Consider the following 57,671-nt stretch of genomic DNA (forward strand, 5'->3'; position numbering starts at 1 on the left):
TAGAGTTTTGTGCTGTTAGGAATAGAAAATACAATCAAATTTTGGTCGGAAAAATGCTCTGAATTTTAGCCTGCCCCTGTCTTTGGTGTAGAGCCCTTATACTCTATCGTTAAAAGCTGTGTTCCAAAATAACCACCTAAAATAATTACCCAAAAATTCCACACAAAAAAAAGCAGCCAGGTTTTAACCTAACTGCTTGAAATTTAAGTGGTGCGCCGGAAGAGATTCGAACTCCTGACCTACAGGTTCGTAGCCTGTTGCTCTATCCAGCTGAGCTACCGGCGCACATTGTTGCGAGTCCTTTTATTTATAGAAAAGTTCGATGCTCGTCAAGTATTTTTTTCTGTTTTAATAATTTTATCTTTAACAAATGAAGAAAAACTCTTATTTTAAGTTCCGCCCATTGCCAAAAAGGGCTTTTTTTAATAGGTTAAAAAACATAAGTTTTAACTAAAACAATTTGATTGAGGGAAAAAACATGAACATACTCGTTACCGGAGCCGCCGGCTTTATCGGCTTTCACTTAAGTCAACGCTATTTAAAAGAAGGTCATACCGTTGTCGGACTAGATAATCTTAACTCTTATTATGACCCACGTTTAAAGCTCGACCGCTTACGCATCTTACAAGCTCATAAGAATTTTGTTCCCGCTATTCAAGATTTGGCTGATGCCAAAACCCTTAACAAATTGTTTAATCAATATCGCTTTGATATCGTGGTTAACCTTGCCGCTCAGGCGGGCGTTAGATATAGCCTCGAAGACCCGGCATCTTATGTTAATTCTAACCTTGTTGGTTTTGCTAATCTTTTAGAAGCCGCCCGCAACTATCAAACAGGACACTTTGTTTATGCTTCTTCTTCCTCTGTTTACGGCTTAAATGAAAAAGTTCCGTTTAGCGTAGAAGATAACGTTGACCACCCGATTAGCCTTTATGCCGCCAGTAAAAAAAGTAATGAATTAATGGCACATAGCTATAGCCATTTATTCCGCATTCCGTGTACGGGTTTACGCTTTTTTACTGTTTACGGCCCTTGGGGAAGACCTGATATGGCGTTGTTCAAATTTACTCGGGCAATTTTGGAAAACAAGCCGATCGATGTATATAACAATGGACAGATGAAGCGTGATTTCACCTATATTGATGATATAGTCGAAGGGGTTGTAAGGATTTCTTATAAAAAACCTGAACCAAATAAAAATTGGAATCCGATGAACCCTGATCCTGCGAGTAGTACAGCTCCTTATACTATTTTTAATATTGGCAATAACAACAGCGTTGAACTCGGCGTTTTTATTGAAACATTAGAAAAAGTTTTAGGACGCAAGGCTCAAAAAAATCTTATGCCGATGCAGGCAGGCGACGTTTCCTCAACTTATGCAAATATTGATTCTTTACAAAGTGTTGTTGGCTTTAAACCGCAAACTGATTTAACGTATGGAATTGAACAATTTGTAAATTGGTATAGAGATTATTACAAAGTTTAGGCGTTGCGTTTTTTTAACAACCGCAATCTGAGATTGAGCTTTCGTAACAGATTTTGTCTTTAAAATGTTTTTTTCTGACTGTGGCTTTGCACTTGGAACATTCAAAAACAACCAGACCCGAAATAGAAGCACTTTTTAAACGAAAGGGCTTCTTTGGGTCGCTAAGCCAGTCTTCTGTTGCAAGACCACAGTTTTTACAAAGAACTTTTGCTTCTTCAGGATATTTAAAGTCCCAACATTCCAAAAACTCTTTCCAATCTTCCAAAGGTTCAGGTTTTTCAGGCGGATATAAAACGTTTAAAGCTTTTTCAATACAAGGTGTTACACTGTTTTTTATTATTGCCCAAAGGTTTGAATCAATCTTGACATAAGCCAGATTACCGTTATCATCTTTAATTTCTTGAAAGTGTTTTGCTTTATTTTGCATAAATTCCTCTTAATAACGTTAATTTTTTATCAACCGTTTAATCTCGTTTAATACCAATCTCGCATAGTTTTAATATTTTTAAACCTATTGGATCAGTATTGCAATCATTTACATCTTGAAGTTTAGGAGTTTAATATGTCAAATCAGTCAAAAGGCTTGGGAAGAGGCTTAGAAGCCCTTTTTAAGGCGAATAACGAACAAAGTAATCAGGTTAACGAGGTCGTAAAAATTATCCCGATTAAACAGGTAAAAGCGAACCAAGGACAACCGAGAAAGACTTATGACGATGCGGCACTCCAAGATTTAGCAAATTCTATTAAAGCCCAAGGTATTTTGCAACCGATTTTGGTGCGTCCTATTCACGGGACAAATCCTGAGGAATTTGAGATTGTTGCCGGTGAACGGCGTTGGCGTTCGGCACAAATTGCGGGTTTAACCGAAGTTCCTGTTTTAGTGAAAATGTTTGGCGATATGGAAACCTTGGCAGTCGCCTTGATTGAAAACCTACAAAGAGAAAATCTAAATCCTTTAGAAGAAGCCCTTGCCCTGCGTGAATTAAAGAATGAATTTAATATCAGCCAAGATGAACTTGCGGAAAAAATCGGTAAATCTCGTCCTTATATTGCCAATGCTTTGCGTTTATTACAATTACCCGAAGAAATTCAAAGCTTTATGTTGAGCGGAGAATTGAGTGCGGGACACGCAAGAGCTTTGCTTGCGATTACTGACCCTGCCATACAGCTTGAAGCTTGTCAGAGAATTTTAAGCGAAAAACTTTCCGTCAGAGAGGCGGAAAAACTCGCAACCTATTGGAAAGAATTTGGAACTTTGCCGGAATCAAACTTAATTCGTCAAACGCAAGCAAGTTCAACTTTGAAAAAAACACCGCCTTCTATACAGCTTCAAGATTTAACTCGTAAAATATCCGGTGCTTTAGATTTAAAAGTTAAACTAAGCGGTAGTATGGAAAAAGGCAAACTGAGCGTAACCTTTAATAACGAAGCCGAATTAAATCGCTTATTGAGTGTGTTGGGGTTAGAGGGTTAATATCTTAATATAACACATAAACGCATTAAAGAGAGTTATAGCATGTTAAAACGCTTCAATATTTTAATTTTGGTATTGTTGGTTAGTTTTTTATTTTCTGTTTCGACTGCTGTGAGTGCAGAGTCGTTTGCAATTCCGTTTGCAACGCTGTGTGAAAAGGGAACTTTGGCAGAGGTCAAAAAAGACATTGAACGCGGTGCGAATGTTAATTCTGTTGAAGATAGTTATGATCCAATATTTATGTTGGCGCCTAAAATGACTCCTTTGAAGTGGGCAGCCTTGAGGAACCCAGACCCTGCTGTAATTTCTGAGCTGATTAAAGCAGGGTCAGAGGTTAATTCTAAAAGTGAACCTAAGGATCAAACAGCCTTGATGCTTGCTTCTGCTGAAAACTCAAACCCTGCGATAATAAAAGAACTAATTAAAGCCGGGGCTGATTTAACTGCCAAAGACATTCTCGGCAGAACTGCTTTGATGTATGCCACTGCAAAAAACTCAAACCCCGAGATATCGAAGGAACTTATCAAAGCAGGAGCAGAAGTTAATGCTAAAGATGATATGGGTTATACAGCGTTGATGTATGCTGGTGTTGAATATTCAAATCCTGCAATAATAAAAGAACTCATTAAAGCAGGGGCTGATGTAAAGGCTACAAATAAAAGTGGCTGGACAGTTTTAATGTATGTAGTTTCTGCTGAAGCGGTAACAGAACTCATTAAAGCAGGGGGAGAGGTAAATGCTAAAAATGAGCATGGTGGAACTGCTTTGATGTATGCCGCTGCTAATAACCCAGATCCTGCTATAATTATACAACTCATTAAAGCCGGGGCTGATATAAATGCTAAAACTGTTGTTACAAAAGAAACAGCTTTGTTTTATGCACTTTCCAACAAAAACCCTGAGGTTGTTAAGGTGCTTATTAAAGCCGGGGCTGAAGTCAATATTAAAAATCAATTTGACCGAACACCTTTAGATATAGCAAAGCAAGATGGGAACAAAGTGGCAATAGAAGCATTAATCAAAGCCGGGGCTAAATAAAAATATATTTTTTATATTTTTCTTAACAAATATTTCCCCATTAAAAAAAACAAAAACAAAGTGCAAAAAAGACTTGCCAAACAGAAAAAAAATACATATAAACAACTTTCCTTGCCGTGGTGGTGGAATTGGTAGACACGCTAGCTTGAGGGGCTAGTGTTCGAAAGGACATAAGGGTTCGAGTCCCTTCCTCGGCACCAAATTTAAGTTTATTAAAGTCCCGTAAAGCTCAAAAAGCCTTACGGGACTTCACTTTTGTGGGAGTTAGCAGTCTGACAACGTCCAGTAAAATCCATTGACATACACCAGTTTTGGGGGTAGTTTCAGGGGTATATTTCATGTTAGCGTTATATGCTAAAATAGAATACCCCCAGAGATAAAAGCTTTTAAATTCAAGGCATTATAGCTTTTATTATTAACTGTTAAACTCTAAAAAATGGAGTACCCCCATGGCACTTACTGACACAGCAATAAAAAATATAAAGCCAAATGATAAAGCAATCAAACTTTTTGATAGTGCTGGTTTGTTTTTATATGTCACATCTAAGGGAGGTAAGCTTTGGCGTTTAAAATATCGTTTTGAGGGGAAAGAAAAGCTTTTAAGTTTTGGTGCCTATCCCACAATATCTTTAAAAGAAGCTCGTAAACGCAGAGAAGAAGCTAAAGAGTTACTTGCTCAAGGCGTAGACCCTAGCGAAGCTAAGAAACAAGCAAAAATAGCCATTATAACAGCTCAACAAGAAGCAGAAAATACTTTTAAAACTGTAGCCCTTGAGTGGTATCAAAAGTATTCTGTTACCTTAGAGGCTAAACACCAAAAGAAAATACTCTCTCGCCTTGAAAAAATGCTCTTTCCATATCTTGGCAGTATACCTATTCATAAAATGGAAACTCCAGACTTGCTAAAACCTATTAGAATAGTTGAAGAAGCTGGAAAAATAGAAACCGCTCATAGGTTAGTACAACTTTGTTCTCAGGTGTTTAGATATGCAGTGATTACAAAAAAAGCAAAACATGACATTGCTGTTGACCTTAGGGGAGCTTTACAATCAAAACAGGTTACACATAGGGCTTGTATTACAGAGCCAAGCAAATTAGGCGAACTTTTGCGTTGTATAGATACTTATGATGGTACTTTTCAGGTGATTTATGCTTTAAAAATAGCTCCTTATGTTTTTGTCCGACCGAGTGAATTAAGATGTGCGGAATGGAGTGAAATAAACTTTGAAACGGCAGAATGGCGTATTCCCTCCAAAAGAATGAAAATGAAACAAATGCACATAGTACCATTATCAAAACAGGTAGTTTCCTTGCTTCGTGAATTGTTTACTTTTTCTGGGCATGAAAAACTATTATTTTATGGATTGCGTTCAACTCTTCGCCCTATTTCTGATATGGCATTAAACAATGCTTTAAGGTCTATGGGATTTAGCGGAGAAGAAATGTGTACTCACGGTTTTAGAGGCACTGCTTCCACCATGTTAAATGAAATGGGTTATAATTTTGACCATATAGAACGCCAGCTTGCACATTGTGAAAGAAACGCCGTGAGAAAAGCCTATAATCATGCTGAATACTTGCCAGAGCGTAAAAAAATGATGCAAGAATGGGCTGATTATTTAGATGGATTGAAGAGGTAAAATTTTCTACATCAAAGTAAATGTTCATATTAGGAGAATATATGTTTAACAAGTTAAACTCGATTTGCAAACGGCCTTTACCATTTTCAATTTACACAGCAGAGACTTTGTGGACTGAGCCTCACTTAGCGGAGCAAATGCTGCTGAACCATCTCAGTCAAGATACTGATATGGCCTCTCGAAAAATTGACTCAATCAATAATGCTGTAGCTTGGATTGATGCCCATTTAGCGATTGTGAATAAATCAATTTGCGATTTGGGCTGCGGCCCAGGGCTTTATACCCAAAGATTTGCAGAGCGCGGTGCAAAAGTCTATGGAATTGACTTTTCAGCTAGGTCAATTGCGTATGCCCAAAATATAGCAAAAAATAGCGGTCAGCATATTACTTATGAAGTTTCTGATTATTTAAAGTGTCAACTGCCACTAATGCAAGATTTAGTAACAATGATATATTACGATTTATGTGCGCTTTCCCCGCAGCAAAGAAAAACTATATTTGAAAAAGTTCGTCTATCGCTACGTTCTGGCGGTGTATTTGTGTTTGATCTTCTTTCAAAGGAGGCATTCACTGGGCGTGAGGAGAGTGTTGAATTTGGCTATCGGTTCATGAATGGATTTTGGACCGCAGAAGACTACTATGCATTTAAAAATACGTTCATATATGAAAAAGAAAGTATCTCTTTAGACAAATACACTATTATAGAAAAATCAAAAACTTGGTACGTTTTCAATTGGATGCAATATTTTGATTATTCTGAAATAGAAAGAGAATTGAAAGAATGTGGTTTCATTAATATCGAAGTACATTACAATACGCCATTATCCAATAACGTTGGTAATGAAAATAGTTTTTTGGTCCTTGCTAGGGCGTAGATTTGGCAATAAATGCGGATAGGTTTTTTACGATTAAAACAAGTTTTACATCTTATCCCAGTCAGCAAAAGCACTTGGTGGGAAGGTTGCAAAACAGGGCGTTATCCAAAGCCTATAAAATTGAGTCCAAGAACTACGGCATGGAAGGCAGAAGATATTGCAACCCTGATTGAAGAATTAGGAGCGAAAGGGGTGAGCAATGTGTCAAGTCATAGATAGCAACTCCAAAGAAGAAAATAAATTAGTGGCGTTAGATATGACAACATTTCTATCAATGTCCTTGCCCGAAAGAGGCTATTTATTACAACCGATATTACCTATTCAAGGTATTGCTATTTTATACGCACCTCGTGGAATAGGTAAAACATATGTTGCCTTAAGTATTGCTGCTGCGATTGCTTCTGGTGGAGCAGTTTTTAACTGGCGTGCATCTACTCCCAAAAAAGTATTATATGTTGATGGTGAAATGCCAGCTATTGCAATGCAAGAACGCATAACAGCCTTACTAAGTGGCATGACCGCACCGCCAAACCTTTTGTCGAATATGTTTTTAATTACTCCAGATATTCAGCCCTTGCCAATGCCTGATTTATCCACGACTTGCGGGCAATCTTTGCTTGAACCGCTGTTGATTGGCATAGATATGCTAATATTGGATAATATTTCTACTTTATGCAGAACAGGCAAGGAAAATGACGCTCAATCGTGGCAGTTGATGCAGGCATGGTTATTGGATTTACGCCGTCGGGGTATCACGGTGCTATTGATTCACCACGCTGGAAAATCAGGAGATCAAAGAGGCACCAGTGCCAAAGAAGATATTATGGACACAGTCATCAGCTTGAGGCGTCCAAGACTATACTCAATGGCAGAAGGTGCACGTTTTGAAGTGCATATTACAAAAGCTAGGGGCATTGTTGGTGATGAAGCTGCTCCTTTTGAAGCACATTTGCAATCAGAGGGAGAGTCTCTTTTGTGGTCTGTTCAACCCTTAGAAAATGTCGAATTAGAAGAGCTTAAAAGATTGTTGAGTGAAGGTTACAGCGTTCGAGATTGTGCAGAAGAAATGGGAAAATCTAAATCAGCAGTACAACGCATGAAAAACGAGCTAGAAGGCAAGCTATAGCTAGGTTTATGACCTTTATCTCAAAGTGTCCCACTGTACCGAAGCCTATACAAAGGGACAGTGGGACAGCCTAAAAATTAGTAAAATTAAAGTGATAAAACAGCAAAAAATAAAGGTCGTTTCAACTCCTAAAAATTGCATTTTCTCTTTGGAGTTAAACAGAATCTTGCACGGCTTTTGGCTTGTAGCAAGCCATGTTTTCGTTGCACTTAAACGCTTGGTCTTACAGACGTTGGGGCAGACGGGCAAAGGCAGAAAAGCCAAAAAACAAACACAACTCAAAGGAGTTCGTGATGAAAAAATATAAGACAAAAGGTGGCAGAGGTGGACGCCCACAATTACAAAATGACTTGGTCAGAATTCATACCGTAGGCATCAGATTAAACAGTGCAGAATTAGACAGCCTAAAACGCAAGGCAGACAGTTTTGGATTGCCTTTAGGTCAATGGCTGAGAAATATCGCTTTGAAGCATTTTGTGCCACGTCCTTTAGTTCCTGAAATAAACAGAACAGTTTATGCCGAACTTGCCAATTTGGCGAGCAACTTAAATCAGATTGCAAAAGCCAGCTATTCTAGTTCGGTGGCGATGCCTACCCATTTGATTTGCCAAACAAATAACAAGTTGCATCTCTTGCGTCTTGAATTGTTGGGAATAAAAAATGATAGCAAAACTGATTAAAGGCAAGGGTTTTCGAGGGGCTTTAGAGTACGACCTTCAAAAACAAAAAGGGCAAATTCTGGAAACCAACATGGCAGGACAAACACCGAGAGAGCTTGCCAAAGAGTTTGGAGCGATTCGGGCTTTGCGTCCAAATCTCACAAAGGCGGTGTGTCATGTCAGTTTGAGCATCAGTCCAGACGAAAAACTAAACGACGAACAGTGGAAAAGTGTTGCAAATAGCTATCTTAAACACATGGGCTTTGAAAAATGTCAGTATGTCGCCACAAAACACACGGACACGGAACACCCGCATATTCATCTTGTCGTCAATCGCATCGGCATAGATGGGCAAGTTGCCAGCGATAGTCAGGATTATCAAAGGCAAGAAAGCCTTATGCGAAAGCTGGAGCAAGAACTTAACCTAAAAACTGTTGAGCCGAGCCGAGAAGCCAAACGCAAAGGTTTGACGAAAGGTGAAGTTGAACACAGCGTGCGTACTGGCGAGCCTTCAACCAGAATGCTTTTACAAAAAATCATAGATCGCACTTTGCAAAACGGTTTAAACTTAGACACTTTTACTCAGAAACTAGAAGAACAAGGCGTAAAAACACGTTTAAATCAAGCAAGTACGGGTTTTGTCAGCGGAATAAGTTTTAGTCTAAATGAAGTCGCTTTAAAAGGTAGCGATCTTGGCAAAAATTACACATGGAACGCATTACAAAAAAGGGGATTAACACATGAGCAAGTTAGACATGACAAGGGAATTGACGGATGCACGCTTGGAGAAAACATGCCCAGTGGGGAATCAATCGGGCAATCAGGTGGGAAATCAAGCGAGCAATCAGACAACCAATCAGAGGAAATCAGAAGAAATGAGCGAGGAAGAAATTTTGGCAATGAGAGTCAACCTCTTGAGCCAACAAGAGATGCAAAAGCTGAAGAGCAACACAGAATTGATCAAGCTTTTGAAAGACTTGCAAGAATCAATAAAGACAGCGAACAAAGAAATACGCCAGACCGCTCAAGAGGTCAGGGGTTATCCCGCTGAAGCCGTGGCAAAAGTTGCGAAAACTATTGAGCTTGCTTTTCAAGATGTGCATAAAGCGGCAGAACAAGCCCAAAAAACTTATGATGAAGCTCAAAAACTAATCATAAACTTTGAGAAAAATATTCTTTATTGGCTTTTTATGACGGGCGTAATCTCGCCATTAATTTTAGTTGTAGGTTATAGATTGCTTGAACGCTGGTGGTATCAATTATAAGAAAAACCCAGCCTATAAACACAACAAAACAAAGTTAATTAAAAATGTTAGCAGATAAAAACGTCTGTTATAGCCTTTGAGATTAACTGTTACACTGTAAAAAATGGATTATCCCAAATGGCCATTACGGACACAGCGATAAAAAATATATCGCCAGAATTACTAAACCCACCATATAAAGTAGTATTAGATTCATCAAAGTCAGAACTCCAGAAAGTATTACCTGATTGTTTATAGTGCAAGGAAGCCCGCGTTTTGCGGGCTTCCTTATATACTTTTATGTATAGTCAAGGGCAAAGCCTTGTCATTTCTTAAAACTCATACTTCATTTGCAAGCTACCGCTCACGCCTTCACGCATTCCGGTGTAGCCTTGTAGTCCAAGGTCAACGCTAAAGTCGTGATTAACCATAGGTTTAAGGATTATACCGAGTTCGCCGACGCCTGTTCCGCCTTTGAGTTCTGGGGCTTCGAGGCTACGTCCATAGGCGGTTGCGTTTGCCTTACCGTCGAATTCATAATCATAGGCGGCACCGACATAAGGGGTTGCGTTTTTGTCGATTTCATAACTAAAACGCACGCCATTTCTCCAGCGGTGCGAATCAGCGTCTTCAAACGTTATTGGGTCGCCGGCGACTGTTACATCATCGCCGTTTTGGTGTGTCCAAAAATATTTAGTAGAAAAGTCTAAATCGGCTTTTTCTGACAGTTGCCAAATATAGCCAAGCCCCGCGTGAGCACCGTAATAGACAGAACTAGAGTCATAAGAGGCATTTATCGGACCGCTAAACGCTTCAAAGTCGTTACTGCTAAAGTCTGTGCTGACATGACCGACTCTCAAAGAAGCCTCGGTATAAAGCCCGTCTAAAAAGCCTTCTGTTAGGCTATAGCGAGCCAAAATACCGCCACCATAATATTCTGTGTCGCCGCTACCATCAATGGAGGCTCTACCCGAAAAACTGTTGTGGCTGTCATAATTTCCGAAGCCCACTTCAAAAAACGCACCCAAGAGCAGTGAGTTTTGAGCGATTGGGGCGTTCCAGCCCAGACCGGTCATAAGTGAAAAACTGTCAACATCGCTGTGGCTACCTGTGTTATAGCGAGAACTACCCGCGCTCATCGCACCAAAAGAGGATAAATTACCCGCTCCCGCCGCATTCGCACTGCTTAAAGCACTGCCCATACCTTGTCCCGCCGCTAAATCCGCCCCTTGGTTTATAAAGGCGACGCCGGAAACAATACCCTCAGAAAGGGCCTTGGTTTGGGGGTTTACCTTCGCACCAGAAGCCACTGTGGCAGTAATTTTGGTAAGGCCTTCTTGCTTCACGTTCATATCATATAAAAGGCTTATGCCCTTATATGCCGTTATCGGATGTGCTGTATATCCACCAAAGATGTTGAGGGCTTCTAGCAAGGTGTATTTATCGCCTATGTTCGGCATTGTGCCACCGCTCGCTATGCCCAGCCTATCTACTGTGGCTATTCGGCTACCACCATCTGTTAAATCGATGAAATTAGTTGCTGTAAGCATTGGGTCATTAGTCCACGTATTAGGCAGTAAAAAACGATAATTCTCGAAGTTTTTGATGACAGAAACAGGGTTGCCTATACGGTTAAGCACCCAGAGGGTATTGCCAGTGAACTTGTCGCCACCGCCAGCACTTTCCCCGCCGAATAACCAGGTAGAGCCAGCATTAAAAGTCGGAGTGCCGGAAAGTATTACCTGATTGTTTATAGCCTTGCCGTTCTGGCTATACCCGCCGTAGACAAAGCCATTAATCGTACCACCGCTGATGTTTACCGTGTTGGCGTAGGCGTTGCCAGTACCGTCATAGACATACCCGCCGTAGACATTCCCAGTACCACCACCAGAACCAATAGTACCACCGCTGATGTTTACCGTGTTGGCGTAGGCACTGCCATCACCGCTAAACCCGCCAAGGACATCCCTTTTAATCAAAGCATCACCGCTGATGTTTACCGTGTTGGCGTAGGCGTCGCCAGAACGGCTCCACCCGCCGTAGACATCCCTTTTAATATCAGCAGTACCGCTGATGTTTACCGTGTTGGCGTAGGCGTCGCCAGAACCGCTTTCAACATTCCCGCCGAAGACATTACCACCTAAACCACCAGAACCAATAGTACCAGCGCTGATGTTGACCGTGTTGGCGTAGGCGTCGCCAGCACCGCTATGAACATACCCGCCGAAGACATTCTTGTCAATCGTACCACCGCTGATGTTTACCGTGTTGGCGTAGGCGTCGCCAGAACCTTGCCAGACATACCCGCCGTAGACAGAGCCACCAATATCAGCATCACCGCTGATGTTTACCGTGTTGTTATAGGCCTTGCCAGAAAAGCTACGTCCGCCGTAGACATTACCCGTGCCAGGACCAGAACCAATCGTACCACCGCTGATGTTTACCGTGTTGGCGTAGGCGTTGCCAGTACCGTCCATGACATACCCGCCGTAGACATCTCTCCAAATCTCAGCATTACCGCTGATGTTCACCGTGTTGTTATAGGCGTTGCCAGAACCTTGCCAGACATACCCGCCGTAGACATTGCCCGTGCCAGGAGAACCATCACCAATCGTACCACCGCTGATGTTTACCGTGTTGGCGTAGGCGTCGCCAGAACCGCTATTAACAAACCCGCCGTAGACCTCCCAGTCAATCGTACCACCGCTGATGTTTACCGTGTTGGCGTAGGCGTTGCCAAAACCGCTTTCAACATACCCGCCGTAGACATAGCCCAGAATCTCAGTACCACCGCTGATGTTTACCGTGTTGGCGTAGGCGTTGCCACCACCCCATGCATCGCCACCATCGACATCACCGCCAATCGTACCACCACTGATGTTTACCGTGTTACCGTAAGCGTCGCCAGAACCGCTATTAACATACCCGCCGTAGACATCCCCGCCAATAGTACCACCGCTGATGTTTACCGTGTTGGCGTAGGCGTTGCCAGTACCTTGAAATACATACCCGCCGTAGACATTACCGCCACCCATGCCATCACCAATCGTACCAGCGCTGATGTTTACCGTGTTGGCGTAGGCGTCGCCAGAATCGCTACGCCCGCCGTAGACCAAGCCATTAATCGTACCAGCGCTGATGTTTACCGTGTTGTTGTAGGCGTTGCCAGAACCGCTATAAACGTACCCGCCGTAGACATCCATGTTAATCGTACCACCGCTGATGTTTACCGTGTTGTTGTAAACGCTGTTTTTTTCGCTTAGCCCGCCAAAAACTAAATTAGGGTTGGTTTTTCCTGGCCCAGTGGTAAAATTAACATTTACCGTATTACCACTTGCACTAGGGTTTTCTGTTGTGCCGGGAAAGAGAACGTCTGATACTCCTCCCCCAAACCAAGTGGGGGCAGTTTTTAAATCGTTAACATCACCAGTATAATTGATGGTTTCCGCTTTTACCTCCGACGGCAAGCTAAACATTAAACCAGCGCCTAAAACAGCTAAGGCTAAAAGATTAGTAAAACAAAACCCACTTTTTGGGGCTAAATTAATTAATCTAACACGTTTTGATTTAGCTTTTTGAATAGCTTGTTTAATAAAAACATTTAGTTTTTTCATTTCTACCTCGTTATAATCTGGATATATCGTTAAGCTCTAAAGAATGAGCGTTGTATTTTTTGATTCATATATTTTATTTATATATTTTATTTATATATTTTATTAAAACATTCCGCTTTAACTTATATTTTTATATATACAATATCATTTTTATTTCATAACTAAATAATAACAAATATGCAATAACGATTTTAATATAGCGATATTGTTAAGGTTTTTAAAATAGCTTTAACTTAAAAAAATAGGTTTAAAAATACTCTATTCTGTCATTTGGCTGATTGATTTACGAAAACGCATGAGAGAAAATGTAAAAAGAATTGAGCCAATCAGAATAAGATAGACAAACGGCTCCCATACGGTGGCAATACCAGCACCACGATAAAGAATAGCTTGTCCGAGTTCAACAAAATGGGTGGTCGGTGCTATCAGCATGATTTGTTGCACAAATTCTGGCATACTCTCACGCGGGGTGCTACCACCAGAAAGCATTTGTAGCGGCAATAACACTAAAACAAGTAACATGCCAAATTGAGGCATACTGCGTGCCACAGTTGCTAAAAAAATACCCATAGACGTGGTGGCAAATATATGTAGAGCAGCACCAACAAGAAAAAGAGCTATGGAGCCTCCTATAGGCACATGTAATGCCATATGCACTACAAAAAATAGAGATAGCCCAGAAGCACAGAGTACCACTAATCCCATAGACCATATTTTTGCAATCATAATTTCAGCAGGGGTTACGGGCATTACCAATAAGTGTTCAATAGTGCCGTGTTCACGTTCGCGAATTAGTGCAGCCCCAGTCAAAATAATCGAGAGCATAGTAATGTTGTTAATTAGCTCCATAACCGCACCAAACCAAGACTGTGTAAGGTTTGGGTTAAAACGCATACGCAATGCCAGTCCAATGGGTGGCGTTTCTATACGGCGATAACGATTGATAAATCCAGAAATCTCATCTGTTATAATCTGTTGAATATATCCGCTACCAGTAAATGCTTGGCTCATGCGAGTGGCATCCACATTGAGCTGGATTTCCGGTTGCTTGCCTGCCAGAAGGTCTCGTTGGAAATTTGGGGGAATGTTTAAGGCAAATGTGTATAGCCCAGTATCTAGCCCACGGTCTACCTGATCAAATGAAATAATAGCAGGTGGCAAAAAATGTGGTAGATAAAAGGCTGAGGCAATGCTCAGGGAAAGAGCGGATTCATCTTCGTCTACAATGGCAATGCTCGCTTTGTTAAGTGATTCTGGCATAGCTGTGGACGCCGTATAGATAGAAACGGTAAAAGTAAAAATGATCAAGCCCAGCATCATAGGATCGCGCACCAGCCCCCATAGTTCTTTTATCCCAAGTCGGTATATGTTCTCAATGTGGTGTTGTATCATGTGTCCTGCTTTTTAAGTAACATAATGGTTACTACCAGTATGACTGGTATGCTCAACCATAAAATACCAGTCTGAACGTATAAATCCATAAAACCTAAGGCTTTATTAAATACTCCACGACTAATAATCAGCATATGGGTTGTAGGATAAACCTCACCGATTATTCTACCGGCTCCCTCAAGAGAGGCAGTAGAGTTCATCATGCCAGAAAACTGAATAGCTGGGAGCATAGTACCCACCATGGTAAAAAAAATGGCGGCTATCTGGCTTTTGGTAAAGGTAGAGGCAAATAGTCCAAAACCCGTGGTAACAATACAATAGGCCAAAGAAGCTATGGTTAGAGTCAAAAAGCTTCCCTTTATCGGCACATCAAAGGCAAAAACAGCCAGAGCCGTTAGCAGAAAAAAGTTTACCATGGCTAGACCTATGTAAGGCAGTTGCTTACCTAATAAAAATTCCGTGCGTGTGACTGGTGTTACATATAGGTTGATGATAGAACCCATTTCTTTTTCTCTAACTACCGAAAGAGCTACCAACATAGAAGGCAACATTAGTAGCAAAATAGGGATAACCGCAGGTACCATAGCGGGCAGGCTTTTTATGTCAGGGTTATAGCGAAAACGTGTTTCAATGTTGGCAGGAACGAAAACAGGCTTACCTAACCGTAGCAGGGTAGAATCTGCGAGCCAAGTCTGGTGCAGACCTTGTACATATCCCCGTATAGTTTCCGCTCGTTGTGGCATGGCACCATCAATCCAGACGCCAATCTGCACTGGTCTACCGTGTTCCACGTCTCTACCAAAATTTGGTGGTATTTCAATGGCAAGAGAAAGCTCTCCCGCCCGCATACGCCTATCCAAATCCGCATAGTCCTGAATATTTTTCTTTTCATGAAAATAGCGAGACCCAGCAAGATTGATGGTATAATTTCGACTGATACCACTTTGATCTCTATCAAGCACAGCATAACTCAAATTTTCTACGTCCATGTTGATGCCAAACCCCAACACTATCATTATAATAACCGAGCCCAGTAATGCTAGTGTTGCACGTATTGGGTCACGGCGTAGTTCTAGTGACTCACACCATGAATAGCTTAACATGCGATTTAGGCTAAAAATGCTCCGTGAAACTGTGGTACTAGATTCAATCTTGGGTTGTGGAGGTTTATACGTGGCTGTGTTATTTTGCTTTTGTTCGTTAGCACTAGCCTCTATAAGATAGCTGATGAAGGCTTGTTCTAGTGAAGCGGAACCACGTTGTTTTACTAAAACGGCTGGAACACCACTCGCTAAAATTTTTCCGGCATGCATAAAAGAAATACGGTCACAGCGTTCGGCTTCGTTCATAAAATGGGTTGAAATAAAAATAGTAACATGATCTTTACGCGACAGTTCAATCATCAGTCGCCAGAAATTATCTCTGGCTATCGGATCTACTCCAGAAGTAGGTTCGTCAAGAATCAATAAATCAGGTTTGTGTACCATGGCAACTGCTAACGAAAGTCGCTGACAGACACCAAGTGAAAGATTTGGTGGTAAACTGTCCGACTCGTCTTGTAGCCCGAACCTTTCTAACATTTCCTGAACACGTGCTGGAATAGTTTCTTCAGGCAGGTGGAAAAGACGGGCATGTAGCACGAGGTTTTGGCTAACTGTTAGTTCATTGTACAAGGAAAACGCCTGAGACATATATCCCACGCGCTTGCGGGTAGCCATATCATCAGGATTGACGGGATGCCCAAATAGCGAGACAGTACCTTCGGTTGCTGGTAATAACCCTGTAAGCATCCTCATAGTAGTGCTTTTTCCGCAGCCGTTAGACCCCAAAAAACCAAAAATTTCCCCTTGTCGAATCTGTAAACTCACATCAGAAACAGCCACAAAATTGCCAAAACGCTTGGTAAGCCCGTGTGCTTCAATGGCGATAGGAGCATCGCCAGATATATTCAACGGAACGATTTCCACTGGTTTGTAACCTTGTCGCCTTTTTTCCGGCAACAGTTGGATAAAAGCGTTTTCCAGTGAGGTGCTATCGGTTTTTTGCATTAGAGAGGCTGGAGTGTCGGTAGCCAGTATTTTACCCGCATCCATGGCGACTAGCCAATCAAAAGTCTTTGCTTCGTCCATGTATGCCGTGGCTACCATAACGCTCATCTGCGGGCGTTTTTTTCTGATAGAGGCTACTAGTTCCCAAAATTGTGCACGAGCCAGCGGGTCCACCCCAGTTGTTGGTTCATCTAAAATTAACAAATCAGGATCGTGAATAAGGGCACAACACAACCCAAGTTTTTGTTTCATGCCTCCAGAAAGTTGTCCTACAAATCGATCTAAAAAAGGATGTAACCCAGTACTGTAAGTTAAGTTGTCGATACGAGATCTACGCTCCTGTGCGTTCTGCCCAAAAAGGCGTGAAAAAAACTGCAGATTCTCTTCTATCGAAAGAGTAGGGTACAAGTTTTTACCTAGCCCTTGTGGCATATAAGCAATACGAGGACACACCAAATCACGATGACGCTTAGATCGCATATCACCATCAAGGACACGAGCTTCTCCCTGCTGTATGGCTCTAGCACCAGAAACAATAGACAATAAACTAGATTTACCCACTCCATCTGGTCCGATAAAACCAATGATACATGCCTCAGGTATAGCCAAGCTAATATTGTCCAAAGCCAAAATTTTGCCGTAGTGCAAGCTAATGTTGGTCAACTGTACAATTAAAGGAGGCGTAGCTGTCATGGAGCAACTTTTACCGCCAGCGATTCTGGCCATTCTGCATTAGGGTCGAGTTTGAGCCAAGTCACTCCCGGCAGACCAGTTTTTACCATGGTAATATGTTTTATCAAAAGGTCATGATCAATTTGTGCTTTAACCCGAAACATTAATTTTTGGCGTTCTACATAGGTTTCAACAGTTTTTGGAGTAAACTGTGCTGTGCTTGACACAAAGGTAATTTTAGACGGAATCACATAGTTTGGAGCAGCATCAAGAATGATACGGGCATCTGACTGTAAGGCGACTTTACCTGCGGACTCTTCTGACAGAAAAAAAGTCATATAAACATCAGAAAGATCGACCAAGTTCAAAACCTTACCACCAACACCAAGTACTTCTCCTGGTTCCGCAATACGGTATTGTATCCTTCCACCACACGGAGCCGTTAATTTGCAATCTTCAATATCCACAGCAATTCTGTCAACTGCCGCTTCAGCACCTCTTATTTCCGCCTGTGCACCATTAGCCTGTGCCTTGGCAACTTCTACCGCAGCCTCTGCAACAGCCACTTGATCCTTGGCAACCTCTACAGCCGCCTTGGCTCCCTGTGCCCCTGCTTTGTCGTCTTCAAATGTATTTTGAGATACAGCACCTTTACGGAACAGCGCAGAAGAACTTGTTGAGCGTCGTTGTACAGTGTCTAATTCACTTTCCCTCTGGGCTACTGTAGCCAAAGCGGCATTTCTATCGCTTTCGCGTAGTTGTATCTGAGCCCTAGCACTCACTTCTGTTGTGATAGCTTGTTGAAGTTGAGCTTTAGCTTGGTGCAGTTGTGCTTCAAGATTTTTACTATCAATGGTTGCCAACAGTTGTCCTGTTTTAACAAAATCACCTTCGTGAACATAAATAGATTCAACCCGACCAGCCAGCTTAGTGGCAATATCAATCTCTGTTGCTTCTATCCTACCGTTTCCGCTGACAAAACCTTTACCTAGTTCATTGGCGTGCAAAGAACTCCATGCGTAATACCCCGCAGCAAGACCAATAATGATTATTACTAGAATAACTATTTTTAAAGAAAACTTCACAGAGGTAAACCTCGCTTTATAAAAAATCCACAGATTAAATTCACTAATATCGGTTTGTTGTCACTTAATCATTTAAACTAATCCCATAAACCAACTTGAAATCAATATATAAGACCATCGCAAAATTACGTTTTGCGTTCTTTGTCAGCGTTAGTGTTTTTGGAGTGTCTTTACAAATGAAGCCACTTATAGACCATTGTGCAATAGTCTCTATATGCGAAAAGATGGTACTTATTATTTATAATAGTGTTTATTCTTGGTTACCAAGTTGATTTTATAGTTGTTTTTTATAATTTTTCCGCACTACGCAATGCTGATATAACAAAAATGTATAAGATAATCTTAGCTATTGTTTAAAAAACTGTCTGTATGCTAACGCACATAGTGGAAGGTAATTTGGTGGTATGCACGATATTATTCTTGGAGATTGTTATTTTTTTTAACTAATGAGGTGTATTGCCTCCCATAAGTCATAATATTAATCACAGGAGGATTTATGGAAAAGTTACCTAAAAGGGTTCTCCTTTAAAGATGGGGATAGGTAGGAAAAATACAATCAAATTTTGATCGGAAAAATGCTCTGAATTTTAGCCTGCCCCTGTCTTTGGTGTAGAGCCACTTTAAAATACATTATTTCCCCAAAATTTCCCCGAGCATAAAATAATGAAAAAAAAATACACAAAACTGAGTTTTTGTCGTGTCACTTAATTGTTTGCTATATAAAATAAAGCTATACATCTTAAAAATATTATTTTAACATAATAGACGAAAGTAAAATAACTCTTGTTTTTATTTTAGGATAAATATGAAACGTTCTCTTCAAGGCGACTATATTTCAATTACAACAACTGGTGAAAAGGCGGAGGCTTTTATACCTCACCCTTTACCACCAAGTCCTGGTATTGAATGGACTCCAAAACTCTTGCAATCTTTTGATAGTGCAAATTTGGCATTGGGTAGGTTAGATAGTGCTTCAACTATGTTGCCGAGTACCACACTTTTTTTATATACATACATTAAAAAAGAGGCTGTACTTTCTTCTATGATTGAAGGTACGCAATCTTCCCTTTCTGACCTTTTGCTTTATGAGATAAATCAAGACCCTAGTGTTCCATTAGCAGACGTTCAAGAAGTTAGCAATTATGTTGCGGCTCTAGAACATGGGATTAAACGTTTGTCTGAGGGTTTTCCTCTTTCTTTGCGTCTTATTCGAGAAATTCATGAAATTTTACTTGCACGAGGTAGAGGAAGTTTGAGTGCTCCAGGTGAGTTTAGGCGTAGTCAAAACTGGATAGGTGGCACTAGTCCAAGCACTGCGTATTTTGTTCCACCGCCGGCAGAATTTGTCCAAAAATGTCTAGGAGAGTTGGAACACTTTTTACATGATTCACCTCAAGCAACATCGCCACTGTTAAAAGCAGCCTTGGCTCATGTGCAGTTTGAAACAATTCACCCATTTTTAGACGGCAATGGACGTATCGGGCGTTTGTTAATTACTCTTATTTTGTGTGAACAAAAGGTGTTACAACAACCGCTTCTTTATATCAGTCTTTATTTTAAAACTCATCGTATGTATTATTATGAGCTTTTAAATAATGTACGCACTATAGGTGACTGGGAAAGTTGGTTGCTATTTTTTGCTGAAGCAGTAACAGACACTGCAACTCAAGCCGTGCAATCGATCAATCTATTAGCTAAGATGGCAGAAAAGAATAAACAAGCTATTGGAAGTTTAGGTCGGGCGATGTCTTCTGCTCAAATTTTACACCAGGCTATGTTACAAAGACCAATTGTTAGTGCAAACTGGCTTGTTGATAACACTAAATTAACGCCAGCTACAGTGAATAAAAGTCTGACACATCTTGAAAGCTTGGGTATTGTTAAACAACTTGGTGATAAAAAACGTAATAGAATGTTTGCTTATACAGAATATATGCAGATTTTAGGCATATAAAGTTAAATGAAAGTAGTTTTGTAATGAATTTAATTCCTGACAATGAGAGTCGCATTGTTGTGGAAACACATTTTACAGGGCAGTAATATCAATATTTTTTAGCTATAAGTGAAGTATGAAAGAAATATCTATATTTTTTGATACAGAGTTTTCAGACTTTGAAAACTCGGAGTTAATCTCTTTGGGAGCAATCTCGGCTGATGGTAAGAGTGAATTTTATGCAGAAATAAATAATATTCCAGAAAACTGTAGCGAATTTGTAAAAGAACGAGTCTTACCTTTATTGCATGGAAATGGTATCAGCAAAACAGAGCTTGCCAAACGCTTTTTAGCTTGGCTTGAAAGCTTTGACAGTAATATAGAGCTTTGTTCTGATTCACATTATGATAGGAATATGATTGCCAATTTGTGTGGAGGGTTTCCTTTACCACTTTCAAATGGAGCAAAAAGCTCATGGTTTCCTTTGCCTCATATCATAACAGATAATCCTCATAATGCGTTAGAAGATGCAAAACTCTTACGTAAATATTTTGCACCTCATTTTTTACTTGATGATGATTAAAAAATAATGAATTAAATTATAGTCTAAATATACTTGATTGTTTTCAATAATAAGGTGTTATCATGCAATATCCTGAGTTACTCAAAGAAATAAAAGATCGTATTAGAAAAGCACAGATTAAAGCGACTATGTCTGCCAATGCCGAAATGCTTCTGATGTATTGGGACGTGGGGCGTATTATTGCAGAGCGGCAGTCTGTCGAAGGCTGGGGAGCTAAAATCATCCAGCGACTTGCTCAAGATATACGCAATGAATTGCCAGAAACAAAGGGTTTTTCCGAAAGAAATCTTAAGCGGATGCTCGCTTTTTATAATGAATATAGGGGGCTAGCAATTGGGCCAACGCCGTTGGCACAATTGTCTCACGATACAAATGTGCTAATTAGGCCAACGGTATTGACCCAATTGACACCAGCAGACAACAACAGTCATGATCCCAATATATTGCAACTTGTTATGCTCTTGCCTTGGGCACATAATATCGCACTGCTTGGCGTTAAAAATGAAAATACCCGTTTGTGGTATATGGCACAGGCTTTGGAACACGGCTGGAGTCATAGTAGATTGGTTGATCAAATTAAACAGAGTGCTTATGCTCGCCAAGGCTCTGCCGTTTCCAATTTTACTGTTCATTTGCCAGCACCACAGTCTGCTCTGGCTCAGGAAACCTTAAAAGACCCTTATATTTTTGATTTTTTAACAATTGAAGAGCCATTCCATGAGCGTGAACTTGAAACAGGTCTTGTAGGTCATGTGGAGAAATTTTTATTAGAGCTTGGAGCTGGTTTTGCTTTTGTCGGTAGGCAATATCATCTTGAAGTTAGTGAACAAGATTTTTATATCGACTTACTTTTTTATCATCTAAAACTTCGGTGTTATGTGGTAATTGAACTGAAAAAAGGAAAGTTTCAACCTGAATATGCCGGCAAAATGAATTTTTATTGTTCTGTTGTAGATGACAAATTGCGGCATGAACAGGATAATCCCACAATTGGTCTTATTCTTTGTCAGACAAAGGATAAAATCGTGGCAGAATATGCTTTGCGAGATGTGAATAAGCCTATAGGTATTTCAGAGTATGAACTGACACGAGCCTTGCCAGATAACCTGAAGTCTAGTTTACCAACAATTGAGGAGCTTGAAGAACGTTTGGAGTGGGATAAATAGACATGATTTATTGATAACAATATTGCTAATGTGTTTACTTGTAGTTTTATTTAATATGGTTGTGCATTATAATATCCATAGGCTAAGGCAACTAAATTGGATGTTATCATTTGCACTATTTTATTGCTTTTCTTTAGCATTTAATGAAAAATTACCCTTAACCGAATCAAGAATTTGTTGGTAGAATTTAGTCATAAAAGAATTAAAGAAGTCATCATCTTTAATTAATTCACGAATATTTTTCTTTGAAGCAGACCAAGAAAATTTTGTCAGGTCATCTGTAAAAACTTCCCAATTTTTTCTATTTCGATTAACAAGACCGGTGAATATCGCTAGATCCAGTTGAGATAACATAATGGCTATATATATGTGGAATCCATTAATATTAGGGAATTGTGGAGTGAATGTGATTGAAATATATGCATATTGTTGTTTACAGCTTGGAGCCATATATGTAACCACATCGACATACCTTGTAACTTCGGTATAATCATCCAACTGTTTTGTTCTAGGGGCAAAAGGGTCAAAAGCAAATATATTAAAAGTATGTTTTTTTTCAATAAAGGTTTTAGGCTCTTTTGTTTGTTCTATGGAAATAAAAAGGTTTGCTCCTTCTTGATCTGAAACCCATTTGGATATGTCGTTTATCAAGGGCAATTCTGTGTATTCATTGTAAGTTGCAACTTCTATCTGAAATAAACTTTCTATGTTAGATGGTTTGTTTGTAGAGATACATATGTCATATATCTTTTTTAGAATTGTATCTGCTTCGTCTTTTGTACAAAATCTCTTTGCATCATTTTTAATATTCTCAATTAAGCCCATGGTATTACTGCTAGGCTCTACTATATCTGATTCTTGTCTATAAAAAGGTAATGATTGAACGAATGTTGCAACACTATCATTAATTGTGCAAAAAAATTCTGTATTATCAGCTTGCTCTATAAAATAAGGAGTTTGTTTTGCATTTGGTAAAAAACGATCAGATAAAAAATCTTTAATGTCTCGATAACGGACTTTTGTATCTTTAGGCTTATCAAAAAAACGCAAAAATTCTTCTGTAAAATGGCTAATTTTCTGACTTGCAAAAGAACTTTGCGTTGATAAGCTTGAAAAAAAGAAATAGCATTTCTTAAAGTTTGATTTTTCTCTATCAAATAAAGTTCTATAGTTTGAATTATCCTTTATATATGAAGAACCAGATTGGCAGGCATCAATAAATTTAAAAGTCATTTCAGGATTCAAAGTTCTTATGTATGAATCTATTTCTGAATTGGATATTGATGTTTGATTTTGTGATGATTCTGAATAATCAGCCCATAAATAGTAAAATACATTTCCATCATGATTTCCATGTCCAGAGTAGTATAAAGTAAATTCATCAATAGTATTTGATTTATGTTTTTCTATAAAATTTATAATTTTTTGTTTTGCATCAAAGCAAGAAATAGAGTCATCTAATGTTAAGATGTCATCATATTTTTCTAATTTTTCAAAAAGACCTTGGACAGCAGAAAGGTCATTGGAACATGCAGGTAATGGATCAATATTTTTATAGTTATTAATTCCGATCAGTATGGCAATATTCACTTTTACCTCCATCTTTATCTATAAATGTATAATTGGCTTAGTTAAAAGTCAATATCTTTTATTTTTTGAATTCATTACACGTCAAAAAGGACTAGGCAGACCAAAGGTGATTATTGCCTTGTACGAAATAACAACAGAAAACGAATTAAACGAAAATAACGAATTTAACGGAATAAATCAGCGTTTCTTTAAAAAGTTTTTTCGTTTTTTCGTATATTTCGTTTGTTCGTAAACCCTATGAACGCACTGCATTGTATTGGCAGTGTTGTTGATAGCCAGCCTACCCCATGTACGTACATTTGCTTCGCATCTGTAGTTCATGGGGGCTGGCGAGGGGACGCTGTCCCCTTTGAACCCCTGAAAGGCAAAAGAGAAGAAACGGATATGGTAAAACGGCTCATTAAAAACACAGTACGATTTGAGATGCGATGCTCTCCAGATGAGTTGGAGGCCTGGCGACATGCTGCGTCTACACATGGGCTTTCGCTTTCGCAGTATGTGCGCTTGCGTCTTAACCGTGACCCTTTGCCTGCCGTAAAAGCAAAAACCGACCCATCATTGATTAGACAGCTAGCAGCCATTGGTAATAATCTTAACCAGATAGCTCGATGGGTAAACACCAACAAATATAAGGGAGCGTCCACGCCAGTGGAAGAAGGAATATATGCAGTTCGACAACAGTTAGCACTACTCTTAGAGCAGGAACGCAATCATGTTGATTAAAGTTTTTGACAAAGGTCTGGGTGCAGGGTTTGGTCCAGTGGAATATCTGTGTGCCTTAAATCCCTTTGGAAAAGGAATGCGTGATGTGCCACCCCAGATACTTAAAGGTGATCCCCAAATGATGCGTCTACAAATAGACGCTGTGCCGTTCAAGTGGAAATACTCAAGTGGTGTTATCAGCTTTGCTAAAGAAGATGATCCCGCAGAATCGCAACTGGATGAAGTTATAGAATGTTTTGAGGCGTTGGCTTTCGCAGGGTTGCCACTATCGTCACGAAGTATTATGTGGGTACGTCATCAACACACGGGGCGAGAAGAACTGCATTTTGTCATTCCAAGACAAGAGGTTCATAGTGGAAAAAGTTTTAATGCCTTCCCACCAGGTTGGGAGAAAAAGTACGACATGCTACGTGACACCTTCAATTACAAATATGGCTGGGCCAGACCAGATGACCCCTTACGTGCTCGTGCCTGGCAACCGGGTTTAACGAGCTTGATACAAGAAGATGCCAAGCGAAAAAAGAAACCCATCCCTAAATCTATTGGTTCCATTATCACTGACCATTTGGGGAATCTCGCTATTAACGGAGAAATAGCAACGCGGGCAGATGTTACTAGGGAAATTGAATTGCTTGGGTACACCCTCACTCGAGCAGGTAAAGATTACATCACCGTGCTTGATACAGCTACAGGCAAACGCGAACGCTTGCGTGGGACACTCTATCATGCTGATTTTGACGGTCAAACAGGAGGAAAACGCTATGCTGAGAGAGCGAAATCCTGTCAAAACACCCAATCCAGCAAAAGCAAAGGAAGCATACACCGTATTGCAGCAAGTAATTAAAAAAACAGCCATTTATAACCAGAAACGTTATAAATTAAACATTCAGCCAATGAACGTCTCTTCACCACAGCCTCAAGAGACCTTAAACAATATAAGGCACCCTGTTTTTAGACTAAAAGAAGAACGCGGAAGTTGTATTTTACCAAAAATCGTTTACGACGCTCCTCATAAATCACTTATTCAGGAATCGCGATCCATTTTCGAGTGGGTCACGGCTCGGGGTTATGGAACACGGAACATTCAATATGAACTTTCCAAAATTAATGCACGGCTAGAAATCGCTCCAATTTCGATGGCAACTAGCTATAAACAGCAGGATGCGTATATTGTACGAGGAAAAGTGAGAGTTCCTCTGTCCGCATTGGGCAAGAACGCAGACAATCAGGCACTTTACAGTTATCATCTGTTGAAGTTTCTCGACCGCAAGCGGTGGCAACAACATGACCTGGCCGCAGCATGGTTCACAAGGTTAATCAATTTACAGAAATCTGGACCACAAACGACTTTTGAGCAACTCCGCTTGGTTGCCCATGCCAAAAAACCGAAAAGGCAATACTTAGTTGATATTCACTCGGAATTATCATGCCCCATACAACTATATCAGGCTATCAAGCATTTTTTCTGTCAAAGGTCTGAATATTTCCCAGCTTGGCTCTCTCTTCAAGGCATCCGACGAATTAAGGAGGGCTTGGGTACCGCTATTATTAACGATGACACCATCAAGCCACCAGATCCTAGCATTGGGTGTTCACGTCTAAGTATAACACTACCTCTCATTAAGTCTGTCCAAAGGTTAGATGCTATTATTAATCCAGATATCCCTATATCTAAACCTTACAAAATGACTGTGGAGCAAGAAATGGATATGGCTCGTAAATTACAGCGGTTCGATTTGGCGTCTTTCACCACCTTGCCACCACCTTTCAAATCAGCAAACACCAAATCGCAGGGCAATTCTTCGCCATCCATTAGGCACGGATCATAGGTTCTTTTGAGCTGGTATCTGCACGATGTGTTGATAGGAATTGTCAATGAAGTATCATATAAATTTTATGCAACGATCAATTTTTGTTGTCTTTTGCCTGCTTTATAAATTTCAGGCTATTATAACTATTTATTATAATTACATTTAAAACATTTTAATAGTTATCAGAATCTGGAACGATCTTCGTTTATTTTCCAATCATAAAACATGAAGGAGTAAATCTATGAGACTTAGGCCGAAGAAGTCTTCCGCAGGAAACGAATTAGAAAATGCGTATGCACGAGGACGCACCGCTTTATGGCTTGCCAGAATCTTATAAAAAATATAACCATTGATTCAAGTTTTTTGAATGTTTACAATGGGTACTTGGCGATCTACGAATCATCATGCCAGAGCTTCTGAGAGAAATTAAAAAACATTGAAAAAACAAAGCGTTCTTCTATTCAAAAGTTTCTAAAAAAAGAAGAAAATGTAAACTTAGCTATTGTCCTTGAAGAGTTTCTTTACAGATACTCCGCTTTAAATAGTCTTGTTATTGATGTTTTTCTCAAAAAATGCTTTGTTACATATTAAAAGTTGTATAAAAAATGCAGGCTTTTACGAAGTAGCTTGAAAACGCTGGAAAGGGCAATCTATAGGCAACACAACAATAAACGTTAGTAAAACCCCGCTCAATTGGCCGGAGATTCATGTCCCAACCTTCGAAGAACTCGGCTTTAATAGAGAACTACCAGAAATTACCGGTAAGCCGTAACTTAAGAAAAGATAAATTAAAAATATTAAAAAATATAAGCTTAATATACTAGAAAATATAAATAATCGTATAAACTCCAAAGTTGAAATTAGTTGAATAAAACAGGATAAACAAAAATGAAAGAATTACTTGCTAAGATTTATCAAAAACTAACGTTGAATAATATAATGATATTCTTCCTTATATCACTTTTTGGAGTTTATATGATTTATACTCATGCTACAACTATTAGCCTTAAAGACATTACCCCCGAACAACTTAGTGCAAACCCAGAGCTACTTAATGGTAAGACTTTAAAAGGTAGTGTTAGCTATCGTAACGGTGTTCTTGTCTATTTTAAAGACTTGCATATAGAAAATATTACTTTAAAAGATGTAACTTTTGAAGATGTTATTTTGGATGCGGCTAGTTTTAAAAATGTTATTTTTGATAACTGTACCTTTTCGGGGTTTCATGTTGAAGACAGCATTTTTGAAAGAGTTTGGTTTAATGGTGGAATAATGAAGCCATCTGTGAATAATTTCAAGACTAGAGTAGAAGGTTGTAGATTAAAAGATGTTTTTTTTGATGGAACACATTTTAATGGAGCAAAACTGGCTGTCGGTGGTGGGGGGGGGATTATTAAATTTAAAAATACAAAGCGTGATAAAACATCTCATTTTGGTACAAGGAATTCCCACCTTATTCTAGAAAATATTCAAAGCGATGCAAACAGTAGTTGGGATAACATTGGTGAACCGCTCAGTTTACATATTAAAAACTCTAAATTTACTAACGGTGGGATAATAGGCGGAGGGGTTGATAGCCTTTATATAGAAAATTCAGAGCTTAGTGATGTTGTACCGGCGGCGAAACAGGGGGTAATCACTAATTGTATTATTAATGGTCTTAGAATGGCTAATGGTGTTTTTTATTTAGTCAATAATACTTATGGTCAAAAAGGTAAGGCAGCGGGAATTTCTATAGTGAAAAGAAGTTTAGATGTTCCAACTCACGCCTATATTTTAGGCGACCCGAATAAAGTTAATCGAGTAAATATGGATATAGGGGGGGGGCAACTGTTTATAATATGGATATGCTGAGTTTGAGAATGAATGGCGTAACTTATGATTGGCGCGATTTAGAAAAACTGGGGCTATCCAAAAAGTTGAAAGTATTTATTCCCATATCCGAAGCGAGCTTTAAAAACGTAACTATTCGTGGTGGCGATTGGAAAAACCTTGAATTGCTAGGTGGTAAGTGGGAAAACGTAAATATTTATCCTGAAATAAATATGGATAACGCCTCAATAGATAACGTTAAAGCCTATAACGTAAATTACCCTGAAGGTGCCCCATTTAGAGGAACACCCACAGGCAAAACCACAATAAACGTTAGCAAAACTCCACTCGACTGGCCGGAGATTCATGTCCCAACCTTCGAAGAACTCGGCTTTAACAGAGAATTACCAGAAATCACCGGTAAGCCGTAAAAGCTAAGTAAAAAAGTAAAAAAATTAAATATCTTGAGTGGTGAAAAAGATAAGCAAATTAAGTCAATAGTAGAAGATGTCAAACACGCAAGTAATTGGCTTGATACCTTGCAAAAGGAATATGGACACCACGTTATGGATGACAGCTACGAAAATAGTGAATATTCTTGGAAACATAAAGGAACATCAACTACATTTGGAAACGACATTGAAAAAAATAAAGCTGATCTAGCCTCCATAATAAATAAGCTCATGCTAGGTAAAGAGAAAGGAAAAATTGAATTTGATCTTATGCAGTATTGGAAAGGTTCTCTTTCTGTAAGAGTTATAGAACACATGCGAGCTAGTAATGATGAAGTGCGTGGAGCAATTTGGCTATCTCGTATGAAATTTAAACTAAAACTTATGAAGGAAAAATCATGAAAATAATCAAAATAGTATTTTTATTCATACTAACACTGGCAACCGTAGGATGCTCTATTAAAAGTAGGTCCAGGTTTCCACCCGACGAAGAAGTTAGCGTGATCAACAGATGTTCCGAAGTGTATACCTATAGCATGGAGGCTCCAGAAATGACAGGAGTATTTATCTCCGTTGATAATAGTGATAATCTTTTTTCAGGGATTGAATATACTGTGCAACCTCACAGCCCTTCTAACCATAAAAATTTTGACAAAACCAAATCATCGAATATTGCTGATCTCATCAACGGTAAAAAATTTACCTTGACGATAAAAAAAGATGGAAAAGTAGTTCGAACATACACAGAGAGGGTTTTTCAAAATGCTCCAAGATATATTGATCAATCCATAACGTATTCTAAATATATCGACGATTTCATAGTGTTAAAATATTTAGGTAATGTTACTAGATCTCGTTTCGATATTATTTTTTGTGGCTCTTCTAATTGATTATGAAGGTCATCAAACCAGTCTTAATGATGAAGTGTGTAGAGCAATTTGGCTATCTCGTATGCAATTTAAACTAAAACTTATGAAAGAGACATCATGAAGATCATCAAAATAGTATTTTTATTCATACTGGCACTGGCAACCGTAGGATGTCCTATAGAAAGAGGACTAAATCAAGAGAGTTGCCCAACGGGAGGCATTGGAATAGATAACAGATGTGATCAAGCATATACTTATAGTATGATGGCACCAGACATGACTGGAGCATTCTATACCCCTGATGGTGATATTTTTTTTTCAGGCATGGAATATACAGCTCATTTGCAGTCTGGCAGTAATGAGTTATTTGAAACTTATAACGAAATACAATCATCGATTTTTGCTGACCTCATCAACGGTAAAAAATTTATCTTGACAATAAAAAAAGATGGAAAAGTAATTCGTACATATACAGAGAGTGTTTTTCGCAACACTGTTAAACAAACTAATGAGAATGGCTTTGTTGATTACATATATACCGATGATTTCATCGAAATAACACATGGTTCTGGTTACCTATTTATTGTTCTTTGTGGCGGAAGCGATTATGCCACCAACAAGCCATGATATATTCCCAAAAATTTAAAAGATACGCTGAGTGAACAAAAACATGACTCAGAATAAACTGTGTAAGGAGCTATTTTAATTTTCTAATTGAGTAAGTCTTATAGCTTAGACTGCTTGTATTATATAAAAGAATAGAAGAATAACTACCTAAATAAATAGGAGTATTTATGTTTAAACTATTACGATTGCTTTCTTTGATAATCTTATGTTGTTTTTCAAGTGTGAGCTATGTACGAGCGGGTTCAGGCAACTCAATTGTAAATGGGAGAGTTGCAAACATTGCATCTGTCAATCAAGGAGGAGATTTAATAAGCAAAATTGGTCTTTTAAAAAACATTTTTTCTGTTGTTACAATGGGAAATGGGTATCGTACAACCTTTTTTGGTCTTATGAGTGGAGGTAACTCAAACTATGGTGCTGAATCTCACATTGACTTAGATGCTCTGGCTATTCTTACTGGTTTAACTGAAGGTATTGCTACTCCAGTTGGAGTAGTTGAATTGAGTGCATTCTTTGAAAAAGGACAAGGCTCATATTCCCATTCTGAAGGAGCATTAGCACTTACGGAAAGTGGTGATACAAATTATCATGGAGGTGGCATTATGGGGCGTTATTATCCAAAGTGTATTATCCCACTATATATAGAGAGTTCCTTTCGCAAGGGGCAATCCGAAACAAAGTTTTCAGGAAAGTATGCAAATGGAGAAAGAGCATTTTCTAGTTTTGAAGTAGAAACTCCGTACCATGGAGTACATGGTCAGCTAGGTCTTTTATTTGGCTCAAATAAAATGACAATAGATGTTTCAACAGCATATATATGGACACACTTTGATGATTCAACCGCAGTGTCTTCTAACGAAAAGATACTATTTGCTCCTATTGATTCACATCGTTGGCGCAGTGGTGTGAAGGGAACATTTAATGGTTCACCTTTTGACACTTATGCGGGAGCGTATTTTGAACATGAGTTTAACGGAAAATCTCGTGTAAATATGAATGGGCAGAAATTTAATGGAACATCTTTAATTGGTAGCACTGCAATAGGAGAATTTGGCGTAATATTTTTGGTTGCGAGACCAATGAGTCTTTCTGTTGATGCAGGAGTTAAGGGATATACAGGGATGCGTGAAGGAGTAGAAGGCTCTTTACAAATAAATTTTTCATTTTAAGATTAACAGAATATGCGATTTATTAAGAAAAAGTTAAGATAAATACATATCATATTACTTGCTATTACAACCCAAACAGGAGCCTTTATGTTTAAAACTAAACTAAAATTACGCTGGATTATCATCGCTGTTTTAGCTTTAATAGGAGTATACTATATGTACGAGCAGTATAGAACCATTAGGCTTAGCCCGGAGGAAATAATAGCTAACCCCTCTATACTGAATGGGGCGATTATGACGGGCGCAGTCTACAAGGGCTTAGTGCTTAAAGACGTTACCCTAACGGGGACTAAATTTACAAAGATTATTCTGGAAAAACCCGTCTTTGAAAATGTGGTCTTTATAGACGCAAAATTTGACGACATGAATATGAAGAATGTTCAATTTAAAAATGTCCAATTTAAAGACTGTACTTTTATTACCGCCCAAATAAGTAACGGTGATTTTAGCGAGGTGAGTTTTAAAGGGGGTAGTTTTTCTTATCGGGGTGATATCAATAGCCGTAAAAGAGATTATAGTAGCTATATTATGGGGGTAGGTTGCGATAAGGTACTCTTTGATGCGGTAGCCATGAATTCTGTCTCGATGAACGGTATGGAAGGTTCTATAACCTTTAAAAATATGCATAATATCAAAAAAGATGACTCAAGTTCTGTTATTAATGGTAATAAACTTACCCTCCGTATCGATAATTGTACCGCCGACGGTTTTACCTTTTCCGCCATGTTTGAAGGCTCAACCGCTTATGTTACCAACAGCACCTTTAAAAACTCTGCTTTTGTCGGGGAAAATAGTAAAGCGATGTATTTTGAAAACTGTAAAATATTAGACGGTACAGAGATACACGATGCTGGAACTCTAGTCATAAAAAATAGTACGGTTTCCGGAGCTTTTAGTGGTAAAGGTAACTGGTATTTTGAGGGCTGTGAGTTTGTATTAGATAGAAGCAGAGCAAAACTTGTAGATATGGTATATGAAGTTAGTTCCACTTTTGAAGGAGATAAAGACAGCCACGCTTTTGTTTTAGGTAGTAAAACCAAAGCCCCTTGGTTAAGTGTAAGAGGGGGGGGGGCTGTTGATATGTATAACATGAATATTGAAAATTTTAGACTTATTGATTGGGCATCAGCTTTAGAGGTTAATCTTAGAAATGTCGCTATTTATGGCGGTGATTTTGGTAGTGAAAGTAAGTATTACAAACTCAAGATGAAAGGCGGAAAATGGGAAAATGTCCAAATGTATCCCGAAGTAAACATTAACGAACATACCGACCTTGGCGAGCTTAAAACTTATAACTTAACCTTTCCTAACGGCAACCCTTGGCGAGGCACTGGACAGGTTAAAACAATACCCGTTAAAACCCCCTTTGACTGGCCGGAAATTCATGTCCCAACTCCAACAGAAATGGGCTTAAAAGATACGCTTGAGTAAACTTTTAAGATAAATACATATCATATTACTTTCTATTAAAACCAAACAGGAGCCTTTATGTTTAAAACGAAACTAAAGTTAAGCTGGAACCAGTTGTCCTGAAAATGATTGGAGCTTTTAGATTAGCAGATATATTTTCTCAACGTCGCCTAAAAAAGAATACAAATCTTGGTGTGATAAACACGGCAATTACCTGGAAACTGTTAGACAAAAGGTTTGAAAAAAAAATGACTTTGTGGCGTAATCAAGTAGTAGAGTTTAGAATGAAAGCCTTTCCTGCCTTCATGATGTTCAAAATATTACTTTTTTCATTATGGTATACAATGATGAAAAAAGGACGCAAAACGTAGCTTTGAACGGGTCTTTAGTTATAGACAATAATACATATATCAATTAGTTATTAAAATCATCAAAAACAAAATTCTGTTCTCTTTATAACCCTTATTCTTTTACTCTTTAAAAAATAATAACTGTTTTTTAAAAAATGGAGTTTAAAATGTATATCACTTTAATTTTACTTATTTCTTTGCCTATTATACTTGTTTTGCTTGCTATTTATATATACAACAGCATGATAAGAAAAGACCGACTAGCAAAAGAAGCATGGCACGGCATAGATGTGCAGCTTAAACGTCGCTATGATCTTATACCCAATCTGGTTGAAACTGTAAAAGGTTATGCCAAACATGAAAGTGGTACTCTAGAAGAAGTTATAAAGCTAAGAAACTCCATAAGCATGAACACGCCAATAGATGGTCAGTTACAAAAGCAAAACTTGCTTTCCGGCATGCTTAAAAGTGTGTTTGCACTAGCTGAAAACTACCCAGATCTAAAAGCCAATACTAATTTTATTGAGTTACAGAATTCACTTAACGACATTGAAGATAATTTACAAGACGCAAGGCGTTATTATAACGCTACGGTTCGAGACTTCAACACCTTCATAAGTATATTCCCCAATAATCTGTTAGCTCAAAAATTTAAGTTTGAAGAAAAAGACTTTTTTATGCTTGAAGATGATTCTGAAAAGCAAACTCCCAAAATTACCTTCTAGGCCGTATTGTAATGAAAAAAATAATAACATTTTATTTTATATTTTTAACATGTTTGTTTGTTACACTTCCTGCCTTTGCTACTGAACGCATTACAAATTATAGCTCTGAAATATATGTTAATACTAACGGTTCTATTGATGTTACAGAAAATATAACATTCACAGTTGAAGGAAATAGAATACGTTTGGGAATTTTTAGAGACTTGCCTCGTTCTTATAAGATGTATGGTAGAAAAGTTGATACTCCTGTAATAGTTCAATCTGTGATGCGAAACGGAGTATCGGAGAATTTTTGGGTAGAACAATCTGAAAACAACTTGCGTATTCTTACTGGAGCTGAACAAGATAGACCAGAAAACAGATTGCAACATGGCGAGCATACTTACACCATAAAGTGGTCTTCTCAAGGACATATCAGAAGTTTTACAGATTATGATGAACTGTATTTTAATGTAACAGGAAACAACTGGGACTTTTTAATAGAAAATGCCACTGCTACTATTATTTTACCAAAAAATTTAAAAGTAAAACAAGATGCTGCTTATATAGGTTATACTGGATCAACCGAAAAATTTAGTGGGGTTATTGCACCAGATAACACTATTACCTTTACCTCGCCACGTTTGCTACACCCCACGGAAGGGTTAACTGTTGCCGTAGGTTTTGAGTCTGGCATTATACAAGGTACAATCAAAGAAAGTGCATATCTTTCTTTTGTCAACAAAATTTTAGAACCATTTTATCCGTATCTTACACTTAATTCTTTCAATCTTTTAGTATCCGGACTTATATCATTAATTTTTTATCTGATTGTTTGGATAAAATATGGCAAAGATGAATCACTAGGTGCGATCATGCCAGAGTTCACTCCACCTAAAGGAGTTTCACCCGCAGTTGCTGCAGTGATCTGGGAAGGAAGGTCATACGATATTACTACGGTTTTGGCTGCAAGCATGGTAAATCTTGCCTCAAAAGGGTTTATTACAATTTCAGACCGCACCCTTATTAGAGACAAGAATAAAAATATAGACACACTCCCCCCGGAAGAAAAAACCTTTATTACAACTGCCTTTAAATATACAGAGGCGATTGAAACAAAAACGTACTATGAACCCTTTAATGCAGCGGTAAACAACTATAACAAAGCTCTAAAGTCTATCTTTACACAGTATTTTATACAAAATAAAAAGATAGTTGCTTTTGCTATGCTTATACAGGCAGTGATATTTATTGCTCTCTCCGTGATACTATCTTCTATGTCAGCATATTTACTTTTTGGTATTTTTTATATGCCATTTTTTTTGGCAATTTGGAATATAATAAAAAGAGTCTCATGGGAATCTAGAATCAAGATTATGATTATTATGTATTTCTTGATACAGTTCTTCGCCTTAGTTGTAAAATATGAAAATATGTTTAACGTTGCTAATATTGTTTTTTTTGCAATACTGACAAGTATAATGTTTATAAATTTTATTTTTTATTATCTTTTAGATAAGCCAACGCTGGAAGCCACACGAATACTACAGCATCTTTCTGGACTGAAAATGTTTATGGAAGTAACCGACAAAGATAAATACAAACTTATAGACGTATCTGTTTTTGAAACCAATCTGCCATATGCAATTATTTTTGGACTAGAAACAACATGGCTTTCTATATTTTTAGGAATCAACCCTGAGTATAACCCAAACTGGGAGAACAGCTCGCATAGCTTCATAAAAACTGGAAACTTCGACAACCTTCATTATGGCATAGATACAGCCAGAACAGAACCAACAAGCTATTCTTACGAATATTCAGGAAACAGTACCGGAGGTGGATCTAGTGGAAGTGGATTTAGTAGCTCAGGTTCTAGTGGAGGTGGTTTTTCTGGTGGTGGCTCTGGTGGTGGTGGCGGTGGCGGTGGCGGACGTTAAAAACTGTCAAATACGTTTTTTCAGATTCTTCACTGGTATGGTAAAACAAATTGAATTAGTTCCTCTACACAAGGCAGGTAAAGATATTTTATATAACTGCTTTGCTCAATAAGTAACAATTTCACTGTTGGGCTTAGGAGTTTTCACTTTCAAAATCACACAAAATTATAAGGTAAGAATATGAAATTGATAATGTTTTTGTCTTGCGCCTGCCTATTAGCGTTTTATACTACAATTAACGCTAAGGAGACTGAAATGGAAAACCAATGTGTCATTTTAAGAAAAAGGTTTGATCAAAAAAATATTGATATGGCTCTCCCTAATATACATCCAAGGATTGAAGTGCCGAAAGATGATTCTATTATGATATCAGTACAAGAAGACGACATTTTGAAAGTGGCATTTTTTAATGGGGCACCAAGCCGTTTTGATGTGCATAATCCAACACGACGAAATTTTACTGGTATGCCTGCTAGGTTTATATCTTTAGAGAGTGATACAGGTAGAGTTAACGATGATGGAGTTTCCCGTGGAGTTATGTTCGCTGATGGTACAATACTTAAAGCCTATCTTCCGCCAGATGCTAAACCCATTGGGTCTTCGGAATGGCCCTATGAAATGCGCTGGCGACGAGTTTATAAAAATTATTATCATGTTACCAGATATCGCGGAGCAGACACTGTAGTCTCAGAGGCTCTTATGACAGAAGAAAATGGACGTGATTTAACTGAAGCTTTAGGGGAATCTTCAGCCACACACAAAGTTGCAAAAAATTTTGCTGCTGGTTCTGGAGACAGGGTAAATATTTATCAAGGTTTTTCAAAAAAAACTCAACATGATTTTTTAACTCTTATCTATGTTTATGAAAAAGACATACCACCAAACTTTCCTAAAGGTTTAGTTCGCTGGATTCCTTAAGAAGCGAGTGTTTCGCTTTTAACATTACACAAAAATATGAGGAAGCTGAACTGGAAGAGCGTTGTAATGCGTTAGCTTCGGCTGATGTATTTCCTGAGTGGTGTAAAAACATAACAACTTTTAAACAGACGAATACTCCACAGAAATAAAATTATGTTTGTTATTTATACTATTGGTGTTTATTTGTTAAATCTCACAAAATGGAGTCCGGTATGCGTTTACTAGCCAATGAATAATCACAACTAGCTAAATTAAAACGTAAAAATTCAGAACTTAGAATGGAACGTGACATTAAAAAAAACGGCGGTGTTCTTTGCCAAAGAGTCTCGCCATAAGAGTCTTACAGATACGCCACGATAAAAAAGTTGATATTTGAGTATTCTCTAAGGCTAGTTTGCCGTTTTTTAGGTAAACTATATAAAGAAGTTGATTTACAAAAGGATAGTTATGTATTGCTACGCTCGCATCTTTTTTTTATTTGTATTATCAGTGTTTTTTAACGCAAGTTTGGCTCTTGCTGAACCAGTGGAGATTGAGTTAAAGTCTGTACCTAGTAATTTTGCTGTCTTTGTACCAGATAAAGTCAGCTTTGTAGTGACCCCTAATATGCAGGAGAAGCTTTTTCCACTAGAAAAAGCTATCAACTACGAACAACTTGGAGCACAGCTCACCCTTGAGCAGAAAAAGTTTCTTTATGAGCATCGTTTTCTACTGCTTAAAAAACTGCCAGGGCTCTACTACAGCGGTGAGGGCCCGCAATGGGATGAAATGCTAAGTAAATTTGCTAAGATTGGTGGCAGCAACCATGTAGAGTCGCGTAGTCCAGAAAACGCTGTTTTTGCTACGCCTGATCCATTCCTGCATGCTTTGCACAAGTATGTCTCAGAGCGTCTGAAAGATAAAGAGAGAAACGTTCTTGAACCTGCTTTGGTGGTTTATCTTGGGGCGTTGTATAACAATATTCAAAAGTTGCGCTCGCTGGCTCAACCTACAGCCGACCCTGCCTGGGAACGTTTACAGGCTCAAATAGTGATACCTCTTGTTTTAATTAAAAATGCTGCTGACCCTGTAAAAAGGGATGAAATTCAAAGAGATGAAGAGCGTACACTGTTTGATAATGTGGATACAGTGGAAAATGCTCTGAGCATATTTAAAGCATATAGTACGGCATTTAGCCCGGAAATGACAGCGGCTATAATTGAAGAACTGCAATTGATTTATGGAGCAAGCAGTCAGGAGTTTTCACCTTTGTACACAATGGCATATGGTCAGTCAGACAGGCAAGATGATTATACACAGTATGAACCCCGAGGGCATTACCCTGCAAATTCAACAACCCGATCTTACTTTAGAGCGATGATCCGCCTTGGGCAGACAGGCTGGCCACTGGATAAAGACAAAGGGCTAACAGATGCCCTAAACTTTGCTTTGGCCATGTCTTACAGTGCACCAGAAAATGGCATTCAATCCAAGATATTGGAAGAATGGCAGACCATAATGAGTGTCAGTGCTCTTTATGCGGGGTATCCTGATGAGGCTACTTATCCAGAATGGGTGGAATATGTGCAGAAAAATTCAGGACAGCACTCTTTCACTCCAAACAGTGCGATGGAGCAGCCCCTAATTGAGCAGTTAAAACAAAATCTTGCTGAATTGAAATCAGTAGTCCCTTTTTTTACTACTTTGCAAGCACCTACTGCTACAAACGTGCTTAGGGTTTTCCCCCAGCGTTTCACTGCTGCTTGGTTGGTGGCGGACCAGTTAACTAAGAAGAATGACGACGATTTACCATCTACTTTCTCAGGATTGTGGGTTCCTGCTGCTTTTGGTAATGCGTATGCGGAGTCGCTTTTGTCAGAACAGGCTGCAATCCTTGCTAACCCTAATCCAACGGCAACAGCAGAAGGCGGGGCATATCGTCATGTGGAGGCAGGAAGAGTAGAGGGTTCTGTTGAACAGATTACCGCACTGCAAGCACGCTTGACAGAGCTTAAGTCTACACTACAGACTGTGCCAGAGGAAAGCTGGTTTAGTTCTATTGGTGCGGCTTGGCTATATACGCTACGCACTCTAACCGGCACATACGGTGCTGGCTATCCTCTGTACATGCAAGACCCTTTGTTTGCCGCCAAAGAGTTGCAAGCATATATGGGGTCATATACAGAACTGAAGCATACTTTGCTCTTGTATGAAAAACCTAATTATGCTGAAGCTGGTGAAGGTGCAGAAGGTGAAATTCCGCCCGTGCCTAAGGGATTTGTAGAACCCAACCTAGCATTTTGGCAAGAACTACTTAGGGTAACAAACCTGCTTAAAGCTACGGAAGGGTTAGAGAAGACAAATGACAGTGATAATTTCTACCCCTTAAATAGATTCGCAAAACAAATTAAGCTGTGCATCACATTGTCGGAAAAAGAATTACGCAATGAGACCATTACTGATGAGGAATATGAAGATCTGCGTACGGGTATGAATCTGGACTATATGGCTGCTCCAGCCAGCGGGGCAATATATACAGATGAAGACCAATTTTTTTCTGGTCTTGTCGTCGACGTACAGACAGATAACTATTTAGAGCGTATTGTTTATGAGGCTGTGGCGTCGCCTTATTATATTTTGGCATTGGTTGGCAATGAGAACTCTCCTCGATTGGTGGTTGGTGTAGCTTATAACCACCATGAATTTACCACTCCATTTGGCCAGAGGTTAACAGATAAAATGTGGAAAAAGCGTGTTTATCACGACAAAGACGCCGACCTGCCTGAGAAAAATTTCTGGTATAAGGCTATTACACCCATTGAATAATATCAATATGTTAAATGCTCAGTTACGTATTGTATCGAACTTGGTAACCAATCACGATTGGCAAATCTTGTTTGATTTTCTGAAATTCCTTGTTGCGAGCCTTTGTTTACAACGCCTTATTATTTCGACTCCAGACCGTTTTGTTTGGAGTCGAAATAATAATTATAAGGCAAAGTGCTTGAGTGGCATAGTAGCGATGCTTTTAGTTTTTTTACTCTGGTGTTTTGGAACTCTACCAGCGTGTGCGGAAGAGCTTTATCCTCCCTTGTACCCACGCTCTGTTCTCTTTACTCGGGCTATGCAACAAGTTGCGAATATTCCGGCTGTTCAAGAAGAAATTCGAGTATCAGGAATTACCGTGCCTCATCATCTGCTTGCGGCACCGCTGATTGCTGAAGGTTTTGCCCGTCTGCGTGAACAACACTACGATCGAATTATTATTCTTTCACCCGATCACTATACCTGGGGTAAAACTGTTTTTTCTGTACCTAAACAGAGTTTTTCCACATGCTTTGGGACAGTGGGTATTGACCAACAAGCAGTTAACACTCTTTTGCAAAACCCTCTTGTCTCCGCTTCTAATTTGTTTTCTCATGAGCATGGAGTGCAGGCTATTTTGCCTTTTATTGCTACTTATTTCCCAAATGTGCCTGTCGTGCCCGTGGCGTTAGGTGTGCGTTCAAAACAGGAGGATTGGGACACGCTTGCCACTGCCCTTGCTCCTTTACTTACACAGCATACGCTGATCATTCAAAGTACAGACTTTTCACATTACCTTCCAAAAGAGCTGGCTTTTAAAAAAGATCAAGAAACACTGCGTGTACTTTCAGGTTATAACCTAGAAGAAATTAATACCCTTATTCAGCCAGAGCATACAGACTCAAAAGCTGCTCAGTACTTGCAACTAAAATTACAGAAGGAAGTTTTTAAAGCACATTTACTTGTTGAGGCTAATGCCAACGCCTGTGATTTTTTGCCTGCAGGACAAAGTGAACCCGAGAGTACCACCAGTTATATACTTCAACTGTATACGAGCAAGAGCTTACCTACGCGAAATAAGCACATATTTTTTGGGGGAGACTTTTTTACCGGTCGTTATCTGGTCAAACTACTTGAACAAAAACAGGTACGTACAGCACTGGTGAATAAAGTATTGGAAATAACCCAAGGAGCACCACTAGTAGTGAATTTCGAAGGTGTTATTCTACCTAAATGTCCAGATTTGGACAGCACCTTAGATGCATCAGGGTTGCGTTTGTGCATGACAAAAGAACCCACCCTTGAATTGATGCACAATTTGAACATTGTGGCTGTTAGTCTAGCTAACAACCACAGCCAAGACTTTGGTGCGTCTGCGTATCAAGAAACCAGAGATATTTTAGCAAAAGCTGGAATAGCCACTATTGGTAGGGGAGAAGTGTGCATTTTGCCAGACATAGCAATCACTGCTTTTACGGATGTGGACAATAAAAATGCACCACGAGCACGGATTATAAAGGCTACTGACCTAGAATCCCTGCAAAAACAATCTCAGGAAAAACCTTTGGCTGTGATGTTGCACTATGGAGTGGAATTTTTTCCTGGCCCGGGCTATCGAGAAAAAAAACTGGCTGAATTGTTTGAACAATATGGAGTAGAAATAATAGTTGGATCACATGCCCACCAATCTGGTGCTTTGCAAAGTTCCAAGGGGCGAGTGTGGGCGTGGTCTTTGGGGAATTTTCTTTTTGACCAGCACAGCAAAAAGGCTACTTGTACTCTTTTGGAAGTGGTATTTTTTTCGCACGGAACCTACTGGTCGAGGCAACACGAATTAGGTAATATGTATAACCAGTTGAAAGAAGGCTACCACTAATGCCCATTTAATGCCTTTAAATACAAGAAAAGGGCTTACGATTTCTCGTAAACCGTTGATTTTCTTGGTTGTGGGAGCAGGATTCGAACCCCTGACCTTCGGGTTATGAGAACTCTAAGTGCTTGATTTTTAAGATTCCTACCTAACACTACTGAGTATAATAGTCTTTAATTACAATGTATTGCAAAATTGTTAATCGTGTGTATAATCCTTCACAGTTTAACTAAACTATATTGTTTTTAAGGTTCAGGGTAGGAATAGGGTAGGAAGAATTTAGCTGTTTTTAGCTGTTTGACTTATTGTGTAACAACACGGAGGGCGAATATGGCAACGAAATACACTCGTGTTAGCCAGAATAAATGGGAAGGCGTTTACTTTTACGAAAGCACTACTAAAAAGCACGATAGCAAGCCAGACATGTGTTATGTGGTTAGTTTTAAGGTTGGAGACCGCAAAATATGGGAAAAAGTCGGTTGGAAAAGTCAGGGTATTAGCCCACAGGTTGCTCATCAATACAGAATTAAACGCATTCAAGAAATCCATCTTGGAACGCCCATCGTTACCGCTTCTCAACGAAAGCTTGATATGCAGAAACGCAATCGTACTATTGGAGAAATTGCAGGTATTTATTTTGAATCCAAAGGAAGCGACCTTAAAGGCTTGAAGACAGATAAGAATCGTTATGAAAAGCATGTTGACCCACTTTTTAGCAAAAGTCGAGTTCCAGATCTCACTCCTATAGACATAGACACGCTCAAGCAAAGTATGGGTGAAAAAGCAGATGGTACTATTTGGAATGCAATAGAAATTTTACGGAGAATTATAAATTTTGGAGCTAAAAATAATCTTTGTCCTGCTCTACCATTTACTATTGAAATGCCAAAACGAGATAATGAGCGGGTTGAATATCTAAAAGAAGAAGAAATGCAACGCTTATATGCTGTCATGAAAAACTGGCCCAACCAAGAAGTTTGTCGCATGCTTAAGCTTGCTTTATTCACTGCCATGCGTAAAGGAGAGATATTTAATTTAGAAGATAGTGATCTTGATTTTCAATTTGGATTAATACGTTTGAAAAATCCTAAAGGCGGGAAATCAGTATCTATTCCAATGAATCAAATTGCCCGTTCAATTCTAGAAGAACAGCAAACATACAGAGACCAAAAATATCTAGGTTGTTCTTTTATTTTTCCAGGTAAATATAATACCAAAAGAACTGAGTGTAGTGCTGTAGATAGGGTGAAAGAAGCGGCAGGGCTACCAAAAGACTTTCGTATGTTTCATGGATTGCGACATCATTATGCTGTTACTCTTGCTAATTCAGGCAAGTGTACTCTTGATATGATAGGTGACTTACTTACTCATAAAAGCACAGTAATGACTAAACGGTATGGTCAATTTTTGCCTGAAACTATGCAGAAGGCTGGCGAAATGGCGGCGGAATTACTGGGTATTGAGGGTCGTCATGAGTAAAATTAGCTGTTTAACACTAAAAGAGTACAGTGGTATAGCTTTACAAGCAAAACACCATATAAATTTGATTGGCATGGATCCCGCAGCAGCATTTATTAATATTTTAGGTACAATGCTTTTTCCAGATATTAAGCAAAAAAGAATGGCATGGATTATAAGAATGTTTTTATACACACGTGGACAGAAACATGAAGAGGAGTTTGATACAAGTAATGAGAAAGGTTTATTGGATGCCTCTAAGGAAATTGGCAATGATTTTGCCGAATTAGCTTTTATGTTTGGTGGCCCTGCAGAAATAAATAAAATTTTATTTAGTACTCAACATAATAATATAGAAATTGAAGGCCAAAATAGAATTAGTAATGGTGTAATAATCGGTAAAGTCTTTCTTGAAATGTTAGATAATAAACTGAGCTTACAAGAGGCCACTAATATTATTTTTGAAAATGACAAGCCGAACTTAACAAAAAGTACAATAGCAAAAGTTTTATGGCCACAATTTATGCCAATAGTCCATTATTGGGCGGCTTTAAATATTTTTTATCAACATAATGGGTTGAGTTTTGATGATGTTACAATTAAAGATCCTGATGAAATGTTAAGTTGTCTGCGGTTAAAGCTTCTTGGTAAAAAAGATGGAGTTGAAGGTCTTATTAGACTTGCAGAATCGTATCAGTTTCGAGGAATTGCAACTGTACCAAGGAGGAAAGGGCATAAACACCCCATTTTAGATATAACAAAAATGTTTTTTATTATTCACCCTTTTCTTGAAGAATCAAAAATAGCAAGAATCTTTTAATGACCATAAAACGTTTTTGGGGCGATAAAAAAAATAAGCTGTGTTGTACTCCATAAAAGCTCAAATAATTGAGTTTAAAAAAATATGGAGGCATATATGTCAAAAAAGCTTAATACAATAGAAGCTGCTGAATATCTTGGAGTTAAACGTGGAACAATGGAGGTATGGCGTTCTTTAGGAAAAGGTCCAAGGTTTTCTAAGCTCGGAACAAGAGTAGTTTATGAAATTCAAGATTTAGATTCTTTTGTATCGGATCGCAAAGTTGAAACTTGTGATACTTTCAACTTTAAAAAAGGTGGCGTACATGCCTGATGCCCTTTTGAATTTTGTACAGCCTGTTCCTTTTGATGAACATCAACCACCAACAATAGATCACAATATCTTACCAGGTATTATTAGTGAATTTGCATCAGCTGTTGCTAAGTCTATTCAAGTGCCGTTTGAGTTGTCCCTTGTCAATGCTCTTGGAGCTGTTGCTGCTGTTGCACAAAGAAAGTTCAGGGTTCAAGTCCATGACGGATATTCAGAACCCTTGAATATCTTTGCCTTAGCGATTTTGCCACCAGGAGAAAGAAAAAGTGCAGTTAAAGATGCTTGTCGTTTCCCTTTACTCCAATGGGAGGTAGAGCAATAAAAAAAGATTAAATTAGAATTAAAACATGCTCAAGCGGCAAGGCAAGTACAAGAAGAAGTTCAGCGTTCTTGGTTAGCGTCTGCTAGAAAATGTGATACAGCTCAAAAACGTCAAGAGCTAGCAGAAAAAATTGCAACACTTAAAGACGAAATAACAGACTTGCCCACGCCCCCTCGCATTCTTGCTGATGATACAACTCCAGAAGCTTTAGCTGCTCTTATGGCTAATAATGAACAACGTATTGCTATGCTTGAAGCAGAAGGAGGTTTTTTTGATACTTTGGCAGGTAGGTATAGCGGAGGAGTACCAAACCTTGATGCAGTCTTAAAAGCTTGGAGTGGTGAAGCTTTGAGAATAGACAGACGGCATTCTGAACCAATTCAATTAAATGACCCTGCTTTAACTTTAATTTTATCAGCTCAACCAGATGTGCTTGCAGGCATTGCACAAACAAAATCCTTTCGAGGTAGAGGGCTTTTAGGACGTTTATTATTTTTGTTACCAAAAAGTTTAGTTGGAACAAGAATTATAGAAACATTTCCTATACCTGAATTAGTAAAAAGTGAGTATCATGCGAGATTAAATCATCTTTTAGATTTAAAATGGCAAAAGAACTCACGAGGGGAATGCATTCCATATATGCTTGCTTTAGAGAGCGAAGCCAAAGCTATATGGCTTAAATTTGCAAGTGAAATAGAGTTTGCTCTTGCAGATGGTTCAAGCATGGCAGGCATGAGAGATTGGGGAGGTAAACTTCCTGGGCAAACCTTGCGTCTTGCTGGTCTTTGTCATGTAACTTTGCATGATTGCCCTCAAAACACGCTTATTGATGTTCAAACTATGCACGCAGTTCTCTCTTTGTCAAAAATATTGATTGAACATGCTAAGGCAGCGTTTTTTTTGATGGGTGCAGATGATGCTATTGAATGTGCTAGAGCTATTTTAAAATGGATAATGCAAGAACGGCTTGCTCATTTTACTTCTCGTGCTTGTCTGGAAAAAATTAAAGGGCGTTGGCCTAAAATGTCTTTAGTTAATCCAGGGTTAACAGTTTTAGAAGAACGTAGTTTTATAGCGGCACAAGAAAGAGAAAGTATTGGAAGAGGACGACCCTCGAAAATATATATTGTTAATCCTCTTCTTTTTGGAGTTGAAACATGATTTTTGTTTGCTCCAAATTAAAGAAATACACCTTAGCACAAAATTCGCAAAATTCGCAAAAATAGTTTGAACTAAGTGTGTAAAAATGGATTTGTGCGAATATTGCGAATATTGCGCTTAAGCATAAAAAACACTTGTAAGTACCTTTAAGTTTATTTTTATTTGACTTCGCATTCTCGTTTTAAGGTGTTTTTAGAGCCTCGCATATTAGTCGCAATGGTTAGTAGCAAGCCATGTTTTCGTTGCACTTAAACGCTTGGTCTTACAGACGTTGGGGCAGACGGGCAAAGGCAGAAAAGCCAAAAAACAAACACAATTAACAGAGCTTCGGCAGGGGTTCGCCAGAGGTTAATCATGAAAAAATATAAGGCAAAAGGTGGCAGAGGTGGACGCCCACAATTACAAAATGAATTGGTTAGAGTTCATACGGTGGGCATCAGATTAAACAGTTCAGAATTAGACAGCCTAAAACGCAAAGCAGATAGTTTTGGATTGCCTTTAGGTCAATGGCTGAGAAATATCGCTTTGAAGCATTTTGTGCTACGTCCTTTAGTTCCTGAAATAAACAGAACAGTTTATGCCGAACTTGCCAATTTGGCGAGCAACTTAAATCAGATTGCAAAAGCCAGCTATTCTAGTTCGGTGGCGATGCCTACCCATTTGATTTGCCAAACAAATAACAAGTTGCATCTCTTGCGTCTTGAATTGTTGGGAATAAAAAATGATAGCAAAACTGATTAAAGGCAAGGGTTTTCGTGGGGCTTTAGAGTACGACCTTCAAACACAAAAAGGGCAAATTCTGGAAACCAACATGGCAGGGCAAACAGCGAGAGAGCTTGCCAAAGAGTTTGGAGCGATTCGGGCGTTGCGTCCAAATCTCACAAAGGCGGTGTGTCATGTCAGTTTGAGCATCAGTCCAGACGAAAAACTAAGCGACGAACAGTGGAAAAGTGTTGCAAAAAGCTATCTTAAACACATGGGTTTTGAAAAATGTCAGTATGTCGCCACAAAGCACACGGACACGGAACACCCACACATTCATCTTGTCGTCAATCGCATCGGCATAGATGGACAGGTCGTCAGTGATAGTCAGGATTATCAAAGGCAAGAAAGCCTGATGCGAAAGCTGGAGCAAGAACTGAACCTAAAAACTGTTGAGCCGAGCCGAGAAGCTAAGCGTAAAAGTTTGACGAAGGGGGAAGTTGAACACAGCGTGCGTACTGGCGAGCCTTCGACCAGAATGCTTTTACAAAAAATCATAGATCGCACTTTGCAAAACGGTTTAAACCTAGAAACTTTTACTCACAAACTAGAAGAGCAAGGCGTAAAAACACGTTTAAATCAAGCAAGTACGGGTTTTGTCAGTGGAATAAGTTTTAGCCTGAATGAAGTAGCTTTAAAAGGTAGCGATCTTGGCAAAAATTACACATGGAACGCATTACAAAAAAGGGGATTAACGCATGAGCAAGTTAGACATGACCAGAGGATTGACGGATGCACGCTTGGAGAAAACATATCCAGTGGGCAATCAGACAACCAATCAGAGGAAATCAGAAGAAATGAGCGAGGAGGAACTTTTGGCAATGAGAGTCAACCTCTTGAACCAACAAGAGATGCAAAAGCTGAAGAGCAACACAGAATTGATCAAGCTTTTGAAAGACTTGCAAGAATCAATAAAGACAGCGAACAAAGAAATACGCCAGACCGCTCAAGAGGTCAAAAATTATCCCGCTGAAGCCGTGGCAAAAGTGGCAAAAACTATTGAGCTTGCGTTTCAAGATGTGCATAAAGCGGCACAACAAGCCCAAAAAATCTACGATGAAGCTCAAAAACTAGTCATGAGTCTTGAAAGAAATATTATCTTATGGTTATTAATGACAGGCGTAATCTCCCCACTGGTCTTAGTTACAGGATATATATACCTTGAACGCTGGTGGTAGGAATCAAAACTATTTAATTTAAATAACTATTCTATTTTGCCCATTCTCTTTTGCTCTGTTTAATCCAAATAGAGTTAAAGAGAATGTTTTTTTATTTTGCGGCGATTGTTATATCTATTCGCCTTAATAATTGCGGATAATAGTTGCATTTAATGTGAATAGCTGTCATATTCATCTCAATAATTACGGAGATTAGTATGAGATATATTCACGAAAGGGCAGAATGGCCAAACTTTCAATGGAATATTGAGAGGTTGGCTGGTTTGTTAGCTACCGTTCGGCACAAACAGGGCTTGCTTTTAGGGCGTATGAGTACGCTTGGTTTTTCCATTCAGGCAGAAGCAGGTTTGGAGATATTGACAGAAGACGTTGTTAAATCAAGTGCTATTGAAGGCGAAAAGCTAGATTCAACGCTGGTGCGTTCTTCCTTGGCTCGTCGACTTGGCATTGATATTGGTGGAATAACCCCAATGAACAGGCATATTGAAGGTATCGTTGAAATGATGCTTGATGCTACCCAACGCTATGCAGGACCATTGACCAAGGAGCGTCTTGTCGGCTGGCATGCGGCTTTGTTTCCTACTGGTTTTAGTGGATTTCGAAAAATCACTGTTGGTGCATGGCGTACTGCTGAATCTGGAGCGATGCAAGTTATTTCTGGGGCATTCGGGCGAGAAAAAGTGCATTTTGAAGCCCCTGATGCGGTGCGTTTGGATAAAGAAATGAACGCTTTTCTTAAGTGGTTTGATGCTAAGCTTGACTTAGATCCAGTGCTTAAGGCTGGAATTGCCCATTTGTGGTTTGTTACCTTGCACCCATTTGAAGATGGCAATGGGCGTATAGCTAGGGCGATTGCTGATTGTGCCTTGGCTCGTGCTGATAATAGCTCACAACGTTTTTATAGTATGTCCGCTCGTATTGAACAGGAGCGAAACGCTTATTATGCCATTTTGGAAACAACACAAAAAGGCGGAGTGGATATTACTAACTGGCTAGAGTGGTTTCTTGAATGCCTAGAGAGGGCTATTGATGGTGCTGATGAGATACTGGCCTCTGTTTTGCGAAAAGCTCAGGTGTGGAACAAGGCGAACCAATATTCGCTCAATGATCGTCAACGAATTGTTTTAAACTTCTTGTTAAATGAATTCAAAGGCAAGCTAACCAGTAGTAAATATGCCAAGCTTGCAAAATGTTCGCAGGACACAGCCTTACGAGATATTCGAGAACTAATGAACTATGGTCTTTTGTTCCAAAGCGAAAGCGGTGGGCGTAGTACGAGTTACGAACTTCGCTAATTTGTAGGGGTAGAGTGCAAATATATCTAGACTCTTAGTTAATATATGTCAGCAACAATATTTATTACCATTTTCTTGTAAAATATATTTTTGATAATGCTACTTTCTAGCAATCTTAATAAGTAAGCTAAAGCTGTTTGTTGTTGATAGACACTAGAGGCGAGTACGTTAAATCATCTAAGTTGTATTATGTCAAATTACACTACTATTTAATATTTAGTTGTGAATCAGTTTGAAAACAACTGTATTATTTATCTCTAAGATGAAGAATATTTCTAAAAGGTGGTTCGCCAAATAAACGCTTATATTCTCTGTTAAATTGCGATATGCTCTCATAACCAACTGTCATAGCTGCTGAACTTGCATCTAGGGAACTTGTTAACATCAAGCGTTGTGCTTCATAAAGACGTAAGCGTTTTTGAAACTGTATGGGGCTAAGTGTTGTTACTTGACGAAAATGGCGATGAAATGTTGAGGGAGCCATGTTTACTTGCTCCGCCAAGTTTTCTACAAGAAGAGGTTCTCGATAGTTTTTTCGTAGCCAAGAAATAGCTTTTGCGATTTGGTTGCTTTGAGTGCCTAATGTGTTTATTTCACGTAACCATTCACCATGAAACCCTAAAAGTAGGCGGTAGTGTAGTTCTCTTTTTATCAAAGGAGCTATCACAGGAATTTGGTCAGGATAATCAATCAAGTCTATAAGTCTAGAAAAAGCATCAAGAATTTCTAATTCTACTTTAGCAACAACGACTCCTTTAAACGACTTTTTTACACTATAAAATGTTGATGAAGGTTGCATTTCCGCTATCAGTTGAGCTATAAGATACCGATCAAGTCCTAGCGATATAGCTAAAAATGGTTTTTCAGGAGAAGCCTCTGTAAGGCGATAGAGGCTTGGCATATCCACTCCTGCTACCATGCAATGAAGTGCTCCATAATTATATTCATCGTTGCCAATTCTTGAGTATTTACAACCTTGTATAATCACACCTACAGTTGGAGTATAAAAACAATTTTCAAGTGTACCCTTATTTTCTTGCCTCGAAATCATTAAGCCATCAATTTTTGTATTTTGTTTACCAATTTCTGTGCAATGTTGTAAAATTTTTTTTTCGAGGTTTGTTCTTAATATTTCAAGCTTTATTTGTTTATCTGTTGACATTGTTTAGCCTCACTATAAAAAACTGTTTTACACAGTTCTGTCTTTTTTCATTTTTTGTTGGTTTTCATCTGCGTACTTTGGGTTTATTATCATCAATTTTATATTTTGAATAGGTGTGAGATAGTTTTAGGCAAAAAATATGTAGAAATATGTATATTCCTATTAGCTCTAATTTACTACATATACGTTTATATAATCATTCTTTTGAATGTATTGTTGATAGTGGAAGTCTGTGCATGAAGAACAAAGAGATGCTTTGCAATCAATTTACTAAATAATTTAAGGAAGTTCCTATGAAAATGATACCATTCATGTTGGTTGTTTTGTCTTTTGTTTTGACATCTCCAGTGCATGCAAATGAAAATAAAAAAACACTGATTGTCTATTTTTCTCATACACAAACAACCGAAAAAGTGGCATTGGAGATTCACAAAAAAGTTGGAGGTGATATTTTTAGAATTGAAACGGTACAGCAATACCCAACAGAACATAAGGCGACCGTTACACTAGCTGAAAAAGAACGTGATGCAAATGCTCGACCAGCTCTCAAAACACAAGTTGAGAATATTGATTCTTATGATGTTATCTTCATTGGTTACCCGATCTGGTGGTATACACTGCCAATGCCGCTATATACTTTTTTAGAGTCCTACGATTTATCTGGAAAAACAATTATTCCTTTCTGCACTCATGGAGGAAGCTCTATGTCTGGAACAGAAGACGTGATTAAAAAGCTTCAACCTAATGCGAAAGTTTTGGACGGTCTTGCTGTATCCAGAAACATTATTAGGAGCAATCCTGATACAGGGGCAGAAAAACCTGTGGCAGAGTGGCTTAGTAAGCTTGGTTATTAGCAAATTTTGTAGCTTATGACATGGAAACTATACACATAATTTTAGAGTTAAATTGAGGAGAATACATGTACTACATATGTATAAAAAGTATATCTTTTGCCTTATTGGTTATTTGGGCTGTTTTTTCAGCCAATGTTGTTGTGGCGGAATCTGATGGGACAATTACAATCACCAGAAGAGGTACACAACCCTCAGAACAAATGTCTGGTTCAAATTATACAGGTACAGTTTTAGTGGAACAAAGCTTTCAATCAACTAAACCTGCAAAATTGGTTGGCGAGTTACTTAATTTTGAGCCTGGGGCACGTTCAAACTGGCACACAAGCCCCATGGGACAATCAATATTGGTTACATCTGGAAAGATGATTGTACAGGAAGAAAACGGCTCTTTGGAAGAGGCTTTTGCTGGTGATGTTGTAACTTTTCAACCAAAGGTCAAGCATTGGTTTGGTGCTGCTCTTGATACTGGTATGTCTGCATGGGTTATAGCTGAAACTGTAAACGGTACTAATGTAAACTGGCAAGAACAAGTAAATGACAGCCAATATAAAAACAATAAGACTGGCAAGCAGTCTAGACAAATGACGATTACTCGTGTTGGTTCTCAGCCTTCTGGCAAAGCCAACCCTAAAAACTTTTCAGGTTCTGCCAGAGTTGATGGGCTTTTTACTGCTCAAAATGGTTCTAACGCCTATGGAGCAATAGTTACTTTTGAACCTTGTTCTCGTACCGACTGGCACAGCCACCCTATGGGACAAACTTTAATTATTACTGCGGGGCGTGGTTATGTACAGTGCAAGGGCGGAGCTTTGTATGAAGTTAGTCAAGGAGATATAGTTTGGACTCCAGCTGATATTGTCCATTGGCACGGTGCAACAGCTGATAATGCGATGGCACATATAGCACTTTCGGAGCGGATTGAAGGTAAACCAGTATCTTGGGGAGCAAAAGTTACAGACGAGGAGTATGGTTCTGTGAATTCAAATGAAATGCCTCTTAAAATGCAAAAAATAGCCCTTATTTCTGCTTTCACTGCCAGTGGCGATATTGATAGACTCAAGCAAGTGCTGGTTGAAGGATTAGAAGCAGGGCTTACCGTAAATCAAATTAAAGAAGTGTTAATCCATGCTTACGCCTATGCTGGTTTTCCACGTTCTCTGAATGCCATAAATGCTTTTATCACCGTGATAGATGAACGAGAAAAGCAAGGCATCAAAGATGTTCAGGGGGCTGAAGCAAGCAAGGTTGTAACAGATAAGAGTAAATATGAATATGGGCATGATGTGTTGGCTAAGTTGCGTAATCCTGCTTTTGTGCCTGGTCCTGTCGGCTCGTTAAAACGTCCTGATGCTGTTCCAAGATACGAAACTTTTACTCCAGCGATTGAAGTTTTTCTTAAAGAACATTTGTTTGCGGATGTTTTTATGCGTGATGTACTTGATTTTCAGAGTCGTGAAATTGCTACAGTTGGAGTCATCAGCAATTTACCAGGTGCAAACGCTCAATTAAAATCTCATATTGGTCTTGCTATGACACAAGGTTTTTCAGAACAGCAGATGAGACACCTTTTTAGAGTTATGGGAACATACCTTGGCAAAGAGCGTGGTGATAATGCTTTGGAGGTGCTTGCCCAAACAATGGAAAACATAAAAAAATAGTTTTGACGTGTTTTAACTTTTTACAACTTCTAGGAGATAGAAAATGAAATTTGAAATAGGATTATTACTTATGGGGTTATTTGTTTTAACCTTTAGTCTGGGAGCTTCCAACGCTATGGCTGTTGCTCCTCCTGCTCCAAGTGATAAGGTAACGGTAGAAAGAGTAACCTTTAAAAACCGTATTGGCATTGATGTGGCTGGAGACCTATACATGCCGAAGGCTATTGATAAATCTAAAAAACACCCAGCCATTGTAGTAGGACATCCGTTCACAGGTAGCAAAGAACAAAGTTCGGGATTATACGCACAAAAACTTGCGGAGTTAGGATACATCACTCTCGCATTTGATGCTTCTTTTTGGGGAGACAGCGGTGGTACTCCTCGTAATATTGAAGTTCCAGAAATACGAGTAGAAGACTTTAGTGCGGCTGTTGACTTTCTTAGCAATCATGCGTTGGTTGATCCGAATAGAATCGGTGGTCTTGGGATTTGTGGTGGTGGTGGCTATATTGTCAGTGCGGCTGCCATTGATCATAGATTAAAGGCTATTGCTACTGTCAGTATGTATGATTTAGGTCGTGCTCGCCGTCAGAGTCTTGGTGATACCGTTACTTTTGAGCAACGCATGAAGACTCTTGATGAAATAGGAAAACAGCGAACCAAAGAATTTGCAGGCGGAGAACGTCGCAATATTTTTGGCGTTCCCGAAAAACGTTCGCCAAACGATACTGAAAATACTAGCCAGTTTATAGATTATTACCGTACGGCTGAAAGAGGTATGCACCCAAACGTAACAACGGCTTATTCTTTTACCAGTATGGCTCCCATGATGAATTTTTTCCCTTTTGCACAGATTGAAACTATTTCTCCTCGTCCGCTCTTGTTTATAGTAGGTGAAAAAGCCGTATCAGCTTATTTTAGTGAAGATGCCTATAATAAAGCTAAAGAACCAAAAGAACTTTTCGTGGTGCCAGGAGCTTCTCATGTTGATCTCTATGATGTCCCCAAATATTTGGCTATATCGATTCCTAAGCTGAATAAATTTTTTAGCGACAACCTTAAATAAATAAGTACAATGGGCAGTATATTTTTTAGTTTGACTGCCCATTGTATTGATAATGTGTGAAACCTTTTTTGAAATAACTATTGGAGTTTTTATATGAATTACAAAAGATTTTATCTTTATGTATTGGGTTTGAGTGTGCTTTTTATCCCTTCTGGGTTAATGGCTGTGCAAGCTGTAAAACAAAAACCTTTAACTATTCAGGAACAGGGCAGTTTTGCTGTTGGTGGAACTGTTATCAAGAATGATGGTACTTTTGACCCTCGTAAACCAGCTAACCCTGCTGGACAATCGTTTCACGGTGATCATGCTTATGTTTTTTATCAAAAACCAGTCAATGCAAGAAAATTACCGATTATGTTTCTACACGGTGCTGGGCAGTTTTCTAAAACTTACGAAACAACTCCTGATGGGCGTGAAGGCTTTCAGAATATTTTTCTTCGCCGTGGGTTCAGCGTTTATATGGTTGACCAGCCGAGACGTGGAAATGCTGGACGTAGTACTATTGCAGCTAACTTGACTCCCACACCTGATGAACAAATGTGGTTTTCACAATTTCGTGTGGGCGTATGGCCTGATTATTTTCCTGGTGTTCAATTTTCTAAAGACAAGGAAACCCTTAATCAGTATTTTCGCCAAATGACCCCAAATACTGGTCCTTTTGATGTGGGTGTTATTTCAGATGCCTTGGCAGCACTCTTTGACAAAGCAGGTCCTGGAATTCTTGTTACCCATTCTCAAGGTGGTGGTCCTGGCTGGTATACAGGCATGAAAAGCGATAAAGTTCGTGCAATTGTGGCTTATGAACCTGGTAGTAACTTTACTTTCCCAGAAGGCGAAGTGCCTGCTCCTATTCCGAATACTTTTGCTAAATTAAGTGGCGTTGCTGTTCCTTTGGCGGAGTTTAAAAAGCTGACTCAAATTCCTATTATTATCTATTATGGCGACAATATTCCAGATAAGCCCAGCGATATTCCAGCTCAGGATTACTGGCGGGCATGTTTAGAAATGGCAAATAACTGGGCAAATCTTGTCAATAAATATGGCGGAGATGTAACAGTTGTGCATCTTCCTAATGCTGGATTTAAGGGTAATACTCACTTTCCGTTTTCAGACCTGAATAACGTAGAAATTGCCGATCATTTGTCTGTTTGGCTCAAGAAAAAGAAGTTGGATTAGCCAGTCACCCAGCACAGATCAGATCAGTTACTTAATAAACAAAAATGTCTTTATCGGTTTTATCTCAAACTTTGGGTAGGAATAGGGTAGGAAAACAAAAAAACGGTTTACAGAAATTTTCTGTAAACCGTTGATTTTCTTGGTTGCGGGAGCAGGATTTGAACCTACGACCTTCGGGTTATGAGCCCGACGATAAATAATTTTTTAGTCTTAGCAGGATTGACTTTTTCTAAGTATTATGAGAAAAAAATAGTTATGTCAATGTCATAGTGGTTCAATTTGTTTCAGATGTTTTCAAGTGTTTTTAGGTTTTTCTGCAAAAAAGGCTACCAAAAGGCTACCAAAAAAGAGGGGGTAAATCATGTCTGCACTTAATTGGAAAACAGTACCTGGAGAACGAGGTGTATATGTTCGAGATTATGGTGATGTGCAGATATATAGATTGCAAGGCAGTCATATGGGGCAAAGAATTATCGACAACCTAGGACCTATGACTTTAGATAAAGTGAAGATGATCCGTGAAACCCTGAACTACAACAGAAAAAACAATATTCCACCATTTACTTACAAGGATATGATAGGGGAGAAGGTTGCGACAGTTAAAGCGGAGAAAATTGTTCAGGAGAAACAACGCAAGGTTATTTTAAAGGAAGAGGAAAAACGTCTAAACAACACTGTTTCCTTATTCTGGGAGAATGTTTATTGGCAACACCGTCTTGAGCTACGTAGGAGTTTAAAAGAAAATGCTTCAATAGATGGACGCTGGCGCAATTTTATCAAACCATATTTTGGTGAAATTCCCTTGCAAGACCTTGAAGATGAACATTTTAAAAATTTTATTAACAATATGCGTAAGCGTATAAATCCTAAAACAAACACAGTATATAGTGATACTACAATTCATAAATGTCTTACAGATTTAAGACTTTGCTGGAACTATGCAGTTGAAAAAAAAGTAGTTGAACATGTGTTTCCAGGTAAAGCTATAACAAAAGAGGCTAGGGAAGAAGTAGATAACGAAAAAAAATGCTACTTGGATTATGATGAAGCCAAAGAACTTGCTGACCTTGTATATGAAAGAAGATTAAACTCTAGGCTGGATCATGACACTTATTGTTATACTGTTTTAGGTCTCTGCCTAGGTCTTAGAGCTGGGGATATTCATAAGTTGAATCAACAGGCGGTTGAAAGGCATATCATTGATAGGACGAAGAATAAGCGTGCCAGGTTCGTTCATTTTGGCTTTAGTCCTGTTCGCAGTATGTTAGATGAAAGGCTTAATATGTATCCACCAGCAAACCCGTTAGAACCTTTATTTCTGACCAATTCCACGAATAGTAAGGGGAAAATGCGTACTGAGGTGCCTCACCTATATTTTGCCATCATTAAGGAACTGGGTTTTAATGAGAAGCCTAAACGCTTTGGTCACGCATTAGAAAAAATAGATTTTCATGCTTTACGCCATACGTTTGCAACATTTGCAGCTATGGCAGGGGTTGATCAATACACACTGATGAAGCTTATGGGGCATAAGAAGCCAGATATGACAAACAGATATATAGAAATAGCGGATGCCCACCAAGCTACAAATCTTGAGAGGGCATTACCGGAATTATTTCCCGTAACAAAGCAAGAAGCACTTGACGAATAGACAAAGTAGACATATTGTCTGTTTTAAGGGAAGCTTATGTTGAAACGCCGAGTTACAAAAGATGCCGACAAGGCTATTGACAAGATGCCTGATAAGCAATTTTGTCAGATATATGATGCTATGGAAGCGTTGCGAGTAAATCCTGAGCCAGAAGACTCGAAAGAGCTTATTAGCAATATTAGGCCAAAACGCCGACGTAAAGATATTGGAGAGTATCGAATCATTTATTGGTATGATGATGAATGTCTTTATATTGATGTTATTGGCAAACGGAACGACAAGGAAGTTTACAAACAGGCCAAAAGGAAGGGAATAATATGAACACCGTTAATGCCACTTATGCCAAGCAGAATTTTGGTGCGTGTGTTGCCGATGCAGCAAAGCAACCTGTTGTTATTGAAAAATCTGGTAGACCAACCGTTGTTATGATTTCTTATGAAGAGTTTCAACGATTTAATGAGCTGGAAGAATCCATGTGGCTACAACGTGCCCAAGATGCCGCAACTGGCGGGTATCTTTCTGTTGATGAATCAGATGCCGTCATGAAGAAGCGATTGGCTCGTGCCACAAAAAATGGATAAATTTACTTATTATGACTACTAAAAAACCCAGTCGTATAATGGAAGAGTTGTACGAAACATCAGAAGGCATATACAAATGCGGTGTTATTGACAAACGTAAATTTGAAGAACATAAAGCCTTATACGCAGCCAGCCAAACGCCCGAATACACAGGGGAAGAGGTTAAGGAATTGCGTTCTCGCTTAAACGTGAGCCAATCTGTATTTGCAATGCTGATTAATACCAGTGTTGCTGCTGTTCGTGCTTGGGAGTCTGGAACAAAGAAACCTACCTGGTGGCCCCTCTAATAAACTGTTACAACTATTGAATGCTAAGGGTCTTGGATTTTTTTTATAGAAGAGCTTGACATTTTTTGTAAAATAGCTTATATAATATATATTAGTGGATGCTGGAAGCGCCTTTGTGTTAACTTAGGTAATTCTACACCGGCCAAGTATATCTATGAATAATACCCACCCGGAGCCTACAGCCCCGAGAAGCTTACTTTGCCACGTAAATTTTTTATGCGTGGACACATAGGCCCTGATAATAAAGGGGAACCACCCGTGAACATGATGCCCTCGTAAAACCCATAGTAAAATTATTCCTTTCATAGGAGTATTTTGTTGTGGGGTTTTATGAGGGATTTTTTATGTCTAATACACTTACCCATCTCACAAATATATTTTCGCCAGCACATGCCATTACTCGTCAACAATTCCGTGACTACTTAGGTATCTCAGTATCTACGGATTGGCGAGCTCAACGAGCTGGTAAATATCCAAAAGTCATTAAAATTAATGACCATGAGCGGATTCTACTGATCGACCTTGCAATCTTTTTAGATGCAGGTGGTGTTTCTAATGCGTCCAAGCCTAAAAAACGTGGTAGGCCTATAGGTTCACAAAACAAGACTGTTATGTCCTATGCCTAGAACGGTGCAGCTTGACTGCAAAGAGCAGACTGATCACAAATATGGATTAGGCTATCTTCACAATGAACTTAATCGTTGCTAATACAATAAAACTTGATCGTTACATAAATTATGGGATACGTGGTTGATGATACCATTCATTTTTTTAGCAAATCAATACTAGGAATACATGTTGTATAAATACTTGTGAATTAATAGGTTAAGTAAACATCAAAAAATAGATAAAAAACAATCAAGA

At 38.9% G+C, this 57,671-nt stretch carries 52 protein-coding genes, 2 tRNA genes and 1 pseudogene; 47 read left to right on the top strand and 8 right to left on the bottom strand.

Features of this window, described 5'->3' with window-relative positions; genetic code table 11:
- Positions 1 to 208 precede the first annotated feature (208 nt).
- Positions 209 to 285 (bottom strand) — tRNA-Arg (locus BT999_RS11010).
- Positions 286 to 478: 193 nt separating this feature from the next.
- Here BT999_RS11010 and BT999_RS11015 point away from each other — a divergent pair.
- Entirely contained in the window at positions 479 to 1,486 is a 1,008-nt protein-coding gene (locus BT999_RS11015) for an NAD-dependent epimerase (RefSeq protein WP_072697849.1), read from the top strand.
- A gap of 13 nt (positions 1,487 to 1,499) precedes the next feature.
- Here BT999_RS11015 and BT999_RS11020 read toward each other — a convergent pair whose 3' ends face one another.
- Positions 1,500 to 1,913 (bottom strand): hypothetical protein, encoded by a 414-nt coding sequence (locus tag BT999_RS11020; protein ID WP_072697850.1) that lies wholly within the window; start codon positions 1,911 to 1,913, stop codon positions 1,500 to 1,502.
- 135 nt (positions 1,914 to 2,048) lie between these two features.
- Between BT999_RS11020 and BT999_RS11025 the strand changes: the two genes are divergently transcribed.
- The 10 genes from BT999_RS11025 to BT999_RS11075 all read left to right on the top strand — a co-directional run bounded on the left by BT999_RS11025 (position 2,049) and on the right by BT999_RS11075 (position 9,563).
- The gene (locus BT999_RS11025) at positions 2,049 to 2,960 is read left to right on the top strand and encodes a ParB/RepB/Spo0J family partition protein (RefSeq protein ID WP_072697851.1); all 912 of its coding nucleotides are present in this window, start codon (positions 2,049 to 2,051) and stop codon (positions 2,958 to 2,960) included.
- 42 nt (positions 2,961 to 3,002) lie between these two features.
- Positions 3,003 to 3,998 carry an ankyrin repeat domain-containing protein gene (locus BT999_RS11030; protein ID WP_072697852.1) on the top strand — a complete coding sequence of 332 codons (996 nt, stop codon included), beginning with the start codon at positions 3,003 to 3,005 and terminating at the stop codon, positions 3,996 to 3,998.
- 113 nt (positions 3,999 to 4,111) lie between these two features.
- Positions 4,112 to 4,198: transfer RNA gene (locus BT999_RS11035), tRNA-Leu, on the top strand.
- 249 nt (positions 4,199 to 4,447) lie between these two features.
- Complete coding sequence (locus tag BT999_RS11040) at positions 4,448 to 5,638, top strand: tyrosine-type recombinase/integrase (RefSeq protein ID WP_072697853.1); 1,191 nt, start codon at positions 4,448 to 4,450, stop codon at positions 5,636 to 5,638.
- 41 nt (positions 5,639 to 5,679) lie between these two features.
- On the top strand, positions 5,680 to 6,513 hold the full coding sequence (locus tag BT999_RS11045; RefSeq protein WP_072697854.1) for a class I SAM-dependent methyltransferase: 834 nt from the start codon (positions 5,680 to 5,682) through the stop codon (positions 6,511 to 6,513).
- A gap of 12 nt (positions 6,514 to 6,525) precedes the next feature.
- Positions 6,526 to 6,732 (top strand): helix-turn-helix transcriptional regulator, encoded by a 207-nt coding sequence (locus BT999_RS11050; RefSeq protein WP_072697855.1) that lies wholly within the window; start codon positions 6,526 to 6,528, stop codon positions 6,730 to 6,732.
- Positions 6,713 to 7,639 carry an AAA family ATPase gene (locus tag BT999_RS11055; RefSeq protein WP_072697856.1) on the top strand — a complete coding sequence of 309 codons (927 nt, stop codon included), beginning with the start codon at positions 6,713 to 6,715 and terminating at the stop codon, positions 7,637 to 7,639. Before BT999_RS11050 ends, BT999_RS11055 begins: the two co-directional genes overlap by 20 nt.
- 293 nt (positions 7,640 to 7,932) lie before the next feature.
- Positions 7,933 to 8,319 (top strand): plasmid mobilization protein, encoded by a 387-nt coding sequence (locus BT999_RS11065; protein WP_072697858.1) that lies wholly within the window; start codon positions 7,933 to 7,935, stop codon positions 8,317 to 8,319.
- The gene (locus BT999_RS11070) at positions 8,300 to 9,349 is read left to right on the top strand and encodes a relaxase/mobilization nuclease domain-containing protein (protein ID WP_072697859.1); all 1,050 of its coding nucleotides are present in this window, start codon (positions 8,300 to 8,302) and stop codon (positions 9,347 to 9,349) included. The genes BT999_RS11065 and BT999_RS11070 overlap by 20 nt, the downstream gene beginning before the upstream one ends.
- A gap of 4 nt (positions 9,350 to 9,353) precedes the next feature.
- Entirely contained in the window at positions 9,354 to 9,563 is a 210-nt protein-coding gene (locus tag BT999_RS11075) for a hypothetical protein (protein ID WP_072697860.1), read from the top strand.
- 311 nt (positions 9,564 to 9,874) lie between these two features.
- Here the strand turns inward: BT999_RS11075 and BT999_RS12325 are convergent, their stop codons facing one another.
- From BT999_RS12325 to BT999_RS11095, 4 genes are all read right to left on the bottom strand, one after another.
- Positions 9,875 to 13,156: a hypothetical protein gene (locus BT999_RS12325; RefSeq protein ID WP_084650692.1), complete on the bottom strand. Its 3,282-nt coding sequence runs from the start codon at positions 13,154 to 13,156 to the stop codon at positions 9,875 to 9,877.
- A 258-nt stretch (positions 13,157 to 13,414) separates the two neighbouring features.
- Positions 13,415 to 14,548: an ABC transporter permease gene (locus BT999_RS11085; RefSeq protein WP_072697861.1), complete on the bottom strand. Its 1,134-nt coding sequence runs from the start codon at positions 14,546 to 14,548 to the stop codon at positions 13,415 to 13,417.
- A complete protein-coding gene (gene rbbA / locus BT999_RS11090) occupies positions 14,545 to 17,289 on the bottom strand; it encodes a ribosome-associated ATPase/putative transporter RbbA (RefSeq protein ID WP_072697862.1) in 2,745 nt (914 codons plus the stop codon). The genes BT999_RS11085 and rbbA overlap by 4 nt, the downstream gene beginning before the upstream one ends.
- Positions 17,286 to 18,353 carry an HlyD family secretion protein gene (locus BT999_RS11095; protein WP_072697863.1) on the bottom strand — a complete coding sequence of 356 codons (1,068 nt, stop codon included), beginning with the start codon at positions 18,351 to 18,353 and terminating at the stop codon, positions 17,286 to 17,288. Before BT999_RS11095 ends, rbbA begins: the two co-directional genes overlap by 4 nt.
- Positions 18,354 to 19,158: 805 nt before the next feature.
- On the opposite strand from BT999_RS11095, the gene BT999_RS11100 reads away from it, so the two are divergent.
- The 3 genes from BT999_RS11100 to BT999_RS11110 all read left to right on the top strand — a co-directional run bounded on the left by BT999_RS11100 (position 19,159) and on the right by BT999_RS11110 (position 22,035).
- The gene (locus tag BT999_RS11100) at positions 19,159 to 20,307 is read left to right on the top strand and encodes a Fic family protein (protein WP_072697864.1); all 1,149 of its coding nucleotides are present in this window, start codon (positions 19,159 to 19,161) and stop codon (positions 20,305 to 20,307) included.
- A 115-nt stretch (positions 20,308 to 20,422) separates the two neighbouring features.
- The gene (locus BT999_RS11105; protein WP_072697865.1) at positions 20,423 to 20,869 is read left to right on the top strand and encodes a 3'-5' exonuclease family protein; all 447 of its coding nucleotides are present in this window, start codon (positions 20,423 to 20,425) and stop codon (positions 20,867 to 20,869) included.
- A gap of 62 nt (positions 20,870 to 20,931) precedes the next feature.
- Positions 20,932 to 22,035: a PDDEXK nuclease domain-containing protein gene (locus tag BT999_RS11110; protein WP_072697866.1), complete on the top strand. Its 1,104-nt coding sequence runs from the start codon at positions 20,932 to 20,934 to the stop codon at positions 22,033 to 22,035.
- A 120-nt stretch (positions 22,036 to 22,155) separates the two neighbouring features.
- Here the strand turns inward: BT999_RS11110 and BT999_RS11115 are convergent, their stop codons facing one another.
- A complete protein-coding gene (locus tag BT999_RS11115) occupies positions 22,156 to 23,625 on the bottom strand; it encodes a caspase family protein (RefSeq protein WP_072697867.1) in 1,470 nt (489 codons plus the stop codon).
- A 384-nt stretch (positions 23,626 to 24,009) separates the two neighbouring features.
- Here BT999_RS11115 and BT999_RS12770 point away from each other — a divergent pair, with 384 nt between their 5' ends.
- From BT999_RS12770 to BT999_RS11245, 24 genes and pseudogenes are all read left to right on the top strand, one after another.
- Entirely contained in the window at positions 24,010 to 24,348 is a 339-nt protein-coding gene (locus BT999_RS12770; RefSeq protein ID WP_178139350.1) for a plasmid mobilization protein, read from the top strand.
- A complete protein-coding gene (locus tag BT999_RS11130) occupies positions 24,338 to 25,192 on the top strand; it encodes a hypothetical protein (RefSeq protein WP_072697870.1) in 855 nt (284 codons plus the stop codon). Before BT999_RS12770 ends, BT999_RS11130 begins: the two co-directional genes overlap by 11 nt.
- Positions 25,110 to 26,177, top strand: coding sequence for a hypothetical protein (locus BT999_RS11135; protein ID WP_143145561.1), 1,068 nt, complete (start codon positions 25,110 to 25,112; stop codon positions 26,175 to 26,177). The genes BT999_RS11130 and BT999_RS11135 overlap by 83 nt, the downstream gene beginning before the upstream one ends.
- A gap of 870 nt (positions 26,178 to 27,047) precedes the next feature.
- Complete coding sequence (locus BT999_RS11140) at positions 27,048 to 28,013, top strand: hypothetical protein (RefSeq protein ID WP_143145562.1); 966 nt, start codon at positions 27,048 to 27,050, stop codon at positions 28,011 to 28,013.
- An 8-nt stretch (positions 28,014 to 28,021) separates the two neighbouring features.
- Positions 28,022 to 28,402 (top strand): hypothetical protein, encoded by a 381-nt coding sequence (locus BT999_RS11145; RefSeq protein ID WP_143145563.1) that lies wholly within the window; start codon positions 28,022 to 28,024, stop codon positions 28,400 to 28,402.
- A gap of 33 nt (positions 28,403 to 28,435) precedes the next feature.
- Positions 28,436 to 28,825: a hypothetical protein gene (locus BT999_RS11150; RefSeq protein ID WP_072697874.1), complete on the top strand. Its 390-nt coding sequence runs from the start codon at positions 28,436 to 28,438 to the stop codon at positions 28,823 to 28,825.
- Between the two features lie 134 nt (positions 28,826 to 28,959).
- Positions 28,960 to 29,313 carry a hypothetical protein gene (locus BT999_RS11155; protein WP_143145564.1) on the top strand — a complete coding sequence of 118 codons (354 nt, stop codon included), beginning with the start codon at positions 28,960 to 28,962 and terminating at the stop codon, positions 29,311 to 29,313.
- Between the two features lie 96 nt (positions 29,314 to 29,409).
- Positions 29,410 to 29,919: a hypothetical protein gene (locus tag BT999_RS11160; protein WP_072697876.1), complete on the top strand. Its 510-nt coding sequence runs from the start codon at positions 29,410 to 29,412 to the stop codon at positions 29,917 to 29,919.
- A gap of 167 nt (positions 29,920 to 30,086) precedes the next feature.
- On the top strand, positions 30,087 to 31,088 hold the full coding sequence (locus BT999_RS11165; protein WP_072697877.1) for a hypothetical protein: 1,002 nt from the start codon (positions 30,087 to 30,089) through the stop codon (positions 31,086 to 31,088).
- A gap of 87 nt (positions 31,089 to 31,175) precedes the next feature.
- Positions 31,176 to 32,519, top strand: a complete 1,344-nt coding sequence (locus BT999_RS11170; protein ID WP_072697878.1) for a pentapeptide repeat-containing protein — start codon at positions 31,176 to 31,178, stop codon at positions 32,517 to 32,519.
- Between the two features lie 104 nt (positions 32,520 to 32,623).
- Positions 32,624 to 32,869 (top strand): hypothetical protein, encoded by a 246-nt coding sequence (locus tag BT999_RS11175; RefSeq protein WP_072697879.1) that lies wholly within the window; start codon positions 32,624 to 32,626, stop codon positions 32,867 to 32,869.
- 146 nt (positions 32,870 to 33,015) lie between these two features.
- A complete protein-coding gene (locus BT999_RS11180; RefSeq protein WP_072697880.1) occupies positions 33,016 to 33,573 on the top strand; it encodes a LemA family protein in 558 nt (185 codons plus the stop codon).
- Positions 33,574 to 33,584: 11 nt separating this feature from the next.
- Positions 33,585 to 35,492, top strand: a complete 1,908-nt coding sequence (locus BT999_RS12570; RefSeq protein WP_072697881.1) for a DUF2207 domain-containing protein — start codon at positions 33,585 to 33,587, stop codon at positions 35,490 to 35,492.
- Between the two features lie 255 nt (positions 35,493 to 35,747).
- Entirely contained in the window at positions 35,748 to 36,410 is a 663-nt protein-coding gene (locus BT999_RS11190) for a hypothetical protein (protein WP_072697882.1), read from the top strand.
- 447 nt (positions 36,411 to 36,857) lie between these two features.
- Positions 36,858 to 39,215, top strand: a complete 2,358-nt coding sequence (locus tag BT999_RS11195) for a DUF3160 domain-containing protein (RefSeq protein ID WP_072697883.1) — start codon at positions 36,858 to 36,860, stop codon at positions 39,213 to 39,215.
- The gene (gene amrB / locus BT999_RS11200) at positions 39,208 to 41,070 is read left to right on the top strand and encodes an AmmeMemoRadiSam system protein B (protein WP_072697884.1); all 1,863 of its coding nucleotides are present in this window, start codon (positions 39,208 to 39,210) and stop codon (positions 41,068 to 41,070) included. The genes BT999_RS11195 and amrB overlap by 8 nt, the downstream gene beginning before the upstream one ends.
- Before the next feature lie 324 nt (positions 41,071 to 41,394).
- The gene (locus BT999_RS11205) at positions 41,395 to 42,543 is read left to right on the top strand and encodes a tyrosine-type recombinase/integrase (protein ID WP_072697885.1); all 1,149 of its coding nucleotides are present in this window, start codon (positions 41,395 to 41,397) and stop codon (positions 42,541 to 42,543) included.
- Positions 42,536 to 43,342, top strand: coding sequence for a hypothetical protein (locus BT999_RS11210; RefSeq protein ID WP_072697886.1), 807 nt, complete (start codon positions 42,536 to 42,538; stop codon positions 43,340 to 43,342). The genes BT999_RS11205 and BT999_RS11210 overlap by 8 nt, the downstream gene beginning before the upstream one ends.
- Positions 43,343 to 43,438: 96 nt before the next feature.
- Positions 43,439 to 43,654 (top strand): helix-turn-helix transcriptional regulator, encoded by a 216-nt coding sequence (locus BT999_RS11215; protein WP_072697887.1) that lies wholly within the window; start codon positions 43,439 to 43,441, stop codon positions 43,652 to 43,654.
- Positions 43,647 to 45,137: pseudogene (locus tag BT999_RS11225) on the top strand (YfjI family protein). The gene BT999_RS11215 and the pseudogene BT999_RS11225 overlap by 8 nt, the downstream one beginning before the upstream one ends.
- Before the next feature lie 354 nt (positions 45,138 to 45,491).
- Positions 45,492 to 45,878 carry a plasmid mobilization protein gene (locus tag BT999_RS11230; RefSeq protein WP_072697890.1) on the top strand — a complete coding sequence of 129 codons (387 nt, stop codon included), beginning with the start codon at positions 45,492 to 45,494 and terminating at the stop codon, positions 45,876 to 45,878.
- Positions 45,859 to 46,872, top strand: a complete 1,014-nt coding sequence (locus tag BT999_RS11235) for a relaxase/mobilization nuclease domain-containing protein (RefSeq protein ID WP_072697891.1) — start codon at positions 45,859 to 45,861, stop codon at positions 46,870 to 46,872. The genes BT999_RS11230 and BT999_RS11235 overlap by 20 nt, the downstream gene beginning before the upstream one ends.
- A 13-nt stretch (positions 46,873 to 46,885) precedes the next feature.
- Positions 46,886 to 47,077, top strand: coding sequence for a hypothetical protein (locus BT999_RS11240; protein ID WP_218587517.1), 192 nt, complete (start codon positions 46,886 to 46,888; stop codon positions 47,075 to 47,077).
- Positions 47,078 to 47,274: 197 nt separating this feature from the next.
- Entirely contained in the window at positions 47,275 to 48,372 is a 1,098-nt protein-coding gene (locus BT999_RS11245) for a Fic family protein (RefSeq protein ID WP_072697893.1), read from the top strand.
- Positions 48,373 to 48,619: 247 nt separating this feature from the next.
- On the opposite strand, the gene BT999_RS11250 is transcribed toward BT999_RS11245, so the two are convergent.
- Positions 48,620 to 49,534: an AraC family transcriptional regulator gene (locus tag BT999_RS11250; protein WP_072697894.1), complete on the bottom strand. Its 915-nt coding sequence runs from the start codon at positions 49,532 to 49,534 to the stop codon at positions 48,620 to 48,622.
- Between the two features lie 293 nt (positions 49,535 to 49,827).
- Here BT999_RS11250 and BT999_RS11255 point away from each other — a divergent pair, with 293 nt between their 5' ends.
- The 9 genes from BT999_RS11255 (at position 49,828) to BT999_RS11300 (ending at position 57,433) form a co-directional block, all read left to right on the top strand.
- Positions 49,828 to 50,388: a flavodoxin gene (locus BT999_RS11255; protein WP_072697895.1), complete on the top strand. Its 561-nt coding sequence runs from the start codon at positions 49,828 to 49,830 to the stop codon at positions 50,386 to 50,388.
- 65 nt (positions 50,389 to 50,453) lie between these two features.
- Positions 50,454 to 52,046 (top strand): (R)-mandelonitrile lyase, encoded by a 1,593-nt coding sequence (locus BT999_RS11265; RefSeq protein ID WP_084650695.1) that lies wholly within the window; start codon positions 50,454 to 50,456, stop codon positions 52,044 to 52,046.
- 43 nt (positions 52,047 to 52,089) lie between these two features.
- Entirely contained in the window at positions 52,090 to 53,112 is a 1,023-nt protein-coding gene (locus BT999_RS11270; RefSeq protein WP_072697896.1) for an alpha/beta hydrolase, read from the top strand.
- A 93-nt stretch (positions 53,113 to 53,205) separates the two neighbouring features.
- Positions 53,206 to 54,288 carry an alpha/beta hydrolase gene (locus tag BT999_RS11275; RefSeq protein ID WP_072697897.1) on the top strand — a complete coding sequence of 361 codons (1,083 nt, stop codon included), beginning with the start codon at positions 53,206 to 53,208 and terminating at the stop codon, positions 54,286 to 54,288.
- Positions 54,289 to 54,649: 361 nt separating this feature from the next.
- On the top strand, positions 54,650 to 55,939 hold the full coding sequence (locus tag BT999_RS11280) for a tyrosine-type recombinase/integrase (RefSeq protein ID WP_072697898.1): 1,290 nt from the start codon (positions 54,650 to 54,652) through the stop codon (positions 55,937 to 55,939).
- Positions 55,940 to 55,975: 36 nt separating this feature from the next.
- Positions 55,976 to 56,260, top strand: a complete 285-nt coding sequence (locus BT999_RS11285; RefSeq protein ID WP_072697899.1) for a type II toxin-antitoxin system RelE family toxin — start codon at positions 55,976 to 55,978, stop codon at positions 56,258 to 56,260.
- Entirely contained in the window at positions 56,257 to 56,520 is a 264-nt protein-coding gene (locus BT999_RS11290) for a type II toxin-antitoxin system Phd/YefM family antitoxin (RefSeq protein WP_072697900.1), read from the top strand. The genes BT999_RS11285 and BT999_RS11290 overlap by 4 nt, the downstream gene beginning before the upstream one ends.
- 38 nt (positions 56,521 to 56,558) lie before the next feature.
- Positions 56,559 to 56,807 (top strand): helix-turn-helix domain-containing protein, encoded by a 249-nt coding sequence (locus BT999_RS11295; protein WP_245791014.1) that lies wholly within the window; start codon positions 56,559 to 56,561, stop codon positions 56,805 to 56,807.
- Positions 56,808 to 57,151: 344 nt separating this feature from the next.
- Positions 57,152 to 57,433: a hypothetical protein gene (locus BT999_RS11300; RefSeq protein ID WP_143145565.1), complete on the top strand. Its 282-nt coding sequence runs from the start codon at positions 57,152 to 57,154 to the stop codon at positions 57,431 to 57,433.
- The last annotated feature ends 238 nt before the right edge of the window (positions 57,434 to 57,671 follow it).

It is taken from the genome of Desulfovibrio litoralis DSM 11393, assembly GCF_900143255.1.
Taxonomy (GTDB): domain Bacteria; phylum Desulfobacterota; class Desulfovibrionia; order Desulfovibrionales; family Desulfovibrionaceae; genus Frigididesulfovibrio_A; species Frigididesulfovibrio_A litoralis.

Excerpts from the sequence above, each read along its gene's own strand:
- BT999_RS11015 (WP_072697849.1), top strand. The coding sequence starts at position 479 with ATGAACATACTCGTTACCGGAGCCGCCGGCTTTATCGGCTTTCACTTA.
- BT999_RS11020 (WP_072697850.1), bottom strand. The coding sequence starts at position 1,913 with ATGCAAAATAAAGCAAAACACTTTCAAGAAATTAAAGATGATAACGGT.
- BT999_RS11025 (WP_072697851.1), top strand. The coding sequence starts at position 2,049 with ATGTCAAATCAGTCAAAAGGCTTGGGAAGAGGCTTAGAAGCCCTTTTT.
- BT999_RS11030 (WP_072697852.1), top strand. The coding sequence starts at position 3,003 with ATGTTAAAACGCTTCAATATTTTAATTTTGGTATTGTTGGTTAGTTTT.
- BT999_RS11040 (WP_072697853.1), top strand. The coding sequence starts at position 4,448 with ATGGCACTTACTGACACAGCAATAAAAAATATAAAGCCAAATGATAAA.
- BT999_RS11045 (WP_072697854.1), top strand. The coding sequence starts at position 5,680 with ATGTTTAACAAGTTAAACTCGATTTGCAAACGGCCTTTACCATTTTCA.
- BT999_RS11050 (WP_072697855.1), top strand. The coding sequence starts at position 6,526 with ATGCGGATAGGTTTTTTACGATTAAAACAAGTTTTACATCTTATCCCA.
- BT999_RS11055 (WP_072697856.1), top strand. The coding sequence starts at position 6,713 with ATGTGTCAAGTCATAGATAGCAACTCCAAAGAAGAAAATAAATTAGTG.
- BT999_RS11065 (WP_072697858.1), top strand. The coding sequence starts at position 7,933 with ATGAAAAAATATAAGACAAAAGGTGGCAGAGGTGGACGCCCACAATTA.
- BT999_RS11070 (WP_072697859.1), top strand. The coding sequence starts at position 8,300 with ATGATAGCAAAACTGATTAAAGGCAAGGGTTTTCGAGGGGCTTTAGAG.
- BT999_RS12325 (WP_084650692.1), bottom strand. The coding sequence starts at position 13,156 with ATGAAAAAACTAAATGTTTTTATTAAACAAGCTATTCAAAAAGCTAAA.
- BT999_RS11085 (WP_072697861.1), bottom strand. The coding sequence starts at position 14,548 with ATGATACAACACCACATTGAGAACATATACCGACTTGGGATAAAAGAA.
- rbbA (WP_072697862.1), bottom strand. The coding sequence starts at position 17,289 with ATGACAGCTACGCCTCCTTTAATTGTACAGTTGACCAACATTAGCTTG.
- BT999_RS11100 (WP_072697864.1), top strand. The coding sequence starts at position 19,159 with ATGAAACGTTCTCTTCAAGGCGACTATATTTCAATTACAACAACTGGT.
- BT999_RS11105 (WP_072697865.1), top strand. The coding sequence starts at position 20,423 with ATGAAAGAAATATCTATATTTTTTGATACAGAGTTTTCAGACTTTGAA.
- BT999_RS11110 (WP_072697866.1), top strand. The coding sequence starts at position 20,932 with ATGCAATATCCTGAGTTACTCAAAGAAATAAAAGATCGTATTAGAAAA.
- BT999_RS12770 (WP_178139350.1), top strand. The coding sequence starts at position 24,010 with ATGGTAAAACGGCTCATTAAAAACACAGTACGATTTGAGATGCGATGC.
- BT999_RS11130 (WP_072697870.1), top strand. The coding sequence starts at position 24,338 with ATGTTGATTAAAGTTTTTGACAAAGGTCTGGGTGCAGGGTTTGGTCCA.
- BT999_RS11135 (WP_143145561.1), top strand. The coding sequence starts at position 25,110 with ATGCTGAGAGAGCGAAATCCTGTCAAAACACCCAATCCAGCAAAAGCA.
- BT999_RS11140 (WP_143145562.1), top strand. The coding sequence starts at position 27,048 with ATGAAAGAATTACTTGCTAAGATTTATCAAAAACTAACGTTGAATAAT.
- BT999_RS11145 (WP_143145563.1), top strand. The coding sequence starts at position 28,022 with ATGAATGGCGTAACTTATGATTGGCGCGATTTAGAAAAACTGGGGCTA.
- BT999_RS11155 (WP_143145564.1), top strand. The coding sequence starts at position 28,960 with ATGGAGGCTCCAGAAATGACAGGAGTATTTATCTCCGTTGATAATAGT.
- BT999_RS11160 (WP_072697876.1), top strand. The coding sequence starts at position 29,410 with ATGAAGATCATCAAAATAGTATTTTTATTCATACTGGCACTGGCAACC.
- BT999_RS11165 (WP_072697877.1), top strand. The coding sequence starts at position 30,087 with ATGTTTAAACTATTACGATTGCTTTCTTTGATAATCTTATGTTGTTTT.
- BT999_RS11170 (WP_072697878.1), top strand. The coding sequence starts at position 31,176 with ATGTTTAAAACTAAACTAAAATTACGCTGGATTATCATCGCTGTTTTA.
- BT999_RS11175 (WP_072697879.1), top strand. The coding sequence starts at position 32,624 with ATGATTGGAGCTTTTAGATTAGCAGATATATTTTCTCAACGTCGCCTA.
- BT999_RS11180 (WP_072697880.1), top strand. The coding sequence starts at position 33,016 with ATGTATATCACTTTAATTTTACTTATTTCTTTGCCTATTATACTTGTT.
- BT999_RS12570 (WP_072697881.1), top strand. The coding sequence starts at position 33,585 with ATGAAAAAAATAATAACATTTTATTTTATATTTTTAACATGTTTGTTT.
- BT999_RS11190 (WP_072697882.1), top strand. The coding sequence starts at position 35,748 with ATGGAAAACCAATGTGTCATTTTAAGAAAAAGGTTTGATCAAAAAAAT.
- BT999_RS11195 (WP_072697883.1), top strand. The coding sequence starts at position 36,858 with ATGTATTGCTACGCTCGCATCTTTTTTTTATTTGTATTATCAGTGTTT.
- BT999_RS11205 (WP_072697885.1), top strand. The coding sequence starts at position 41,395 with ATGGCAACGAAATACACTCGTGTTAGCCAGAATAAATGGGAAGGCGTT.
- BT999_RS11210 (WP_072697886.1), top strand. The coding sequence starts at position 42,536 with ATGAGTAAAATTAGCTGTTTAACACTAAAAGAGTACAGTGGTATAGCT.
- BT999_RS11215 (WP_072697887.1), top strand. The coding sequence starts at position 43,439 with ATGTCAAAAAAGCTTAATACAATAGAAGCTGCTGAATATCTTGGAGTT.
- BT999_RS11230 (WP_072697890.1), top strand. The coding sequence starts at position 45,492 with ATGAAAAAATATAAGGCAAAAGGTGGCAGAGGTGGACGCCCACAATTA.
- BT999_RS11235 (WP_072697891.1), top strand. The coding sequence starts at position 45,859 with ATGATAGCAAAACTGATTAAAGGCAAGGGTTTTCGTGGGGCTTTAGAG.
- BT999_RS11245 (WP_072697893.1), top strand. The coding sequence starts at position 47,275 with ATGAGATATATTCACGAAAGGGCAGAATGGCCAAACTTTCAATGGAAT.
- BT999_RS11250 (WP_072697894.1), bottom strand. The coding sequence starts at position 49,534 with ATGTCAACAGATAAACAAATAAAGCTTGAAATATTAAGAACAAACCTC.
- BT999_RS11255 (WP_072697895.1), top strand. The coding sequence starts at position 49,828 with ATGAAAATGATACCATTCATGTTGGTTGTTTTGTCTTTTGTTTTGACA.
- BT999_RS11265 (WP_084650695.1), top strand. The coding sequence starts at position 50,454 with ATGTACTACATATGTATAAAAAGTATATCTTTTGCCTTATTGGTTATT.
- BT999_RS11270 (WP_072697896.1), top strand. The coding sequence starts at position 52,090 with ATGAAATTTGAAATAGGATTATTACTTATGGGGTTATTTGTTTTAACC.
- BT999_RS11275 (WP_072697897.1), top strand. The coding sequence starts at position 53,206 with ATGAATTACAAAAGATTTTATCTTTATGTATTGGGTTTGAGTGTGCTT.
- BT999_RS11280 (WP_072697898.1), top strand. The coding sequence starts at position 54,650 with ATGTCTGCACTTAATTGGAAAACAGTACCTGGAGAACGAGGTGTATAT.
- BT999_RS11285 (WP_072697899.1), top strand. The coding sequence starts at position 55,976 with ATGTTGAAACGCCGAGTTACAAAAGATGCCGACAAGGCTATTGACAAG.
- BT999_RS11290 (WP_072697900.1), top strand. The coding sequence starts at position 56,257 with ATGAACACCGTTAATGCCACTTATGCCAAGCAGAATTTTGGTGCGTGT.
- BT999_RS11295 (WP_245791014.1), top strand. The coding sequence starts at position 56,559 with ATGGAAGAGTTGTACGAAACATCAGAAGGCATATACAAATGCGGTGTT.
- BT999_RS11300 (WP_143145565.1), top strand. The coding sequence starts at position 57,152 with ATGTCTAATACACTTACCCATCTCACAAATATATTTTCGCCAGCACAT.